The organism is Staphylococcus nepalensis, from assembly GCF_014635045.1.
In the GTDB taxonomy this organism is placed as follows: Bacteria; Bacillota; Bacilli; order Staphylococcales; family Staphylococcaceae; genus Staphylococcus; species Staphylococcus nepalensis.
Genome location: NZ_BMCF01000004.1, coordinates 115,343 through 173,013, shown reverse-complemented (window position 1 = coordinate 173,013; position 57,671 = coordinate 115,343). Strand labels below are relative to the sequence as shown.

Annotated in this window: 52 protein-coding genes and 1 pseudogene (2 of these 53 running past the window's edge); 50 read left to right on the top strand and 3 right to left on the bottom strand. The window is 33.3% G+C overall.

Annotation, left to right across the window (positions count from 1 at the left end; translation table 11 throughout):
• The 18 genes from gpG to IEU88_RS07795 form a co-directional block, all read left to right on the top strand.
• Window positions 1-20, top strand: partial view of a phage tail assembly chaperone G gene (gene gpG / locus IEU88_RS07880; protein ID WP_103372662.1) — the 3' portion only. It extends 331 nt beyond the left edge of the window; the window shows 20 of its 351 coding nt (coding positions 332-351); the start codon falls outside the window, past its left edge; its stop codon occupies window positions 18-20.
• A gap of 41 nt (window positions 21-61) precedes the next feature.
• Window positions 62-211 (top strand): hypothetical protein, encoded by a 150-nt coding sequence (locus IEU88_RS07875; RefSeq protein WP_170006809.1) that lies wholly within the window; start codon window positions 62-64, stop codon window positions 209-211.
• 15 nt (window positions 212-226) lie between these two features.
• A complete protein-coding gene (locus IEU88_RS07870; RefSeq protein WP_103372661.1) occupies window positions 227-7,255 on the top strand; it encodes a phage tail tape measure protein in 7,029 nt (2,342 codons plus the stop codon).
• Window positions 7,255-8,091, top strand: coding sequence for a phage tail domain-containing protein (locus tag IEU88_RS07865; protein WP_103372660.1), 837 nt, complete (start codon window positions 7,255-7,257; stop codon window positions 8,089-8,091). Before IEU88_RS07870 ends, IEU88_RS07865 begins: the two co-directional genes overlap by 1 nt.
• Window positions 8,092-8,099: 8 nt before the next feature.
• Window positions 8,100-9,686 carry a phage tail protein gene (locus IEU88_RS07860; protein ID WP_103372659.1) on the top strand — a complete coding sequence of 529 codons (1,587 nt, stop codon included), beginning with the start codon at window positions 8,100-8,102 and terminating at the stop codon, window positions 9,684-9,686.
• Entirely contained in the window at window positions 9,676-9,891 is a 216-nt protein-coding gene (locus IEU88_RS07855) for a hypothetical protein (RefSeq protein ID WP_103372658.1), read from the top strand. Before IEU88_RS07860 ends, IEU88_RS07855 begins: the two co-directional genes overlap by 11 nt.
• Window positions 9,878-11,779, top strand: coding sequence for a phage baseplate protein (locus IEU88_RS07850; RefSeq protein ID WP_103372657.1), 1,902 nt, complete (start codon window positions 9,878-9,880; stop codon window positions 11,777-11,779). Before IEU88_RS07855 ends, IEU88_RS07850 begins: the two co-directional genes overlap by 14 nt.
• A complete protein-coding gene (locus IEU88_RS07845) occupies window positions 11,779-13,245 on the top strand; it encodes a BppU family phage baseplate upper protein (protein WP_103372656.1) in 1,467 nt (488 codons plus the stop codon). The genes IEU88_RS07850 and IEU88_RS07845 overlap by 1 nt, the downstream gene beginning before the upstream one ends.
• The gene (locus tag IEU88_RS07840) at window positions 13,245-13,622 is read left to right on the top strand and encodes a DUF2977 domain-containing protein (RefSeq protein ID WP_160148681.1); all 378 of its coding nucleotides are present in this window, start codon (window positions 13,245-13,247) and stop codon (window positions 13,620-13,622) included. Before IEU88_RS07845 ends, IEU88_RS07840 begins: the two co-directional genes overlap by 1 nt.
• A gap of 1 nt (window position 13,623) precedes the next feature.
• The gene (locus IEU88_RS07835; protein ID WP_103372654.1) at window positions 13,624-13,785 is read left to right on the top strand and encodes an XkdX family protein; all 162 of its coding nucleotides are present in this window, start codon (window positions 13,624-13,626) and stop codon (window positions 13,783-13,785) included.
• A 19-nt stretch (window positions 13,786-13,804) separates the two neighbouring features.
• Entirely contained in the window at window positions 13,805-14,194 is a 390-nt protein-coding gene (locus IEU88_RS07830; RefSeq protein WP_229719046.1) for a DUF2951 family protein, read from the top strand.
• A 227-nt stretch (window positions 14,195-14,421) separates the two neighbouring features.
• Window positions 14,422-14,742 carry a holin gene (locus tag IEU88_RS07825; RefSeq protein WP_103372653.1) on the top strand — a complete coding sequence of 107 codons (321 nt, stop codon included), beginning with the start codon at window positions 14,422-14,424 and terminating at the stop codon, window positions 14,740-14,742.
• A gap of 57 nt (window positions 14,743-14,799) precedes the next feature.
• Complete coding sequence (locus IEU88_RS07820; protein ID WP_103372652.1) at window positions 14,800-16,245, top strand: SH3 domain-containing protein; 1,446 nt, start codon at window positions 14,800-14,802, stop codon at window positions 16,243-16,245.
• Between the two features lie 1,459 nt (window positions 16,246-17,704).
• A complete protein-coding gene (locus IEU88_RS07815) occupies window positions 17,705-18,211 on the top strand; it encodes a hypothetical protein (RefSeq protein ID WP_170006807.1) in 507 nt (168 codons plus the stop codon).
• Window positions 18,212-18,223: 12 nt separating this feature from the next.
• On the top strand, window positions 18,224-18,535 hold the full coding sequence (locus IEU88_RS07810) for a hypothetical protein (RefSeq protein ID WP_103372651.1): 312 nt from the start codon (window positions 18,224-18,226) through the stop codon (window positions 18,533-18,535).
• On the top strand, window positions 18,535-18,960 hold the full coding sequence (locus IEU88_RS07805; protein WP_103372650.1) for a protein-export chaperone SecB: 426 nt from the start codon (window positions 18,535-18,537) through the stop codon (window positions 18,958-18,960). The genes IEU88_RS07810 and IEU88_RS07805 overlap by 1 nt, the downstream gene beginning before the upstream one ends.
• A gap of 168 nt (window positions 18,961-19,128) precedes the next feature.
• Complete coding sequence (locus tag IEU88_RS07800; RefSeq protein WP_103372649.1) at window positions 19,129-19,539, top strand: YolD-like family protein; 411 nt, start codon at window positions 19,129-19,131, stop codon at window positions 19,537-19,539.
• A gap of 51 nt (window positions 19,540-19,590) precedes the next feature.
• Window positions 19,591-20,385 (top strand): hypothetical protein, encoded by a 795-nt coding sequence (locus tag IEU88_RS07795; protein WP_148095947.1) that lies wholly within the window; start codon window positions 19,591-19,593, stop codon window positions 20,383-20,385.
• 31 nt (window positions 20,386-20,416) lie between these two features.
• Here the strand turns inward: IEU88_RS07795 and IEU88_RS07790 are convergent, their stop codons facing one another.
• Window positions 20,417-20,965 carry a COG1361 family protein gene (locus IEU88_RS07790; RefSeq protein WP_115359566.1) on the bottom strand — a complete coding sequence of 183 codons (549 nt, stop codon included), beginning with the start codon at window positions 20,963-20,965 and terminating at the stop codon, window positions 20,417-20,419.
• 569 nt (window positions 20,966-21,534) lie between these two features.
• On the opposite strand from IEU88_RS07790, the gene IEU88_RS07785 reads away from it, so the two are divergent.
• The 18 genes and pseudogenes from IEU88_RS07785 (at window position 21,535) to IEU88_RS07700 (ending at window position 38,950) form a co-directional block, all read left to right on the top strand.
• A complete protein-coding gene (locus IEU88_RS07785; protein ID WP_096810203.1) occupies window positions 21,535-21,717 on the top strand; it encodes a CsbD family protein in 183 nt (60 codons plus the stop codon).
• A gap of 117 nt (window positions 21,718-21,834) precedes the next feature.
• Entirely contained in the window at window positions 21,835-22,026 is a 192-nt protein-coding gene (locus IEU88_RS07780; protein WP_096810201.1) for a hypothetical protein, read from the top strand.
• 311 nt (window positions 22,027-22,337) lie between these two features.
• Window positions 22,338-22,808 (top strand): GNAT family N-acetyltransferase, encoded by a 471-nt coding sequence (locus IEU88_RS07775; RefSeq protein WP_096810200.1) that lies wholly within the window; start codon window positions 22,338-22,340, stop codon window positions 22,806-22,808.
• Window positions 22,809-23,078: 270 nt separating this feature from the next.
• Complete coding sequence (locus tag IEU88_RS07770; RefSeq protein ID WP_096810197.1) at window positions 23,079-23,276, top strand: hypothetical protein; 198 nt, start codon at window positions 23,079-23,081, stop codon at window positions 23,274-23,276.
• Between the two features lie 433 nt (window positions 23,277-23,709).
• The gene (locus tag IEU88_RS07765; RefSeq protein WP_103372967.1) at window positions 23,710-25,170 is read left to right on the top strand and encodes a M20 family metallopeptidase; all 1,461 of its coding nucleotides are present in this window, start codon (window positions 23,710-23,712) and stop codon (window positions 25,168-25,170) included.
• Between the two features lie 62 nt (window positions 25,171-25,232).
• Window positions 25,233-26,747: pseudogene (locus IEU88_RS07760) on the top strand (AbgT family transporter).
• Between the two features lie 12 nt (window positions 26,748-26,759).
• A complete protein-coding gene (locus tag IEU88_RS07755; RefSeq protein WP_096810192.1) occupies window positions 26,760-28,034 on the top strand; it encodes an amidohydrolase in 1,275 nt (424 codons plus the stop codon).
• Window positions 28,035-28,198: 164 nt separating this feature from the next.
• On the top strand, window positions 28,199-28,342 hold the full coding sequence (locus tag IEU88_RS07750; protein WP_157772548.1) for a hypothetical protein: 144 nt from the start codon (window positions 28,199-28,201) through the stop codon (window positions 28,340-28,342).
• A 221-nt stretch (window positions 28,343-28,563) separates the two neighbouring features.
• Complete coding sequence (locus IEU88_RS07745; protein WP_103372968.1) at window positions 28,564-29,253, top strand: GNAT family N-acetyltransferase; 690 nt, start codon at window positions 28,564-28,566, stop codon at window positions 29,251-29,253.
• Window positions 29,254-29,964: 711 nt separating this feature from the next.
• Window positions 29,965-30,453, top strand: coding sequence for a peptide deformylase (locus tag IEU88_RS07740; RefSeq protein WP_096810184.1), 489 nt, complete (start codon window positions 29,965-29,967; stop codon window positions 30,451-30,453).
• Window positions 30,446-31,378 carry a methionyl-tRNA formyltransferase gene (gene fmt, locus IEU88_RS07735; protein WP_103372969.1) on the top strand — a complete coding sequence of 311 codons (933 nt, stop codon included), beginning with the start codon at window positions 30,446-30,448 and terminating at the stop codon, window positions 31,376-31,378. Before IEU88_RS07740 ends, fmt begins: the two co-directional genes overlap by 8 nt.
• A 2-nt stretch (window positions 31,379-31,380) precedes the next feature.
• Window positions 31,381-32,688 carry a 16S rRNA (cytosine(967)-C(5))-methyltransferase RsmB gene (gene rsmB / locus IEU88_RS07730; RefSeq protein ID WP_229719049.1) on the top strand — a complete coding sequence of 436 codons (1,308 nt, stop codon included), beginning with the start codon at window positions 31,381-31,383 and terminating at the stop codon, window positions 32,686-32,688.
• Between the two features lie 3 nt (window positions 32,689-32,691).
• Entirely contained in the window at window positions 32,692-33,786 is a 1,095-nt protein-coding gene (rlmN, locus tag IEU88_RS07725; RefSeq protein ID WP_096810176.1) for a dual-specificity RNA methyltransferase RlmN, read from the top strand.
• A gap of 4 nt (window positions 33,787-33,790) precedes the next feature.
• Window positions 33,791-34,534 (top strand): Stp1/IreP family PP2C-type Ser/Thr phosphatase, encoded by a 744-nt coding sequence (locus tag IEU88_RS07720; protein WP_096810170.1) that lies wholly within the window; start codon window positions 33,791-33,793, stop codon window positions 34,532-34,534.
• Window positions 34,531-36,585, top strand: a complete 2,055-nt coding sequence (pknB, locus tag IEU88_RS07715) for a Stk1 family PASTA domain-containing Ser/Thr kinase (RefSeq protein WP_096810165.1) — start codon at window positions 34,531-34,533, stop codon at window positions 36,583-36,585. Before IEU88_RS07720 ends, pknB begins: the two co-directional genes overlap by 4 nt.
• 203 nt (window positions 36,586-36,788) lie before the next feature.
• Window positions 36,789-37,664 carry a ribosome small subunit-dependent GTPase A gene (rsgA, locus tag IEU88_RS07710; protein WP_096810160.1) on the top strand — a complete coding sequence of 292 codons (876 nt, stop codon included), beginning with the start codon at window positions 36,789-36,791 and terminating at the stop codon, window positions 37,662-37,664.
• Entirely contained in the window at window positions 37,665-38,309 is a 645-nt protein-coding gene (gene rpe / locus IEU88_RS07705; RefSeq protein WP_096810153.1) for a ribulose-phosphate 3-epimerase, read from the top strand.
• Between the two features lie 5 nt (window positions 38,310-38,314).
• Entirely contained in the window at window positions 38,315-38,950 is a 636-nt protein-coding gene (locus tag IEU88_RS07700) for a thiamine diphosphokinase (protein ID WP_103372970.1), read from the top strand.
• A gap of 80 nt (window positions 38,951-39,030) precedes the next feature.
• On the opposite strand, the gene rpmB is transcribed toward IEU88_RS07700, so the two are convergent.
• Entirely contained in the window at window positions 39,031-39,219 is a 189-nt protein-coding gene (rpmB, locus tag IEU88_RS07695) for a 50S ribosomal protein L28 (protein ID WP_002483503.1), read from the bottom strand.
• 236 nt (window positions 39,220-39,455) lie between these two features.
• Here rpmB and IEU88_RS07690 point away from each other — a divergent pair, with 236 nt between their 5' ends.
• The 5 genes from IEU88_RS07690 (at window position 39,456) to recG (ending at window position 45,462) form a co-directional block, all read left to right on the top strand.
• Entirely contained in the window at window positions 39,456-39,827 is a 372-nt protein-coding gene (locus IEU88_RS07690; protein WP_096810143.1) for an Asp23/Gls24 family envelope stress response protein, read from the top strand.
• A 14-nt stretch (window positions 39,828-39,841) separates the two neighbouring features.
• Window positions 39,842-41,500: a fatty acid kinase catalytic subunit FakA gene (fakA, locus tag IEU88_RS07685; RefSeq protein ID WP_103372971.1), complete on the top strand. Its 1,659-nt coding sequence runs from the start codon at window positions 39,842-39,844 to the stop codon at window positions 41,498-41,500.
• Between the two features lie 366 nt (window positions 41,501-41,866).
• Window positions 41,867-42,532, top strand: coding sequence for an L-serine ammonia-lyase, iron-sulfur-dependent subunit beta (sdaAB, locus tag IEU88_RS07680; protein WP_096810131.1), 666 nt, complete (start codon window positions 41,867-41,869; stop codon window positions 42,530-42,532).
• 13 nt (window positions 42,533-42,545) lie between these two features.
• Window positions 42,546-43,415 (top strand): L-serine ammonia-lyase, iron-sulfur-dependent, subunit alpha, encoded by an 870-nt coding sequence (gene sdaAA, locus IEU88_RS07675; RefSeq protein WP_096810130.1) that lies wholly within the window; start codon window positions 42,546-42,548, stop codon window positions 43,413-43,415.
• Window position 43,416: 1 nt separating this feature from the next.
• Window positions 43,417-45,462, top strand: a complete 2,046-nt coding sequence (recG, locus tag IEU88_RS07670) for an ATP-dependent DNA helicase RecG (RefSeq protein WP_103372972.1) — start codon at window positions 43,417-43,419, stop codon at window positions 45,460-45,462.
• 103 nt (window positions 45,463-45,565) lie between these two features.
• Here the strand turns inward: recG and IEU88_RS07665 are convergent, their stop codons facing one another.
• Window positions 45,566-47,125, bottom strand: a complete 1,560-nt coding sequence (locus tag IEU88_RS07665) for a M4 family metallopeptidase (RefSeq protein ID WP_103372973.1) — start codon at window positions 47,123-47,125, stop codon at window positions 45,566-45,568.
• Window positions 47,126-47,425: 300 nt separating this feature from the next.
• Between IEU88_RS07665 and fapR the strand changes: the two genes are divergently transcribed.
• The 9 genes from fapR to IEU88_RS07620 form a co-directional block, all read left to right on the top strand.
• A complete protein-coding gene (gene fapR / locus IEU88_RS07660; protein ID WP_103372974.1) occupies window positions 47,426-47,995 on the top strand; it encodes a transcription factor FapR in 570 nt (189 codons plus the stop codon).
• Window positions 47,988-48,974, top strand: coding sequence for a phosphate acyltransferase PlsX (plsX, locus tag IEU88_RS07655; RefSeq protein WP_103372975.1), 987 nt, complete (start codon window positions 47,988-47,990; stop codon window positions 48,972-48,974). The genes fapR and plsX overlap by 8 nt, the downstream gene beginning before the upstream one ends.
• Window positions 48,967-49,893, top strand: a complete 927-nt coding sequence (fabD, locus tag IEU88_RS07650) for an ACP S-malonyltransferase (protein WP_096810125.1) — start codon at window positions 48,967-48,969, stop codon at window positions 49,891-49,893. The genes plsX and fabD overlap by 8 nt, the downstream gene beginning before the upstream one ends.
• A complete protein-coding gene (fabG, locus tag IEU88_RS07645; protein WP_096810124.1) occupies window positions 49,886-50,623 on the top strand; it encodes a 3-oxoacyl-[acyl-carrier-protein] reductase in 738 nt (245 codons plus the stop codon). Before fabD ends, fabG begins: the two co-directional genes overlap by 8 nt.
• Window positions 50,624-50,863: 240 nt before the next feature.
• The gene (locus tag IEU88_RS07640; RefSeq protein ID WP_019467939.1) at window positions 50,864-51,097 is read left to right on the top strand and encodes an acyl carrier protein; all 234 of its coding nucleotides are present in this window, start codon (window positions 50,864-50,866) and stop codon (window positions 51,095-51,097) included.
• A gap of 310 nt (window positions 51,098-51,407) precedes the next feature.
• Window positions 51,408-52,124: a ribonuclease III gene (gene rnc, locus IEU88_RS07635; protein WP_369967697.1), complete on the top strand. Its 717-nt coding sequence runs from the start codon at window positions 51,408-51,410 to the stop codon at window positions 52,122-52,124.
• Window positions 52,125-52,655: 531 nt separating this feature from the next.
• Window positions 52,656-56,225: a chromosome segregation protein SMC gene (gene smc / locus IEU88_RS07630; RefSeq protein WP_103373754.1), complete on the top strand. Its 3,570-nt coding sequence runs from the start codon at window positions 52,656-52,658 to the stop codon at window positions 56,223-56,225.
• Window positions 56,222-57,457 (top strand): signal recognition particle-docking protein FtsY, encoded by a 1,236-nt coding sequence (gene ftsY / locus IEU88_RS07625; RefSeq protein ID WP_103373753.1) that lies wholly within the window; start codon window positions 56,222-56,224, stop codon window positions 57,455-57,457. Before smc ends, ftsY begins: the two co-directional genes overlap by 4 nt.
• On the top strand, window positions 57,444-57,671 hold the 5' portion of the coding sequence (locus tag IEU88_RS07620) for a putative DNA-binding protein (protein WP_096810118.1). 105 nt of this gene lie beyond the right edge of the window; the window shows 228 of its 333 coding nt (coding positions 1-228); the start codon lies at window positions 57,444-57,446; the stop codon falls past the right edge of the window. The genes ftsY and IEU88_RS07620 overlap by 14 nt, the downstream gene beginning before the upstream one ends.

Below are 57,671 nucleotides of genomic sequence, written 5' to 3'. Positions count from 1 at the left end.
CAGAAAAACCGTCTCAATAAAAGAGCTTTTATCAAACATTAAGAGAATACAGAGGTTTTGCATGGAAACGTACGGTTGGACTTTAACAGAAGTTAAGGAACAACCGTATTTTCAATTGTTAGACATTTTAAATGGTGATGACAAAAAAGAAAAACAAAAAGAAGAGCAAGAAGTAATTACTGGTAGAAACTTGGCCAAACTATTTGGCTAGAAAGGAGGATTTAAAATGGACAATATAGATGGCTTAACGATTAAGAACACGATGGATAACTCTGGTGTTGAAGAAGGCATGAGAGGGTTTAGAAGACAAATGGGCGTAATGAATTCCGAAATAAAAGCGAATATGTCTGCATTTGGAAAAACAGAACAGTCTGCTCAAAAATATCAAACTCGTTTAGATGGCTTAAACAATAAAATGAAACTTCAAAGACGTTTGTACGATCAAGCTAAAACTGATTTAAAAAATGTTAAAGATTCTTATGAAAAAGCTACAGGAAGTATTAAACAGCAAGGACAAAAAGTGAAAGAATTAGCTAACGCTCATAAAAAATATGATGATGCTTTGCGTAAATCTAATCAAGAACTTAAAAAATCAGATAATGAACTTCAAAAAGCTAAAACTAAACAATCTCAATTAAATGCTGAAAAAACTAAAGCTAAACTAAAATTAGATGAATTAAGAAATGCAGAACAAAAACTGAGAAGTTCAGGAAAAGCTTCCACTGAACAAATTAAACAAGCTTCCAATGCCACTAAACAACAAAGAGAAGTGCATCGTAAATTAATTGCCAGCCATAAAGAAGAAACAGCTAATGTAAAAAAACTTCGACAATCTTATGCTCTCATTGAAGAAGAAAATAAAAAAGTAAAAGCTTCATATAATCAATCTAATAATGCCGTTAAAAAAGCAGAACAAGAACATAGAAAACTTTCTAAAACTATTAAAGATTATCCGAAGAATGTTGCAAATGCAGAAAAAGCTGTTAATAAAGAAAAGACAGCGATGAATAATCTTGAAAGAAGTATAGATCAAACAAAACAAGAGTTTAAAAAATTCAATAAAGAACAAATGATTGCGAATAGTACGTTTACCAAAAATGCAGATCACTTAGAAAAAATGTCAGATAAATTCGGAAGAATGTCTCAAGGTATGCGTAATGTAGGTCGTAATATGTCTATGTATGTAACTACACCTATTGTAGGCGCTATGGGGTATGCAAGTAAACTTGGCGTCGAATTCGACGATGGTATGCGAAAAGTTCAAGCTATTTCAGGAGCTACTGGTAAAGACTTAGATGCTTTAAAAGCAAAGGCCCGTGAAATGGGAGCTACTACTAAATTTAGTGCCTCTGATAGCGCTGAAGCTATGAATTACATGGCAATGGCGGGTTGGAAGTCGCAAGATATGATTAAAGGTTTACCGGGCATTATGAATTTAGCTGCTGCATCTGGTGAAGAATTAGGTGCAGTTTCAGATATTGTTACAGATGGTTTGACAGCTTTTGGACTTGAAGCAAAAGATAGTGGGCATTTTGCAGATGTGTTAGCTTCTGCTAGTGCAAATGCAAACACAAATGTTCAAATGATGGGTGAAGGATTTAAATATGCTGCCCCAGTAGCTGGCGCTTTAGGATACAGTATTGAAGATACTTCTGTAGCAATTGGTTTAATGAGTAATGCTGGTGTGAAAGGTCAAAAAGCTGGTACAGCACTCCGTACAATGTTTACTAATCTAGCTAAACCTACTAAAGCTATGAAAGAAAAAATGGAAGAACTTGGTATTTCTATAACTGATAGTAGCGGAGAAATGCTGCCTATGCGCGACGTAATGGGACAACTAAGAGAAAAACTAGGTGGACTATCTAAAGACCAACAAGCTGCTGCTGCAAGTACTATATTTGGTAAAGAGGCTATGAGTGGAGCTTTGGCTATTGTTAATGCTTCTGAAAAGGACTATAAGAAGTTAAGTAAGGCAATTGATGGTAGTGAAGGTTCAGCGAAAGAAATGTCTAAAACGATGGAAAAAGGTTTAGGCGGTAGTTTAAGAGAACTTCGTTCGGCGGCAGAAGAACTTGGTTTATCAATATTTGAAACCATCCAACCTGCCTTATCTGGAATGGTAAGTGGTTTGAAATCTGGCGTGGATTTTTTAAACAAATTACCTAAAGGAGCAAAAGTTGCAATAGCAGGACTTATGGGATTAACTGCAGCAATCGGTCCAGTTACTTTAGGAGTCGGTCTATTATTAAGAGCAGTTCAAGGTGCTACATCTGGTTATGCTCATTTAAATAGAAGAATGGCAGAAAATTCAGCAGAAGCTGCAATAAATGCTGCTGCAAATAAAGGTGCTGCAACTTCTATAATTACATCAGGTAGAAGTGCAAAAGGTTCAGCTGGTATGTTTAGCTTCTTTGGAAAATCTGCAGGTAAAGCTAATGGTAAACTTGGTCTGTTAGGACAAGCGTCACAATTTTTAGGTGGAAGTATCAAAGTTTTAGGAAAAGGTGTCTTAAAATTTGCCACAGGACCTATAGGGATAGCACTTACTGCAATAACGTTATTAGGTTCAGTATTTAAAAAAGCGTATGACAAAATAGGATGGTTTAGAGACGGAGTAAATGGCATAGGAGATACTATTAAAACATTTGCTGATGGTACCATTGATCAACTTAAAAAGTTAGGTGGTTGGTTTTCCCAAACGGGCAAAACTGTTAAAGATGATTTCTTTACAAATTTTAAAAAAGGTTATGAAGATTTAGACGACGATGATTTGCTTAAAAGAGCTGGTAATAGTTTTGAAAGTTTTATGAAAAAAGTAGGAACAGCTTCTGATAAAGCCACTGATACAACAAAAGTATTAGGCAAAGGCGTCTCTAAAGAAACTGAAAAAGCACTTGGTAAATATGTGAAGTATTCAGAAGATACAACGCGTGTGTTATCAGATATTAAACTAAACCACGGCAAAATTACAGACGATATGCGTGAAAAACTTGAAATATCAGTTCAAAAAGCTGGAGAAGAAGCTTTAAAACAAGTTCAAAAACGCAATAAAAAAGTATCTGATGAATTGAATAATATGCTTGAAAACAGTGAAGCCTTTACAGCTCAAGAAAAACAAGACATGATTGACAAGAACCAAGAGGCTTCTGATGAAAAAGTCAAACGACTTGAAGAGCTAAACCAAGAAATCGAAGAATTAGAACTAAAACAATTTAACGACGGGAAACTTACAGCTCAAGAAGAGAAAGACCTAAAAGCTAAATTGGATGAACGTAATCGTATCACAACCGAAAGTATTGCGAAAGGACAAAAAGAGCAACAAGCTATTTTATCAAGAATGAACGCTAACACAGGTGCTATTGATACACAACAAGCAAGTGAGGCTATTAAAGATGCAGTCAAAGCAGAGAAAAAAGCTAAAAAAGAAGCTAAAAAACAACGTGAAGATGATGTTGTTCAAGCTGATGATTTACTTGCTTATGGCGAGATTGATCAAAAAGAACACGATAAGCGAGTTAGAGAAATCGAAGATGCTTATGATGATGCGATAGATACTGCTGAGGGAAAAACTGGTGATATACGTAAATCAGTTAGAAAAAATAATAAAGATATAGCAGACGAAGTAAATTTATCTAGTGGCCATGTTTATTCTAATTCAGAAAAATGGTATAAAAAAACTAAAAGCTTTATAAAAGATGATTGGAATAGTTTTTGGCAAGATGTAGGTTCACAAGCTTCTGGAATTGGCACTTGGATAGGCAATCAAACCGATGAACTTATTGGAGCTTTCAAAAAAGGCTGGGGCAAAGTTGAAGATTTCTTTACAGAAACGGATTGGAAAGAGCTTGTTAATGGCTGGTTTGAGAACATCGGTGAATGGATTGCTACCCCATTTAAAGCGATAGGTGAAGATATTGGCGATGCCGTTTCTTCTTGGAAAGAAAATATTTCTGAAGCTGGCGAAGATATTAAGAGTGGTTTTGATACTATCACTGGTTGGTTCTCTGAACAAGGTCAAGAATTCTGGGATGCCCTTCAAGAAGGTTGGAACATTGCTATAGGAGCTGGCGGAGATCTTTGGAACTCTTTAACTGGCTGGTTAGGTGAAACTTACGAAAATGTTTCTGGTTGGTTTGTTGAAAAAGGAAGCAATCTCTGGTCCAGTTTGAAAAATGGTTGGAATACAGCGATTGAAACGGGTGGTGATTTGTGGCAATCTTTAACAGGTTGGTTATCTGAGAAGTGGGAAAGCACGAAAGAATGGTTCTCAGAAAAAGGCGGCCACATCTGGTCTGGCATTAAAACTGGCTGGGACAACGCTTTAGAGACAGGTGGCAATCTCTGGTCCTCTTTAACTGGTTGGCTTGGTGAAAAATGGGAAGACACGAAAGAATGGTTTTCTCAAAAAGGCCATAATATCTGGTCCAATATTAAAACAGGTTGGAATGACGCGCTTGAAATTGGAGGCAATCTTTGGTCTTCATTGACAAGTTGGCTCGGTGAAAAGTGGGAGGAAACCAAAGAATGGTTCTCCCAAAAAGGCCAAAATATATGGTCGAACATCAAGTTAGGTTGGAACTCTGCCCTTGAAACAGGAGGCAATTTGTGGTCATCGATTACAAATAAACTAGGTGAAACTTGGGAGAATACCAAGGGTTGGTTTAGTGAAAAAGGCCGAAATATCCAACAATCATTCAAAAATGGTTGGTATTCAGCATGGGATACAGCCGGCGATATTTGGGGCAAAGTGACTAAAGGCGTGTCTGATACCTGGGAGAATGTGAAAGGTTCAACCCGTGATAAACTCGAAGAAGCTAAAGGTATTGCGACAGCTAAAACAAAAGGTATTTGGAAAAATACATCTAAATGGTTTGGTGATACTTACAATTCAGCAAAAGATAAAGTTACAGGAGTTTATAATAAAACACGCGATAATTTTACAGAAGCTGCAGGTAAAGTCTGGGATAAATCTAAATCAGTTTACAATGGCACCAAAAAATGGTTCGGGGAAACATATGAGAAAGCCAAAACCAAAGTCACAGGTATTTATAACCAAGCGAAAGGTAAATTCAGTGGTGCAGCAAGCACAGCCTGGGATAAATCCAAGTCCTTGTGGAAAGGCACAAGTAAATATTTCGGTCAAGCTTATGGTTCTGTTAAAACTAACTTGAGTAACATGTGGGGTAAAGCCAAAACAAGTTTTGGTAATATTGCTGGTGAAGGTTGGAAGAAAGCAGAATCTGTTTATAAAGGATTCAAAAAATGGCTGGGCGATACACTACAATGGATTAAAGACATTGGTGCCGATATGGGTAAAGCCGCAAGCAATTTAGGTAAAACTGTTGCCAACAAAGCTGTAGATGGTTTGAATGGTATGATTGGCGGCGTTAATAAGATATCAAAAGCCATTACGGGTAAAAACGAACTTATAAAAAAAATACCCCATTTAGCTACAGGTACTTATGATGGATCATCGTTAGCAACTGATTCAAACGGTGGGTTAAGACAACCTACGGTTGCAATGGTTAACGATAAAGGACCAGGTAATGGACCGGGCGGACGGACACAAGAGTTAATTCAACGTAAAGATGGTTCAATTGATGCGCCAAAAGGTAAAAATACGATTGTTGGTTTAAATAAAGGCGATGGCGTTATTAACGCTAAACACACACATAAGCTTCAAGAGCAAGGTATTATACCAAAACGTTTATCAACAGGTACAGGTGTTCAAATACCTCGCTTTTCTAAAGGGAGTAAACGTTGGTACGATAGTTTGCTTGATGGTACAGCTAAAGCAGGTAAAAATATGGGTAACAAAATATCTGATGGCTACCATAGCGTGAAAAAAGCAGGTAGCGACGCCAAAGATACTGTTAAAGACTTAGGAAGTAAAGGCTTAGAAAAAGTTAAAGACGGCGCATCATGGATGGGCGATAAAATAGGAGATGTTTGGGACTATGTTAAACATCCTGGTAAATTAGTCAACAAAGTCATGGATAGTATGGGCATTAACTTTGGCGGTGGTGATAATGCTACCGTTAATTTAGTTAAAGCAGCTTATAAAAACTTAAAATCTTCATTAGTAGAAAAAGTTAAAGATTGGTTCACAGAAGCTGAAGGTGGGGACGGTGATGCTGGTTGGTTACCATGGGATAACATCCTTCAAACATTCGGTAACTATACAGGTGGCTTAATGTTTAATGGTGGTAAGCACTATGGTATAGACTTTGGTATGCCAACAGGCACAAAAATAAGAGCACTAACAGCAGGTAAGATATCACAAGCAGGACCAGTTGCCGGTGGCGGTGGTAACCAAATTACACTTGATGAGCCTGGTGGTAAGTGGTTCCAATGGTACATGCATATGAGTAAAGTCATTGCAAAAAAAGGTCAAAGAGTAAATGCAGGAGATGTGATCGGTTTATCTGGTAACACAGGTAACTCTACTACACCTCACCTACACATTCAGCGTATGAAAGGTTATCCTTCTAATGAGACGGCAATTAATCCTATGAATTGGTTGAAGAGTTTAAGATCTACAAACAAATCAGCTAAACAATGGTCCGGCGATATTAAAAAAGCAGCTAAACAAATGAATGTTAAGTTAAGAGGTAACGACTTAAATAATATTATTTCGTTAATCAATGCAGAATCTAGTGGTAACGCAGGCGCAGTTCAAAGTACTGCTTTAAAAGATGGTAACTACGGTGCCAATAGAGCTCAAGGACTACTTCAATATGTGCCTAGCACATTTAACAATTATAAAGTTAAAGGTCATGGCAATATTAAAAATGGTTACGATCAATTACTCGCTTTCTTTAACAACAAGAATTGGCGAACACAATTCAACCCGAATGGTGGTTGGTCACCAACAGGTCCAAGAAAATATGAAAACGGTGGCTTTGTTAATAAACATCAAGTAGCTGAAATTGGTGAGAAAAATAGACCGGAAGCTATTATTCCTCTTCATCATACGAAGAGAACAAGAGCTGTTGGTTTAATAGAACAAGCTATGAAGTACATTGGTATGGATAATGGTTCAGCCAATGTAACAGTTAATAATGACAATTCAACAATTGAGAAAATGTTAAGTCAGCTTGTAAGAGTGAATGATCAAAACAATAAACTTACACAGACAATTATTAAACTGTTAAGTAATCAAAAACAAGGTTCACCTAAAGATGCAGCGAATATCATTTCTCAAATTTTAGGAGAGGACCTAAGAATGGCTAGTTATACTCAAGGGGGTTACTAATGATAGATGGTAGATGGTTAAAAATAATTAATGAAGATGGAAGTAAAGATATTAATGAATATATAAATGATTTTATTTTTCTTGAATCTAAAACCTCTTATCCTGTAGTGGTTGAAGATAATGTAACTATAAAAGGAGTGGATGGAGAGCTGCCAGGTGCAGTATCATTCGCTCCTTTTAATTTAATAGTTAAATTTGGTTTAGATGGCTTAGATGAGGTAGATATTAACTTAATGGAGCTCAAATTACGAAGTATATTTTTCAAAAGGAAACCTTATTATATAGTAACTTCTGATAATCCAGGTATAAAGTTTAAAGTGAACAATCCAGATGTAAATCCTGATTATGCAGATTTTTCAATGGCTCGTTTTGAGATGACCTTTAGTGTTAAAGATGGTTATGCTGAATCATTAAAAGACACAAACCAATTTAGTTTATCAAGCGGTGATTGGCAATTTGAAGCAGTTGCTCGAGCTGATAATTCTATTAAGTATACACACACTAGTGATTATTTTGATATATACAATGGCTCATCAGATACGATAGACCCTTTATTAAGACATAAATTACAAATTCAAATTAAAGCCGATGCACCAAATGGTATTACTATTCGGAATCTAACAACAGAAGATAAATTTGTTTATAAGAAGCCACTAACGCCAAGTAAAACATTAACAATACAAGGTGTTCATCCTATATTAGATGGTAACAGAGTTGGCATTGATACAAATTGGCAATGGATTACACTAGCACCAGGATATAACACCATAAAAATTGAAGACGATAGTATTATTTCGGTTGAAACTAAATGGAGTTTCAACTTTATTTATAGGTAGGTGATTATGTGGACTCATTAATATTGACGAATAGAAAGCAACAATTTGGAGAAATACTTACAGATTTAGATTATGAATCTTTTAAATATGAGTATGAAAGAAATAACGATAGATCAATTAGTTTCACTATTTTTAAATCTACCGAAAATGCAGATATCTTCGACACGATTACAAATGAAATGTTGTTGTTATGGAAGGACCAATACTATGTTATTAAAAGTACAAAGCCTATTTATGATGGAGTTGTATTAAAGAACGAAGTAGAAGCCAAACATATATTTATGGACTTTCAACATCACTATATAGATAAAGATTTAGAAAACGAAGAATTGAATACTGATGAAGATGAAAAAAATAAACCTAATTATACAGTTGAAGAATATATTAAATATATTTTCAAAGGAAATAAAATAGGCTTTAAGTACAAACTCGTTGGTACGTTTAACAAACGTATGCCTTTAGATGAATTAGGCGGAAAGAATGGTTTAGAGGCACTTGTGGAAGGTGCTGAATTATTCGGTTACATTTACTTTGCAGACAACAAAACAATTTATATTTATGACGAAGAAACGTTTTATGAACGTTCAGATGAGCCTATTATATATAAGTATAATAATGACGATGCTCAAGTAACGATTAACACAGTCGATTTAAAGACGATTATTCGAGGTTTTGGTAAAAAGAAAACTAAAACAGAGACAAACAATTATAGTCCCATCAAACCTAAAGATTTAACATATTCTGGTAGTTTTATTAAAGAAGGTACTTGGAGAACTGAAAAGATAGGTGCAAGTTATACTAAAGAATTTGAGTGCAAATGGGGAAATGAACGTCTTGAATGGACTTTAAAGAAAATGTCTAAAGGCGGCGTGTTAGAAGTATTCATCGATAACCAAAGCAAAGGCGAATTTGAATGTTATAGCAAGAACGCGGAAACAGAGAAAATAATTATAGCAAGTGGTTTAAGTAAAGGTAAGCATACATTTAAAGCAGTATTTAAAAAAGCTAAAAGTGGCGTTGACTATAAAAAGTCAGCGCCTTGTATGTATGTTGGGACAAGTAAATCCACTGTATTGAATTTAACAGCAGTGTTAAAAGGTGAGGATGTGTACCACACTAAAGCGACTTATAAATCACCTAATTATGAATCCTTTGGGCATTTAGAAGCAGCTACAGTTTATGATGACGAAGCATTAAATTACGATGATTTAATGAATACGTTGGTAAATGAATTACAAGATGAACCAGTCGTGGAAATCGCTACTAATTATTTAGGCAGCGTTGAAGACAAACACTATATCCAGAGTGGCGATATCAAAGAAAATAGTTTAGTTCGTTTTATTCACAAACCGATGGGTTACAACATGGAGTTAAAAGTGGTCAAAATAACTGAATCACATCCGATTGTCTCTAAACCAGTTGAAGTTGAATTTAGCAATGCCAGCAAAGATATATTAAAAATTCAATTACAAGAAAGTATGAAAATCAAAAATATGAATAATTTTGTTATAAGTGAACGAGCAAGAAGAACAAATCAAATTGTGTCTACAAGTAATTATTCAGATTCTGTAGGGAGTGTTCTCATTGGCGAATGAAGCAGAAGTTAGATATTTAGAAGATAAAGAAGGAAATACTTTTATACCTGTAGCCCACGCTGATTATGTTATAGGTTTACCGGAAAATTTGAACGATAGAATAACACAATTAGAAAATGATAACTATTATTTATTGAATAGAGTGTATGAATTAGATCAAAAAATAGAAAACTTAGAAAAGGGGGATGGCAATGTATTATCTTAATTTTCCAATTGACTTAGGTCAAGAATACAGACGTATGATGGTTAGTAATTTTAAATATATTATAGAAAATATAAACTATATCAAAGATGACTTTCACTATCATCGTACAGATGAGAATAACGCTCATACTTCTTCACAAATCAAACATGGTGCTAGAACATCAAAAGAAACATTCGAGGACTTACAGACACAAATTGATCGTTTGGTCTTAGCGCCCAGAAACAACAGTGCAAATGAAATTGTACAAGCGAGAGTGGATATTTTTGGTAATCATTTCCCTACGTTAAAAGAGCACCTAATCAAATGGGAAGAAAGAACAAAAATTGATAAAGAAGAAACAATAGAAGAAGTAGAAAAAGCTAAAAAAACGATACTTGATGCTGAATATAGATTTGAACCGAACAAACAAGAGTTTTTATATGTCACTGATTTAAGCCCTTTAACAAACGCGGTTATGCAACATTTTTGGTTTGATAAACGAACAGGTATTATTTATATGACTCAAGCACAAGGTGCAGATTATATGTTAACTCGGTTAAAACCTAACGGAGAATACATTGATAGTAGTTTGATTTTAAATGGAGGACATGGAACGCATAACGGTTATCGATATATAAATGATGAATTATGGATATATTCTCACATTGTTGATAGTGAAGGTAAACATAAAGTTGTACGATTTAAATATACACCTAATGTAGAAATGGCTTATGGCACATATGGTATGGAAGAAGTATTCACGGGCCACCCAGAGTTACCCTATATCACACCAGTTATAAACGAAGTGGAAAACAAAATTTTATACAGAGTTGAATATCCTAGTAGCGAGTGGGAAACTAGGCAATCTCGAAATTATGTAGAGATTAGAGATTTAGATGATATCGATAAGAGAATTAACAAGGTGTTATACAAAATAGATTTACCATTAAATTTAACTAACCCAACCCAACCTATGCAAGGTGTTGGATTTGATGAAGATACATTATACTGGACAACTGGTACATCGAGTATTAAAACTGATAATTATTTAACAACTTATAATTTAGAAACAGGTAAACAAAAATATCAAGTTAAAATAAATTACGGTGGTGATGGTGGTATTGTACCAGGTAATTTTTCAGAACCAGAAGGTTTACAAATATATTATGATGACGAAAATAGAAAAGCACTGTTAATAGGTTTTTCAGTAGGTGGTTCAGGCAATAGAACTCATAAAATTTATGGTGTTGCTCAGCGTGGTGTACTAGATCAATTACATTCACGTGGCATTCCTACCCCGTTAACTGATACGGGAGGGCGTGTAAAACCATTACCTGTAGATCCAGAAAATATGAGGCTATTATCTACTATCACTACACCAGGATACTATTATTTATATACGAATCATATAAAAAATATAGATGACTTCCCTTTAGATAAAAAACAAAGAGACGCTGGTTGGTTTTTCCAAGTAGAACCTTCTCAATCTAATGGAGACGTATTGCAAAGGTTAATAAGAAACAGTTATGGAAGAAATATGCTAACTTTCGAACGTTTTGTTTCTCGTAAAGGAGATAGAAACGGCATAGGACCGTGGAATTACACCCAGAAAACTGCAGGGTTTTGGGAAAGAGTACCTACACATATTAACCGGATAGCTGATTTAAATATTGTAGGGCTAACCTATTACATGACGACTGAAGATTCCAAACGTATGATAGACTTTCCAAATAGTAAAAAAGGAGTTGCGGGTTGGATAATACATGTTGAACAAGGAGAAAATAACGGATATATGCATAGGGTTGTTAGAAATGTATCTGATTATAATTTAGAAATATTGTACAGAAATTATAAAAACAGCGATGATAAAACAGATTGGTTTATCATTAATAGTGAGGTGGTTAAATAATGGTAAGTAATTTAGATAAAAGTTCAATTATCAATATGGAAAACACTGCAAGATATCAACCTCGTTCAAAATTAAATGTTACCTTTTCAACCGCTGATAGAGATTCGGCGGTTTTTGTATTTAATGTAACAAAAGGTAATAAGCCTTTATTATTGAGTACGGAAAACGTTACTGGACATATTGCACTAAAACACAATGATGGGTCATTTGTAAAAGATACCTTGCATTTTACTGAGCCAAATATCAATGGGCGTTTTGAATATTACATTCCTAATGAGATGTTAAAACGTGAAGGTACAGTTACAATGCAAGTCTTTATATCTGAAAAAGGTAATTCTAATGTGACTGTAGCTGAACGAATTGTAACATTCGATATTGAAAAATCTATTGTTAGCCAAATCAGTGCAGAAACTAAACTTCAATATATCGTTGAATATGATGAGTTACAGGCTATTATTGCAAATCGTATCACTGATATTGAAGATAAGATGGCAAATGCAAAGGATTATGTTTCACAACTAGAACAAGCTAGAGAAAAAGGTTTAACTGATATTGAGGTTGCTAAAGCCGATAGTGTTAAAGTTTTAAATGATTTAGCAGACAAACGACTAGAAGAAATAAACAACAAGGCAAGTGAGTATTCTGGTAAGTTTGATGACGATAAACAATATATGGATGATAAACATCAAGCGTTTAAAGAGAGTGTTCTGAATAGTGAAGTTGTTACTCAAGGGGAGTCTAAGGAGTGGCAAAAGCATAAATTAACTGAAGGAGATGGACAGCGCATAAGAGTTTCAGATACAGACCCAGTAGAATTGAATAGTGGTTTTTATCAAATGTGGAGAATGAAAAATGCACCAGAAGGTAGTGACGATAACACTCAATATTGGAATGTTGATGTAACCATAGGTCATGATGAAACTAAGCAAATTATAGCAACTATAAGCGCTAGTGGTAAAACATACAAAAAGAACATTCATAAAGGTAATGACAGTGGCTGGAAAGAATTAGTTTCACTACCCCTAGACGAAGAAGTAGAAACTAAAAATAGCGCAGAATCACGCGCTAACGAAACATTAGCAGATGCTAATCGGTATACTGATGAACAACTTTCTAAACAACATACTGTTTTATTTGAAGGTTCTGCTAACGGTGTAAATACAGAGTTTAACTTAACGGATAGTATTTATAATTACAGTTTAGTTATGATATCAGGAAAATTCCCTGGAGGAACATTTAATGAACCAGTATTGGTTTCAAATGTGATAGATAACATAACAATACAACGTTTTAATTTAACTGATGCCGAAGGACAACTTGTCGAGTTTTATGAATCGTCTGTTAATGTGAAAAACGGGATTAAACCATTTGTAAGACATGACGTTGCGTTTGACTATAAAAACTTAAAACCTTCTGGTAAAGATAAAAATGCGTTTACAATTACTAAAGTTGAGGGGTGGAAATGATGCAAATATTGATAAATACCAATGATGAAATTATTAATTATGCTATTGTAGGAGGTTTTGAAGATGGTATTGAAATAGACAATATACCGAGTGACTTTATTAGAAATTTTAAACCCAGATACTATTTGTTTAACGAAGGACAAATTGAAGTTAACAACGAATACAAAGAAGAAACAGAAACATTTCCGCCTATTGAGCCACCTAACTTAAATTTATCTGGCACAGATGAAGAACTAAGAAAAATGTTCGCAAATATGCAAATACAAATCGTTCAAGGAAACGTAATGGTTTCTGAACTCACACAACAAAATGCTAGATTAGCACAAGAAATTGTTGAAACAAAACAAGAGTTAGAAAAGTTAAAGGGGGATAATTAAAATGAAACTACTATTTCCGACATTTGAAGATATCAAGACCATGTACGGTTGGGGGAGTTACACTAACGAGCAAATAAAATGGTTTGTTGAAAAGGGTGCAATCGATAAAGAAGAATACGCATTAATTACTGGAGAGAAATACCCGGAACAATCACAGGCTTAGGCTTGTGGTTTTTATTTAGATGGAAGTAGGTGAAACGGTGAGTGATGAAGGGACTAAAGATATCGAGCGACGGGTCGGTATTTTAGAGGACAAAGACAGATATAACGATAGTAGATTTAGAAGTATTGAAAATACAATGAAGGAAGATAGAAAAGAAATCAATGAATCTATAGAAAAACTTCATAACTCATTAAAAGAAATAGAAAAGGGGCAACATACCCAAGAATTAACTAATATGAAAATGAACTATACTTTGGACTCTATCAATAGAGAAAGAGAATCAGAGAAACAGAACAAAGAAGAAAGCAAAAAGCAGTTTAATCAACTTAAATGGTTAATACTTGGAACCATATTTTCTATTATAGGCACATTTGTATGGACTTCTATAAAAATGTGGCTAGGTATGTAGTTATAGAAAGGGGTGAGATCTATGCTAAATTTTTTAAGTAATTCAATAGTATTCGGCGCTAGTTTTTGGGAATGTTTCTGGTTCGGCAATTGTAAATAACTAGTATGAGAAGTCGGCACATTCGTGTCGGCTTTTTATTATGCACAACCACAGGTAAATACATTTCTCGATGCAACACAGGGCGTTTCTCAGCGCCCTGTTTTTATTATAAATGGAGGTTTTTATAAATGGAACAGATTATAGCATTTGCAGGGATTATCTCTGTAATAACTATTGCACTAACAGAAGTAATAAAACGAACAAAAGCAATTCCGAAAAATATTATACCAATTATTTCAATATTTATTGGCGTGGTAGTAGGTGGGTTAACTGCTTTTATACCAGAAATTGTTTCCGAACTATCTATTGCTGGTCGATTACTAGCTGGTCTCATTAGTGGGTTAATGGCAACTGGTATTTGGGAAACGTTCAAGGATAAAAAAGGATTTAGTAAAGATAATAAGAGTAAAGATGAATTAGGTGGCAATAGTGGTTTACCTAAAAGTTAACAATTAGAGCTGGCGTATATCGTCAGCTTTTTTAATTATATAAAGGAGTGATTTAAATTGAGTAAAACGCAAAAACAGATTAACGACAGATTAAAAGCTTATAAAAAAGGGACAGTAGATAGTCCTTATAGAATTACAAAATTAACTTATCGAGAACCAGGCTATTTGCCAATGCAACCGGGTGCTATTGATGCAGATAAAAGATTTAACGCCCAATGTATGGATCTAATTATTGATTATGTCTTGTGGTTTACTGATAACAAAGTAAAAATGTGGGGTGATGCTAAAGACGCAGTGGATAATAAACTAGGACCTTACTTTACATGGCATGATAATACACCCAATTACGTACCACCCGTTGGCGCAATTGGCGTAGCTAACTTTGGAACACCAGGATATGAAAAATATGGTCACATTTGGATTGTTTACGCTAAAGCGAATGTTAATACTGTACAAGTTCTAGAACAAAATTGGAATAATGAAGCTAATTTACCACCTAAACTACGCACAGATAATTACTATGGTTGTACTGGTTTCTGGGTGCCTAAGGTAGCTGATAGTAAGAAAACAACTAAGAAAAAGAAAAAACAAGCAAAAAAACAAATGAAGAAATTAAAATATAACCGAGATGAAGTTAAAGGATATAAATTACCTAAACGTGGCTATAAACCTAAAGGCGTAGTCATTCATAATGATGCAGGAAGTTCTTCGGCTATGCAATACCACAATAGTTTAGTAAACGCACCTTATTCAAGATTAGCAATCGGTATAGCACATAGTTATATTAGTGGTGATACTGTTTGGCAAGCATTACCTGAAAGTCGTATCGCATGGGCTACAGCAGACGAAGAAGGTAATAGAGACTATTACAGTTTCGAAGTATGCCAATCGTTTTCAGCGAGTGATAAAACATTTTTAGATAATGAGCAAGCCGTATTCCAAGAAGCAGCGCGTATGTTAAAAAAATGGAAATTACCGGTCAATAGAGACACTGTTAGATTACACAACGAGTTTTCACCTACGCAATGTCCACATAGATCAATGGCACTACACGCCGGTTACACATCAACACAAAGAGCGCCGCAAGATATTGTTAATAAAACAAAAGATTATTTCATTAGCCAAATCAAACAATATTATAACGGGAAAATTCCTAAGGGCTCCACAGTTATAAACAAGCCGACTAGTAACAACAAACTTGCAACTAATACAGGTTGGCAACAAAATGAACATAATACTTGGTATATGTCTGAACAAGCTACGTTCAAAGTAGGTAATGAACCTATAGCAGTACACATGATAGGTCCATTTGTTAACTTAGCAATTAGTGGGTGGTTACAACCTGGTGAATCTATTAAATATGATGAAGTGATGTTACAAGATGGGCATGTATGGGTAGGCTACGATAGTTTTAATGGTAGAAGATATTTACCAATACGTACATGGAATGGAGTAGCTCCTCCTAATCAAGGTTTAGGGAATTTATGGGGAACTATTAGCTAAACTAATTCTCATATGTTACATTATAAATAGAGGCAATGATTATTTATTGACTCACCAATTCTATTTTTTTTACGCATGAGGCATCCTTTAGGGGTGCCTTCTTATTTTAACTTGATTAAGTTTATAAAAAATGGTAAGTTAATTGCAGAGAGCTTAGACTCCTTTCTATGTAACTTAAAATAATTAATCGTCGAATGAATAGGTGGACTTTCAAGTCCGCCTATTTTTAATTTTGTAAATTAGTTAAAATAGACAAAATATGTTATATTATGAATGTGCTTTGGTCACAAGCACGCCTTGAAAGTACATTTAAACGCATTATTAAGCGCCCTAAATAGGGTGCTTTTTATTTTATTTGACCAAGTCATTAGAAAGTGATAGTTTATAGGTAGACATATATTCACGTTCCTTTATTTTTATTAAAACATGCGAGTATGAAGAGACAGGCCCCTGTGCTTGTCTTTTTTATTAACTTGCATAATTAAAAATTTATGCTAATATAATAAATACGTTGATATAATACCAACTGTATTTATCGTCTCATTTTAAAAATGAGTTTTCACAACGCCCCTTTACGGGGTGTCTTTTTTATATTATTATATAAATGCGCTTTCAATGATTGTATTTCTAGTTCACACTGAGTAGGCACATTGTCCCGTGTCTGCTCTTTTTTTATTTGATTAAACGGAAAAATATGTTAAATTATAAATAGGCTTTAAAGCCACGCAATCCACTGTGATTGGCCTTAAAATATATTCAGCGTCTCTTTGCGAGGCGCTTTTTTATTGTATATTATAGGCACGATCATTATTAACCATACAATAGATTAGACGGACTTTCGGGTCTGTCTTTTTTTATGTTACGGTTATAGTTAGATACTGCTATTTATTGTCGCTACAAGGGGGGGACTTTTGTGCCTGCCCTGCTTTTTTTATGTGAAATAAAAGCGTTGTAAAACAGAAAGTTTTATAATATTATAAAGTTATGAAGTACTCCGACACTTCATCCTTTTTGATGTCACTCTTCGGAGTGGTTATTTTTATGTTTAAATGTGGTATAATATATATATAAAATACGAGAGATACCGTGGGTAACATGGTCCCGACTGGTGACTTCTTCCAGTCCAGTATCTGATTTGTCAGAGGGGGCATACTGACGTTAATAAAACCGAGTGAGGACTTCTAACTCGATACCGTACGATTGAGTATAATATATACGATACGGACAATAAGGCATAGTGCCATGGGATATTGTTATCCTTTTTAAACAAGCTGGTTGAAACATTTACCAGCAAATTCACGGTAATCATTCCGTCACGGAGCAACTTTTTTGAGAATGCTCCCACGCAAACCACCCACACATGTCACTGGGTGGTTATTTTTTTGAAATTTCATTGACTAATAAGCGTAAAAAGTTTACGATTAATATGTTTTAATCTTCAGAAAGATGGGGATGCAGTTTGAATATCGAAATATTAGGGTATCATGGTACTACTCAAAATTCTGCTTTAAATATAATCGAAAATAATAATTTTAAAAAATCAACCAAGAAAAATGAATGGCTCGGACATGGCGTTTATTTTTATGAGTTATATGAAAAGGCTGAGTGGTGGGGGAGCCGTAATGAAAAACCAGCAATTATAAAATCGAATATATTAGTTCCTGAAAAATATTATATTAACTTAGATAAACCTAGTGAAGAAGATAAATTGGCAGAATTCATTAAATTCGTTGAAAGAAGTGGAAAGAAGTTTATAGTTTCAGGTGATAAAATAGAAAAAAGATGTAAATTAATGAATCTATATATGAAGTACGGTGACTTCAAAGTGATATCTGCTACATTTCCTTCAACTAATAAGAACTATAAAAACCATTTAGATAGTATAGGATATGTCAGAACAGAGAAACAGATTTGTGTACACGATACGGAGTGTATAGTGTATAATGAATTAGAAGTCATGAGTTAGGAGGTAGTAATTATGTATGATATAAAAGAAATTGTTAAATTAGCTAAAGAAGTTGGTTTTGATGTGGAAGAGTCACCTAGTAATAACGAGAGTGGTTTTTACTCCGAAAATGAAAATGGTGAAATAGAAAAATGGGACGTTCTTTCTGCTTTTAATTTAAATAATAGAAAAAAACAAAATGAAGAATATCAGAATAATTATTTTAATAAGTGCTCCTATACTAAAACTGCAAATAATTTTTCTTACACCAGTCCTATTTATAAAAGAGAAGATTTTCCTTCGAAGGAAAGTAAAATTGATTCATTAATAACGGAGGCGGCATAATGGCGGCGATAAACTTTATAAATTATGTAGTAGATACTATGTATTATAAAACTAACCCGGAGTTTGATATTGAAAACAATAAAGATATAACTATTGACGAAGATGTTGATGCTCATATAAATATTATTGATGATGAAGAAACAGCAATTATTACATTAAGAGCCAAACTTGATGAAAATGAAAATGTACCATTTTCTTTTGAAGTGAGTATAGTGGGTTATTTTGAGTTTGATGAAAAAGAATCAGATGGAATCGATTTTAGAGATTTATTAAAAACTAATGCAGTGGCAATCTTATTTCCATATTTAAGGTCGATAGTTAGTGAATTAACTGGAAAATCAAACAGGTTCCCAAATTATAATATGCCAGTTAGAAATATAGCTCGAGAAATGTCAGAAAAAAATAATATTAAAATCACGGATTAACACTCACTCAACTAGTGGGTGTTTTTGTTTTATGTTAAAGTATCGGTACATGCATATATAAAACTCCAAAATATTTATTTCGTCAACCATTCAAGCATGTCACTGGGTGGTTATTTTTTTATTTACATATACGAACAAGTGTTCTATAGTATTGATTGAGGTGATACTATGAGAATTATTAATCCGGATATGCCAGAACCCTATAAATATGAATCAGATTATCGTAATATACCTAGAGAATATCTTAACCCGCGCATACCAGAAGGACGTAAAATGGTTAAGTGGCAAGCCTTTAAAACAATGCCCGAGCAGTATGAAAGATTAGAGCAATACATACAAGACCAAAACAAAATAGATAAACCTATATTAAGCGATGACCAGTTAAGCGAGTTGAATGATACTTTAGTATTTAAAATGTTCCATGACCCAGTGATCACTGTTAGTTATTATGAAGATGGATATATTAAAAATATAGAAGGGTACATTCACAAGGTAGATAACTATGAACGATCACTTTATTTATATGAAGAAACTATATTACGAAAAGTTAATTTAAAAGATATTGTAGAGATAAAATAATGTGCGATATAATAAAATAAGGATGTGATTAAAATAAAACTATTTTTTAAAATGTTGATTGCTGGTTTTATAGGAGTACTTATAGTGATTCTAATTTTAAACTTCATTGGTATAGGTGTTTTAAAAAAATATGAGAGATTAGAAGTTATTATAGGTATCATGGGTTTAGTCACTACTTTTTTGGGTGCATACATTGGTGCTAGGATTGCAGGTAGTGAATCACGAAAACTTTTTAAACAACAAATTAAAATGAATGATTTACAACAAAACATGGATACAAATATCAAAATTTTAGAAGAGATAGGTAAAATTCCAAAGCATATAAATAAAATAAGTGATTTATTGTATGGCTCTAAAGCTCTCTACCCTAAAAACATTGAAAAAATAAAAGATGAATATAAAAAAATAAGTGATGTTTCAAAAAAAGTTAAAGATGAAAATTTATCTAAATCTTCAATTGTAATCTATCGAGACGTAATGCACCTCACTCTTAACATACATAGTTTAGAAGACTTCTTTTTTAGACCAATTTCATTTAGCGACACAAAAAAATTAATACAGAATACAATAGATGACAATTTGTCACCAACATCACATTATTCATGGAGTACACAAATTTTTGACAGAGAAAATAAAGTTAAATATCCTGTAGAAGATTATAAGGGTGAACCATTTATAAAAAGCGTATCAGTAGAAGAGATAATAAAAGAAAATCCGCAATTCTTTAAAGACAAATTAGGGGAATTAAAAAAAAGAATAAAATTTTTAGATAAACAATTTAATAAAATGACATATAAAAACCTCGATGATCTTATTAATGATTATTCAAAATTGTATAAAGATTAGAATAAACCCACCAATTAAGGTGGGAATTTTTCTATTCACTTCGACATTCTTTTTTCTTTTTAGATTCAATATATAAATTGTCTGTTTTGATAATAACCTTATCGGTCTCCATTATCTGATTTTCAATTGTAACTAAAAGTTTTTTGTTTTCATTCAAATAGGTATTATAGTATTTATTGAAATAAGAAAGTTTAAAAGATACTTTGTATTCTGTTTTATTTTCTTTTGATAGTAGATGTTTTGTTAATACATCTCGAATCGGAAAATAAAATGAATATGAATGGGAAGGTTTTAAAGTGCCTATCCTCTGGTCAGAACGTACTTTCTTTTCTTCAGGTATTTCTATGTCAGCAGATATTAAAGTGTTGTCCCCTACATTACTTAATAATAAAGTGATGTAACTATTATCGGGGACATCGCTCAAACTTTTAACATCACATACAATAAATTTCGAATCTATAAAAACTTTAAATTTCTTTTTGTCTCTAAGATCCCTCCCCATTATTTTTAAATTACCATACGTTAAAACAACTGTAATAATAGCTAGTATAATATTAATTATAGAAAACCACATACTCATACTAAGATTCCTCATTTCGTCTAGTTTATTTATAGTATAATCTAAAGGGCAAAAAAAGGGCAGATTATTTATAAAGCATTAAAAACTAGTGGAACTTATAATCACTAAGGTACTCTAAAAGTACTGATATAACAGTCTTTTTATAAAATGATAGAAACCTGTAAAAATAACATAATAATTCTCAAATGATGATGTAATTTAGCGGTGTAAGCAGTTCAATCACAGTATTTTCAAGGGTTTCTAAGGTTGTTAAATTTTAATTAAGGGTAAACAAAAGGATAGACTGTTTTACTAACTATGCTTTTACTTCTTAGTTAGCAGTTTGTCCATTTGATAATAACATGATAACTAACCCTTTTTTAAAGAAGTAAAAGATAATGTTAAGGATATAAATATGTATATAAAAACTGAAACGAAGTATAGACGAACTCAATATAATATGCGTACATTTATTTTATGAATTTTGTCAATTGTGTGAAATTGGATTGTTTTATGTTTAGATTATATATTTATGTGGTAGATTTTAATTAATCTTGTTTACAAAATTATTTTTTAGGAGGTAATGAAACATGGCAGATGAAAGTAAATTTGAACAAGTTAAAGGCAACCTTAAAGAAACAGCAGGTAATGTAGTTGGTAATGAAAAATTAGAACAAGAAGGTAAAGAAGATAAAACTTCTGGTAAAGTGAAAGAAGCGGCAGAAAACGCCAAAGATAAATTTAACGATTTAGTCGATAAAGTTAAAAAATAATTTGTGAAAATTTTAATATGTATATGTCATAAACAGAGTAAATATTTTAGCGTTTGCTCTGTTTTTTAAATTTTAAAAATAGAACAAGCGTTCCGTAATGGGAATCGAGGTGATATAATGAAAGTAAATTTGGATTGGAATAAAGAATTTCAAGAATTTCAAGAAATTTTAAATTCTGGTGTCAACCCAGAATGGTTATACAACGCAAAAGCGAATTTGATATTAATGCCTGCCTTCACTGGTAAAGGTAAGCAATATTTTTATACGAAAGATATTCAAAAAGCAAGTAATACAATACCCTTCTATTGAACGTTTAAGATAAAATTTTAATTTAGATATGTCTAAATGCTTTACCCTATCTATGATTTAGGTTCATTGAGATAAAAATAAAAGGTTTGCCCTATGCTTAAAACGCCTGCTTGTGAAATATTAAATGGCTTTATAAATATATATTTATAAAGCATATGGCTATTTTAAATTAAGTTTGTTTTAATACAAAATTTTAATTTGGTTGATTACTCCATTCTTTTATTTATTAAACTTGAAATCTAATGGTTGAATATAGCTTTTATATGTAGTAAATTTATTTGCTCATATTTTTTTATAAAGGAGTAATAGATATGGAGATGAGTATTGCAAATCAAAAAGACATAGAAACAATTATTAAATTAAGAAAAGAACAATTACTAGATCAAGGTATGCCAGCAACTGAAAATATTGATGATAATATGAGAGCATATTTTGAAAATGTTTTTGAGCAAAATAATATTTATCAAGTTTTTTTAATAGAGAATGAACAAATTGTATCAACAGGAGCAGTTGTATTTCAACAAATCCCACCAGCTTATGATAATTATACTGGTGTTGAGGGATACATTACTAATGTATACACGATTAAATCATATAGAGGATTAGGTTTAGGGAAACATGTACTAGATCAATTGCTTACGAAATGTAAAGAAGAAAATATAAGTGTAGTAAATTTAAAAGCTTCTAGCCAAGCAGCGCCATTATATTCAAAAATCGGTTTTATTAAAAACGCATCTTCAATGACAATTGAATTAGAAAATAGTGAAGTAAATCAATTTTAAAATCCATTTTTGATTATGATTACAAAAATGACTTATTACAACTTATAACAAAAAGTATTTACACCGTTTTTATAAAAATATAAAATATTTCAATTATGGAATTAATTTGTGTTTGCTTTTAATAGATAATACAGTTATATTGAATACTAAGGAGCTCAATATAAAATGGCAGCATAGATAATCGTATATGTAATGTGGTTCCATATGATTATAAAAGCATAATGAATCATCATTTTACAGTGTGAATACAAACGGGTTGGAGGTCTTGATATGAGTTTAATAAGTAATAGAGAAGCAATTGGTTTAAGCGTAGATGAATTAGTGAATCGCTTAACATCTATTTATAACACTGGTTTAAGCACTGAATTAATCGCACGTGTAGAAAGCAAGCAAGCCAAGTTATCAGAACATGATGTTAAAATTTTAACAGAATTTTTTAATACAACATCAGAAGACTTACTTGGTTAAGCATCAAATTCAAGTCCCCCCTCTAATTTTTAAAGGTATGTAAAATAGTCTGAGGTATATCAACCGTTTTCCAGACTTATATATAACATTGAGCGTTGACGAATGACATAGTGTGTATTTATAACAAAACCATTTATTTCTAGCCAACGATACGTAGACGAGATGGCGAAATCTTTTAACAAAAACTGATTTCTGTCTCGTCTTTTTCATTTTTTAATTGGAGCAACTTACGTTATTATAATATATTTTAAAGTAGATTGAGGTTAAGAAATACAAAGTGAAAAGCAAGCGTTGTTATGTATTTTCATTTTTATCCCGCCCCCCTTATTTTTAGTTAAACTATAAGATAATGACATAAATCGTATTTGAAAACGCTTTCTATTTATAAATTATAATGATAACATATTATTAATTTATAAAAAGGAGTGGTTTTATGAATAATACAAATCATCAAAAGTTTGTTAATAATATTATTTTAGAAAAAGAATCAACGTTAACAAAAACTAGTGAATACATATGGTCACATCCAGAAACTCGGTTTGAGGAGTATTTATCTTCAGGGAAATTGTTAGAGGTTCTTGAAGCAGAAGGGTTTGCAATTGAACAAAATTTAGGTGGCATTCAAACTGCTTTTAAAGGAGAATATGGTAATGGAAAACCAGTTATTGGTTTTTTAGGTGAGTTTGACGCTTTATCGGGTTTAAGTCAAAAACCGCTTATTGATGAAGAACAATCTATTGATGAAGAACAATCTATTGATGGACAAATCAACGGTCATGGCTGTGGTCATAATTTACTCGGTGTAGGTTCATTAGGGGCCGCTATTGCAACCAAAGCGTACCTAAAGTCGCATAACTTGCCAGGTACTGTCATTTATTATGGTTGTCCGGGTGAAGAAGGCGGCTCTGGTAAAACATTTATGTCTAGAGAAGGTGTATTTGATTCATTAGATTATGCTTTTTGCTGGCACCCTTCACCAGCCAATGCCATCATGAGCAACAAATCACTAGCTAATTTTCAAATTTATTTTCGATTTAAAGGTATCAGTTCACATGCAGCAAATTCACCAGAATTGGGAAGAAGCGCGTTAGATGCTGTTGAATTAATGAATGTTGGTGTGAATTATTTAAGAGAGCATATGCCTGATACTAATCGTATACACTATGCTGTGACAAATACAGGTGGCATTTCGCCTAATGTAGTTCAAGCTAACGCTGAAGTTTTATATTTGATTCGTGCTGAAAATTTAAAAGGGGCCAATGAATTGTTAGAAAGAGTGAAAAATATTGCTCAAGGTGCAGCCTTAATGACAGGTACTGAGTGTGAAATAGAAATTGATAAAGCATGTTCTGATTATTCTCCTAATAGAAAAATGGAAGAAATTATGTACCACTATTTAAAAGAAGAAGAATCAGAAATTGTATATTCTGAAAATGAATTAAATTTTGCTGAAAACATTTGGCAATCTTTAACACAAGCAGAAAAAGATAATGCGCAAAATATGTTGCAAAGTTTCGGGGTTATAAGCGACAGTAATAAATTAGACCACCAAAGACTAAGTCGTATCGTTAACGATTACGTTATTTCTGATAAACCGATGATGGGCTCTACTGATGTAGCGGACGTGAGTTGGGTCGCACCAACAGCTCAATGTACATGTACTACTGAAGCAATGGGAACACCCTTACATACTTGGCAAATGGTTTCGCAAGGGACATCTACCTATGCATTTAAAGGGATGTTTCGGGCTGCAAGGATTATGGCTAATACGGCTTTGCATATTTTAAAAGATGAAAATCTTTTAAAATCTATTCAAAAAGAACATAAGGAAAAATTAGAAAAACATCCTTATAAAAACCCTATACCAGATCACGTCCAACCGTCGACGTTATAGTTTAATCATTGAAATATAGTGATGTATTTCAGAATATTCTGACAAACAAAGGGGAAATTTGAATGGCAGAGAAAGTGAAAAAGCAAAGTAAATTTTTAAATAAAGTAGAATATTTAGGAAATAAATTACCGCATCCATTTTTTCTATTCATATATTTAGCAGTCATAGTAGTTATACTATCCTTTATTTTTAATATGTTCGGTGCAACTGTGAAACCACCAGGTAGTGAAAAAACGTTAGAAGTTAAAAATTTATTTTCAGGCGATGGTTTACAATACATGTTGAAAAATACAATAACAAACTTCACTGGATTTGCACCTTTAGGAATTGTTATCGCTATGATGTTAGGCGTAGGCTTAGCAGAAAAGGTAGGACTATTAGAATACGTAATTAGGAAAACAATTACAAAAGCTCCTTCTTCATTAGTGACATATGTTGTCGTATTTGTTGGAATTATGGGAAATATTGCATCAGATGCAGCAATGATCTTAGTCCCTCCATTAGCTGCAATTGTATTTTATAAACTTGGTAGACATCCAATTGCAGGGCTTGCAGCTGGATTTGGCGCAGCAGGAGCGGGTTTTACTGCAAATTTATTAGTGGTAGGAACAGATGCGCTATTATCAGGTATTAGTACAGAAGCGGCATCGATTATTGACGCAAGTATGAGTGTTTCACCAGTATCAAATTGGTATTTTAACATTGTATCTACGTTTGCGCTCACGGTTGTCGGTGGGTTGGTAACGACTAAAATCATTGAACCACGGTTAGGTAAATATAATAAAAAAGTCGAAGATTTGGAAGTAGATGAATCATCTCCAACTGCTAAAAAAGCGTTGATTAGTGCATTGATTGCTGCTTCAATTTATATATTAGCAATCATTATTACATTATTTATACCCAACAGCCCGCTTCGGGGCGACGATGGTTCAATCATAAATTCGCCATTTATAGATGGTATCGTCCCCATTATTTTAGTCCTGTTTTTAATATTAGGTATTACCTTTGGTATTGTTGATAGAAAAATTAATACTACACATGATATTGGTAAATATATGACAGATGCTGTTCGAGACTTATCGGGTTATATTGTTTTAGCATTTGCTGCAGCTCAATTTATTAGCTTTTTCTAATGGTCTAATATGGCTACTTGGATTGCTGTTAATGGTGCAGAGTTTCTAAAAAGTATTAATTTAACGGGATTTCCATTAATTATTATGTATATTATATTTACTGCTTTTCTTGGTTTTTTAATCACTTCTGGCTCAGCAAAGTGGGCATTAGAAGCGCCAGTTTTTGTTCCGATGTTTATGCAGCTTGGTATACATCCCGGTTTCACGCAAGTAGCGTATAGAGTGGCTGATTCTTCTATTGCGACTGTCACACCGCTAAATCCTTATTTTGTTGTCATATTATCGTTTTTAAATAAATATGATAAAAAAGCAGGTGTTGGTACATTAATATCATTAATGATACCTTACACTGTATCATTTTTAACCACATGGATTGTTTTAGTCGCGTTTTTCTATATAACTGGTTTACCAGTAGGGCCCGGCGTTACAAGAGAATTGAAATAAAGGAGTGATTGAATGTTATTAGACGATCATCAAAGATTATATTTAAGTCAATTAAGAAGGAAATTACACGCTTTGCCTGAACCAGGTTTTTTGGAAATCAATACAGCAAATGAATTATATCATATATTAAAATCATTAAATTTTGATTTGGAGATAGGTGAAGCAGTGATGGATACTCAATATATGATGGGAAGACCAAATGACACCGTATTGAATGAACACATTGCGTTTTTAGAACAAAATCATTTTACAATTGAAAAATTTAAAGATGGTTTAACTGGTATTGTTGCGACAAAAGAATTTGAAGAACCAGGACCAACGCTGGCATTCCGGTTTGATATCGATGCTCTCCCCATTAAAGAAAGTGATTCTAATCATCATCAGCCATATAAAGCAAATTTTATTTCAAAGCATGAAGGGTTTATGCATGCTTGTGGCCATGATGCTCATATGACCATGGGTATTGGTTTAGCGCAATTAATAAATTTGAATCATTTAAACAAGGGCCGTATTAAACTTATATTTCAACCTGCTGAAGAAGGTGTGCGTGGGGCCCTTTCTATGGTAAAAAAAGGCGTTGTAGATGATGTTGATCACTTTTTTGCGACGCACATTGGTCTAAATGGAAAATCCAATGAGATCATTACATCAATAGAAGGATTTATGGCTTCGACGAAATATGATTTATTTATATATGGTGAATCAAGTCATGCAGGTGCTAACCCACAAGATGGTAGCAATTCGATATTGGCAGCAGCAACACTTATTCAACAATTATATGCGATTCAAAGACATGAAAAAGGTGACTCTCGAATTAATGTGGGTAAAATTAATGGGGGTTCGAGTAGAAATATTATTGCGGATGAAGTGAAACTTGAAATTGAAGTAAGAGGTATGAATAACGAAGTTAACCAATTTATGAACGACCGTGTGACCGATATCATTAAAGGTATTGAAAATATGTTTAACGTTAACATCGTTCAAAATAAAGTGGGGGAAGCGCCAAGTATTCTACCTTCAAAAAAATTAAAAGAAACGGTATATCAATTAATTTCAAATGTAATGAGTGAGTTGAATATTACTAAAGATGAAACCACCCCTTCCGGCAGCGAAGATGCAACTTATTTTATTGAAAGAGTGCAAGAGCTAGGAAACGAAGGACTTTATTTAAATGTAGGTTCAGATCATCAATTCAACCACCACCACCCTCAATTTGATATTGTCGAACAAGATATTTTTAATGGTATTGATGTTTTATATACAATAGCAAAGCATTTTAATGGGTGAAAAATCGTAAATATATCAAGAAATTAGGGTATTGTTTTGGATTTAAAAGAGAATGAAATGTTTAATGCATAGTGAAATAGCTAATGCTGTTAATAAGTAAGATGTAACTTATTAACGTATCATGATAAATAGTTGAATCAGAAAGGAGTTGAGGCCAAAATATAATGTCTCAGCTTCAATGTGTAATGCATCAGTCTGTATACCACTTATTTATAAAAGGAACAAAGCGATTAAGTCAGCTTCAATCTAAAGAATTAGAACAACAATTTCCTGGTTTATTGAAATCGATTTTGTCTAATATAGAATAATGAACGTAATAAAACCTTTTTAATATGAGTTTATAGCGGTAGTCAGATGTATTATAAGCGGCGCCCTTTATGACTTTGAAGTTATTATAACTTTTTATGTTTATTATCTTAAAATATTTCATTTTAGTAATCGCGATTGCCTTTCATATTTTATAATCCTACTGCTCCTCATAAATGTTATACTTTTAATAATTTAAATATGCTTAGTGGGGTGTACAAAAATGAGAGTTAATAAATTTAATCAACCTATTGGAGAAGATTTAAAAGAGTTTGAATTACCAAAAGCACCAACAATTGATGTATTAGAAGGGAAATATTGTAGATTAGAAAAGTTATCTTCACACCATATTAAACGGTTATATCATCACTTTAAGGCAAACGAAGATGCACCTAATTGGACCTATTTACCTGATGAACAACCCCAAAACTATGAGGCTTTTGAATCTTATATTCATGCTAAAATACAAACGAAAGATCCGTATTTTCTTGCTATCATTAATCGTAGTGACCAAGATGTAGTTGGTATGTTATCTCTACTTAGAATTAACGAGAAAAATGCTTCTATTGAAGTTGGCCATATACATTATGCTAATAAAATGAAGCAAACGTGCGTTGCGACAGAAGTACATTATTTGTTAGCAAATTATATTTTTGGCACTTTAGGTTATAGAAGATACGAATGGAAATGTGATGCGCTGAATGAAGCTTCTATTAAAGCGGCAAAACGGCTTGGCTTTAAATATGAAGGGATATTTAGAAACCATACTATTTATAAAAAGCGAAGTAGGGATACGTGTTGGCTTTCCATGTTAGCGAGTGAATGGTCCGAGTATAGAATGAAATTTGAAAATTGGTTGGATCCATTTAACTATGACGAGTTTGGCATACAAATTAATAAATTATCACTATGATCCATTTAATTAACCGAGGGCTTGTTTTGTGTAAAACGCCTACGGTTATTTTTATAGTGTTAAAAAGAGAATGAAACGTAAATAACGTCTCAGCTCTGAATTCGAAAACGATTAATCGTTTTATAAGAAAGAGGCAGATTTTGCGAAAGCCACATGATTTCAATGCTATCGTTTATGAAAAATGCCATTGGTAGTGTAAGTTGAGGCATATTATAATCTTTATACATAAGGCACCTCGTTGATTTAGTTTAGTAGTGTTTATTAAATTATACGAAAGGGCCTTATTTTTTTGTGCTAAAACACATATTTTGTAACGATTTTCAACGTGCTCACGCTTGGGGAATAGTATGAGTGAGAGACTACAGGCACGAACCACGCCCAGGTATGCATGCACGGTTAAAATCGTGAGATTTTTATATAAAAAGGACTCCTCCATTTTAATACAGATGAGTCCTTTATTTTGAGGATGGATATTTAAGTCCCAGGGTTTTATACATGAGTTTACTCATGTAATTCACTTAGCCTTATTAGTTCTTGTGCAAGTCCCATATCATTTATATTATTTTTTCTAGTCATCCTTGAGGGCCAGCGCAACGAACTCATTTTATAAAAATATGTTTTTAACGCAACTGTTATTTTAACGAAGCTTGATGCAAATTCAACTAAAATAAGTTATAATGATGTGATGAATTTTTATGAGGAGTTAATTAAATGACAATAAAGCAACTTGTTTCGGGAAAAAACCCAATATTACAAAAAAAGATACCCGATGTGTCATTGTTTGATGAAAGTTTAGCACAATTATTACTTGATTTAGAAGATACTCTGTATGAAGTAGAAGCATCTGCAATATGTGCACCTCAAATAGGTATTTCTCAAAAAGTAGCTATTATAGATATGGAAGCAGACGGTTTATTACAACTTATCAATCCTAGAATAATAAGTGAATCGGATAAAACAGTAACTGACTTAGAAGGCTCTGTTTCTTTACCCGGCGTGTTTGGTGAAGTAAAAAGAAGTGAAATGATTGTAATAAAAAGTAATGACAAAAATGGAAATGAAGTAGAAATGACTGCATATGATGATATTGCGCGCATGATATTGCACATGATTGACCATTTTGAAGGTAAGCTATTTACAGCACGTGCCAATAAAATTTTGAATGAGGTAGAAATGGAGGCGTATTTCGATTATGAGTAAAATTATTTTTATGGGAACACCAGAATTTTCAACAAAAGTATTAGAAATGCTAATCGCTGAACATAATGTGATAGCAGTGGTTACACAACCAGATCGACCAGTTGGTAGAAAACGCAAATTGACACCGCCGCCCGTAAAGCAAGTGGCAGTTGAACATGCAATCCCGGTTTATCAACCAGAAAAATTATCACAATCTCAAGAATTGGAAGAATTAATTGCATTAAATGCTGATTTAATCGTGACTGCAGCGTTTGGTCAATTACTGCCAGAGTCATTATTACAATCACCAAAATTAGGTGCAATCAACGTTCATGCATCACTATTACCAAAATATAGAGGCGGTGCGCCAATACACCAAGCTATCATTGATGGTGAAAAACAAACTGGTATTTCTATTATGTATATGGTTAAAAAATTAGATGCTGGGAACATCATTTCCCAACAAGCAATTGATATTGAAGTGCAAGATGACGTTGGCTCTATGCATGATAAACTTAGTTTTTTAGGTGCGGATTTATTAAAAGAAACACTACCTTCCATCATTAATGGCACAAATGATAGTATTGCCCAAAATGATGATGAAGCGACATTTGCTTCCAATATACGTCGTGAAGATGAAAAAATTGATTGGTCAATGTCTGCAGAAGCAATTTACAATCAAATTAGAGGCTTATCGCCATGGCCAGTTGCACATACAATCATGGATGGTGAAAATTTAAAAATATATGCTTCTCGCATTGAAAAAGATAAAAATGGTGAACCTGGCACAATTATAGAAACGACTAAGAAGGCTATCATCGTTGCTACTGGTTCAAATGATGCAATCGCATTAACGGATATTCAAGTTGCAGGTAAAAAAAGAATGCTTACAGCTAATTATTTAAGTGGTGTGCAAGGCACGCTCGTTGGGAAGGTATTGTCATGACAATTGAAACAAATGTTAGATTATTAGCTTTTGAAACACTACAAGATATTATCGATGATAAAGCGTATAGTAATATTATTATCAATGAAGTATTATCAAATAATGAATTAAACAGAGCAGATAAAAATTTATTTACCGAGCTTGTATATGGTACTTTAAAAAGAAAATATACACTTGATTATCTGTTGAAACCATTTCTACGGACAAAACTTAAAGGATGGGTTAGACAGCTATTGTGGATGAGTATTTATCAATATGTTTATTTAGATAAAGTACCTCAGCATGCGATTATCAATGAAGCTGTTAACATTGCAAAGTTTAAAGGTGGTCCACATAACGGGAATGTAGTGAATGGCATTTTAAGGAATTTAATGCGCAGTGAGTTACCTGATTTTAGTGAAATTAAAGATGAAAAGAAACGCATTGCGGTTCAATATAGTTTGCCTAAATGGCTCGTTGACCATTGGACGACACACTTCGGTATTGATAAAACAGAAGCAATTGCTCAATCGTTTTTAACTAAAGTTACTACTACAGTTAGAGTGAACTTAACTAGAATTACAGTTGAAGAAGCAATACAGCGTTTAGAAAATGATGGTTATACGGTGACGCAAGACGAAGATATTACGGTTTGTTTACATATTAGTGGGAAACCGATTATTGAGTCTCGAATGTTTAAAGATGGCTTAGTATCTATTCAAGATAAAAGTTCTATGTTTGTAGCAGAAATCATGAATCTTCAAGAAGGAGATTTAGTATTAGATGCTTGTAGTGCACCAGGTGGAAAAGCTTGCCATATAGCAGAAACACTTCATGGGAGTGGACACGTAGACGCTACTGATATTCATGAGCACAAAATAGATTTAATTGATTTTAATATTCGAAAATTACGATTATCTAACATTTCTGCTTTTGATCACGATGCAACCCAAAAATATGATAAAGTGTATGATAAGATTTTAGTGGATGCACCATGTAGTGGCTTAGGTGTATTGAGACACAAGCCAGAAATAAAATATGAACAGAGTCAGCAAAGTATTCAATCATTAGTAAATATGCAATTAGAGATATTGAATAATGTTAAAGAAAGTTTACGCCCAGGGGGCACATTAGTTTATTCTACGTGTACCATTGAACAGTTAGAAAATGAAAATGTTATTTATACATTTTTAAAAGAAAATAAAGATTTTGAATTTGACCTATTTGAACATCCAATCAGTGGAGAAAAGGTAAAAACTTTACAAGTACTGCCGCAGCACTTTAACTCTGATGGCTTTTTTATTACTAGGATAAAAAGAAAGGAACAATAGACGATGATTACTACAGAAAAGAAGAAGAAAAATAAATTCCTTCCTGATTTCGAAAAGCAATCAATTTATTCACTTAGATATGATGAAATGGAAAATTGGTTAAAAGTGCACGGCCAACAAAAATTTAGAGCTAAGCAAATTTTTGAATGGTTATATGAAAAACGAGTGAATAGCATTGATGAAATGACAAACTTATCTAAAGCGTTAAGAGTATTATTGGCAGATAACTTTGCAATGACAGCTATGACAACAGTAGTTAAGCAAGAGAGTCGAGACGGAACAATCAAATTTTTATTTGAATTACAAGACGGTTATACTATTGAAACCGTACTAATGAGACATGAGTACGGTAACTCTGTATGTGTCACGACTCAGGTTGGCTGTCGTATTGGTTGTACATTTTGTGCTTCTACATTAGGTGGTTTAAAGCGTAATTTAGAAGCTGGAGAAATCGTATCTCAAGTACTCACCGTTCAGAAAGCATTAGACGAAACTGGGGAACGTGTATCACAAATCGTTATTATGGGGATTGGAGAGCCATTTGAAAATTATGATGAAATGATGGATTTCTTGAAAATCGTAAATAATGATAACGGTTTAAATATTGGTGCACGCCATATCACAGTGTCAACTTCTGGTATCATACCAAGAATTTATGATTTTGCTGATGAGGATATCCAGATTAATTTTGCAGTCAGCTTACATGGTGCAAACGATGAAATTCGTTCTAGATTAATGCCTATAAATAGAGCTTATAATGTTGAAAAATTAATGGAAGCTATTACTTATTATCAGGAAAAAACGAATAGACGTATTACATTTGAATATGGATTATTTGGAGGCGTCAATGATCAAGTTGAGCATGCAAGAGAGTTAGCACACTTGATTCAAAAACTAAACTGTCATGTCAATTTAATCCCTGTAAACCATGTACCAGAAAGAAATTACGTTAAGACACCAAAAGAAGATATTTTTAAATTTGAAAAAGAATTAAATCGATTAGGCATCAACGCCACAATAAGAAGAGAACAAGGTGCTGACATTGATGCAGCATGCGGTCAATTAAGAGCTAAGGAACGAAAAGTAGAAACGAGGTAATAGTATGCTAAAAGCACAATTTTTTACTAACACAGGTCAATATCGTGATAAGAACGAAGATGCAGGTGGTGTGTTCTATAACCAAACAGAACAACAATTACTTGTACTGTGTGATGGTATGGGTGGACATTTAGCAGGAGAAGTAGCTAGTCAATTTGTGACGAACGAATTGCAACGTCGTTTTGAAGAGGAAAATTTAATTGAACCTAAACAAGCTGAAGACTGGCTAAGAACTACATTAAAAGCTATTAACCGCGAACTGTACGAAATGTCAACGGAAAATGTTGAATATCAAGGTATGGGGACGACTTGTGTGTGTGCACTTGTATTTGATGAATATGTTGTTGTAGCTAATATAGGCGATTCAAGAGGCTATTTAGTAAATAGCAGAGAGATTGAACAAGTTACAAATGATCATTCTTTCGTCAATCATTTAGTTATGTTAGGTCAAATTAGTGCTGAAGAAGCATTTAACCATCCTCAAAGAAATATTATTACAAAAGTGATGGGAACGGATAAAGTTGTTACACCAGATATTTTTGTTAAAAAAACGAATTTTTATGATTTTCTACTTCTGAATTCAGATGGACTGACAGATTTTGTAAGAAACCACATGATACAAGAAGCATTAATGCAAGAAACAGATTTAGAAACACATGGTCAAAATCTTATTGAATTGGCATTGTCTCAAGATACAAATGATAATGTGAGCATTGTTTTAGCAGAAATCGAAGGAGATAAGGTATGATTGGAAAACTAATAAGTGAACGTTATAAAGTGATTAAAAAACTTGGCGGCGGTGGCATGAGTATAGTGTATTTAGCTGATGACACCATTTTGAATCGAAAGGTAGCAATTAAAGCGATTAGAATACCTTCTGGTGAGAAAGAAGAAACGATTAAACGTTTTGAGCGTGAAGTTCATAATTTAACACAACTTTCACATAAAAATATAGTGAACGTTTTTGATGTTACTGAAAATGATGAATATTTCTTCTTAGTCATGGAATGTATAGAAGGCCCCACTTTGTCTGAATATATTCAACAACATCGTCCTTTAGATATCCAAACTGTTATCAATTTTACGGAACAAATTATAGAGGGAATAAAACATGCGCATGATACAAAGATTGTACATCGTGATATAAAACCTCAAAACATATTGATAAATAGTGATCAAACGTTAAAAATATTAGACTTCGGTATTGCAAAAGCTTTGAGTGAAACAACAATGACGCAAACTAACCATGTTTTAGGTACTGTTCAATATCTTTCTCCAGAACAAGCTCGTGGTGACTCTACAGATAATGGCACTGATATCTATTCCATAGGTGTTGTCTTATATGAAATGCTTGTAGGTCATCCCCCATTCTCTGGTGAGACGGCTGTAAGTATTGCCATAAAGCATATTCAAGATCCTATGCCTAACGTTACAGATAAACGACCAGAAGTACCACAATCGTTAAGTAATGTCGTACTTAAAGCTACAGAAAAAAATAAAGCAGAACGTTATCAATCTGTTAAAGAAATGCTAGAAGATTTATCAACGGTGTTATCACAAGAACGCATGAATGAAGCAAGATACTATTCTGTGGATGCGGATACTAAAACTGTGCCTATTAATAAAGCAGAAATTGCCAACCAATCACGCGAAGAAGATAAATCGAAAAATATGCACCAAACAATGCAAATTCCAATTGTTAACCAACAATATTTTCAAACGAATGAAGAGCAATTATATGCAGTACCTCCTAAAAAGAGGTCTAAAAAGAAAAAGTTTTTCTATGGTTTGATCATTGTGTTACTTTTATTTGGGCTTTTTGGATTTATGGCTATGGGCATGTTTGGTAATAAATATTTAGAAACACCCAATTTGATAGGCAAAACTGAAAAAGAAGCAGAAGGCATTCTAAAAGAAAATAAATTAGATTTAGGTAAAACGTCACGTGAATATAGTGATAAATATCCTGAAAATAAAATTATTAAAACAACGCCAGGTAAAGGTGAACGTTTAGAACAAAACAGCAAAGTTGATATTGTTTTATCTAAAGGCCCTAAAACAGCAGAAATGCCTAATTTATATGGATTACCTAAATCAGAAGCGTTAGATAAATTAAAAGATTTAGGAATCGATGACGCACAAGTCGATCAATCTTATACCAAACAAAATGTGTCAAAAGGTTTAATTGAAACACAAAATATCTCGCCAGGCGAAAGAGTGAAAATCAGTAATAGCAATATTAAATTGACAGAATCACTAGGTATAAAACAGATATATGTAGATGACTATGAGGACAAATCATTTAAAACTGCTAAATCTGAATTAGAATCAAAAGGGTTTAAAGTAGTGACTGTAGAAAAACGTTCAGACAAATCGGTCGATAAGGATAGCGTAATTAGCCAATCACCGAAAGATAAAGAAGTTGACGAAGGATCTACTATAGAATTTGTAGTTTCTACAGGCAAACCTGAATCCAAAGAGAAAAAAGAGGACAAAGATTCAGAGAAAAAAGAGGATGATGACTCATCAGATTCTGATAAGGATGAGAAAAAAGAAACCAAGGAATATACAGAAACATACCAAGTGTCATATACTGGTGATGATGATGAGAGTCAAGAAGTAAAGGTATATGTACGTGATAAAGATGATGAAGGAACGTCAGCTGCGCAAAGTTTCAAAATAAAAGATGACAAGACAGTCACTATTCCTATGACAATCGAAGAAGGTGAAACGGCGGGTTATACGATCCGTGTGGATGGTAAAGTCGTTGCAGATAAAGATATCCCTTACGATTTTTAGTGAATTGAAACATGTGAGCAAAAAGATTTAGCATATTAACCAACAAAAACAGAGCACTATTTCTACTGATACTGTGTAGAAATAGTGCTTTGTTATTTATTTGAAATTTTAATTTTTAACTGAATTAGTCTTAAATCGTATTTAAATTAAAAGGCCTTTGATATAATATAAAAAGTAAAGCTTAAAAAAGAAGGGGTGCCTAAGTGAAAACAGGACGCATCATAAAATCGTTAAGTGGCGTTTACCGCGTAGACGTCAGTGGAGAAATGTACGATACCAAACCACGTGGTTTATTTAGAAAAAATAAAATCTCTCCTATTGTTGGTGATGTAGTAGATTTCGATGTTGAAAATATAACAGAAGGTTATATCCAACATATTCATGAACGAAAGAATGAATTGAAAAGACCACCAGTCAGTAATGTAGACCATCTCATATTAGTGGTGAGTGCGGTAGAGCCCGATTTTTCGACTCAGTTATTAGATAGGTTTTTAGTTATTGCTCATTCTTATCATATGAGACCACGTATTTTAGTAACGAAGCGAGATATCACATCAGCTAAAATGGAAGATAATATTTTAGAATTATTAAAAGTATATGAAGATATGGGATACAAAACACAATTTATTAGCATTGATGAGGATATTAATCAAGTTTTTACACAATGGGGCGACGGTCTTGCTGTATTAAGCGGTCAATCAGGCGTTGGGAAATCAACATTATTAAACAAATACTTCCCAAATTTGAATATCGAAACACAACATATATCTAAAGCTTTAAATAGAGGTAAACACACGACAAGACATGTAGAATTATTTGAACGAAACAATGGCTATATAGCCGATACGCCAGGATTTAGTGCATTAGATTTTAATCATATTCAAAAAGAAGAAGTAAAACATTATTTTATGGAAATCAATACATATGGTGAACAATGTAAATTTAGAGATTGTAATCATATCAATGAACCCAAATGTAATGTGAAGCATGAATTAGAAAATGGTAATATAGCGCAGTTTAGATATGAACATTATTTACAAATTTTCAATGAAATTTCAAATAGAAAGGAAAGATATTAAGTGGCAAAATTATATCCTTCATTATTATCAGCAAATTTTTTACAGCTACAAGAAGAATTAAAAGCTTTAGAAAAAGCGGGCGTGGATGGTGTGCACTTTGACGTGATGGATGGACAATTTGTTCCAAATATTTCAATTGGTTTACCTATATTAGAAGCTGTAAGAAAAGGTACGCGTTTGCCAATAGATGTACATTTAATGATAGAAGAACCAGAAAAATATGTAGAACTTTTTGCAGAGCAGGGCGCAGATATGATTTCTGTACATGTTGAAGCGACACCGCATATTCATAGAGTAATTCAACAAATAAAAAATGCAAATGTGCAAGCGGGTGTAGTGATTAATCCAGGTACGCCCGTAGAGTCCATTGCGCCTGTGTTGAAAATGGTAGATTATGTACTCGTAATGACAGTTAACCCTGGTTTTGGAGGACAATCGTTTATTCAAGAAAGCTTAGACAAACTTGATCAACTTTCGAACATCAAAAAAGAACTTGATTTAACATTTGAGGTCGAAGTAGACGGTGGTATTAATGATGAAACCGTTAAATCTGTAATAGAACATGGCGCAACAATGCTGGTTGCAGGTTCCTATTTCTTCAAACAAGATGATTATCAATCAGCGACTCAGATATTGAAAGGTTGAAATCGATGAAAGTCAATTTATTATGTGGTAAACGAAATTTGCCCAAAAATATTTTACAAAAAAAAGAAGACGAAGCTTGGATAGGTATTGACCGAGGTGCATTAAATTTAATCGAATCAGGTATTATACCAACATTTGCAGTTGGCGATTTTGATTCAATCACGAAAGAGGAAAAAGCTTATTTATCAGATAAGCTCACGATTAATCCTTACGCTTCTGAAAAAGACGATACTGATTTAGCGCTAGGTATCGGCCAAGCAATTGATTGTGGTTATAATGAGATTGATATATATGGTGCAACAGGCGGCCGTTTAGATCATTTTATGGGCGCTTTACAAATACTAGAAAAACCAGCCTATACACAACAACAAATTACCATTAAAATAATCGATCACCAAAATGAAATTTCATATTTATCTACAGGTGAGCATCATATTGAACGAGATATTAATTACCCGTATATATCATTTATACCTATAATGTATCCTACAATGATTTCATTAACCAACTTTAAATATGAATTGAAGCATGCGTCCCTACAATTAGGATCAACCTTAACCATATCTAATGAGTTGATTAAGGCACAAGGGATTGTATCAATTACTAAGGGTAGTGTGCTAATGATAAAAAGTAAAGATTAATATGAAAAAAGTCATTTTAAAGAAATAAAAAAAGACCAATCCTCCACATAAGGATTGGTCTTTTTCGTGCATTATATTTATTAAACTCTAGTTACTTTACCAGATTTTAAAGCACGTGCAGAAACCCAAACTTTTTTAGGTTTTCCGTCTACAAGAATTCTAACTTTTTGAAGGTTAGCATTCCATCTTCTTTTCGAAGAATTTAAAGCGTGTGAACGATTGTTTCCAGTTGAAGCTTTACGACCTGTTACGAAACATTGTTTGCCCATGAAAGTACCTCCTTTAATAAATATAAATACACGTATCTACTACATACCTGAATAATGTACCACATATAAAAGGATATGGCAATAAAATGAAAAAAATTTCTTTACAATGCTTATGCTTTTGTTACACTCATTTTATGGTATAATTCTAAACTGTGGATAAATATTGTGTTTTTTAAATTTAAAAACGATAAGTATCAAAGCTAAAATAAGAACCATAAACTAGGAGGCCCAATAAAATGACATTAGAAATCACAAATGATTATGGTAGTATTGATATTTCGAACGAAGTAATAGCTTCAGTGGTTGGTAGTAAAGCAGTAGAATGTTATGGCATTGTTGGTATGGCTTCTAGACAACAAGTGAGAGATGGCATTGCTGAAATATTAGGCTATGAAAATTATGCAAAAGGCATTGTTGTCAGAGAAGAAAATGGCGTGTTAGATGTTGATATGTATATTATTGTCAGTTATGGTACTAAAATATCAGAAGTAGCAAGCAATGTTCAGTCAACAGTGAAATATACATTAGAACAAACATTAAAAGTAAAAATAAATTCAATTAATATATTTATACAAGGTGTGCGAGTGGATAATGGCACGAAAAACTAGGAGGACATAACGTAATGGTTAGCAAAATAAATGGTAAATTATTTGCCGAAATGATAATCCAAGGGGCACAAAATTTATCTAATCATGCAGATTTAGTAGATTCATTAAATGTATATCCAGTACCAGATGGAGATACAGGGACAAATATGAATTTAACAATGACATCTGGTAGAGAAGCAGTAGAAGAGAATTTGTCACAACATATAGGTGAACTAGGCAAAACATTCTCCAAAGGTCTGTTAATGGGAGCGAGAGGCAATTCTGGTGTTATTTTATCGCAGTTATTTAGAGGATTCAGTAAAAATTTAGAAGAGTATAATGAAATTAATACACAACAACTAGCAGACAGTTTTAAGGCTGGCGTTGAAACAGCATATAAAGCAATTATGAAACCAGTAGAAGGTACAATCTTAACAGTGGCTAGAGATGCAGCAGATGCAGGTCTAGAAAAAGCCCTAGAAACAGAAGATTGTATTGAATTAGTGACTTATATTATAGAGCAAGCTAAAATTTCTCTAGAAAATACGCCTAATTTATTACCAGTATTAAAAGAAGTTGGTGTAGTAGATAGTGGTGGTAAAGGGTTAGTAGTAGTATATGAAGGCTTTCTTAAAGCTTTAAAAGGAGAAACAATAAGTGCAGAAACACAAAAATTAGATACAGATACTTTAGTGAACGAAGCGCATGATTTCCATGGCGTTATCAATACGGAAGATATTATTTATGGATATTGTACAGAAATGATGGTCCGTTTTGGTAAAAATAAAAAATTCTTTGATGAAAATACTTTTAGAGAAGATATGAGTCAATACGGTGATTCATTATTAGTGATTAATGATGATGAAATTGTAAAAGTTCACGTACATACTGAAAAACCTGGAGATGTGTTTAATTACGGACAACAATATGGTGAATTAATTAAATTAAAAGTTGAAAATATGCGCGAACAACACCGAGAAGTTGTTAAAAAAGAACAAAAAGGACAAAATGTTGATTCAAATCAAGATATGACAACAGTAGATACTGCAGTTATCGCTATTTCTATGGGTGAAGGTATATCAGAGTTGTTTAAATCGATGGGCGCTACGCATATCATCAGTGGCGGACAGACAATGAATCCATCTACAGAAGACATTGTCAAAGTAATTGAGCAATCTCAGTGTAAACGTGCAATTATCTTGCCAAATAATAAAAATATTATGATGGCAAGTGAACAAGCTGCGACGATAGTTGAAGCAGAAGCAGTTGTGATTCCAACCAAATCGATACCTCAAGGTATTGCTGCACTATTTAACTTTGATGTAGCAGACACGTTGACAAACAATAAAAAGCGAATGATTGAATCATTAGAAATAGTCACGTCAGGCTCTGTTACATATGCTGTAAGAGACACAAAAGTGGACGGCGTTGAGATTAAAAAAGATGCATTTATGGGCTTGGTCGAAGATAAAATTATTACAAGTAATGAGGATCAGATTGAAACAGTTAAAAACTTATTAGCAGAAATGATAACGGATGAAAGTGAAATTATCACTATGATTGTTGGAGAAGATGCGCATGCTGATATCACTTCAAGCGTTGAATCGTGGATTGAAGCGACATATCCTGATATAGAAATAGACCAACATCAAGGTAATCAACCCGTTTACCAATATCTGTTTTCAGTTGAATAGCTTTAAGTGAGTCGATAAAAATAACATTTTAATCCATATACGTAATTAGATAATCATATCTAGTTGCGTATATTTTTCTTTTTGCAATACATTGTTGTCATATTTAACCTATCTTGTTGAAAAAAGTGTATAATAAATCGGTGCATTTCATTTGAAAAATTCGCTAGTAAAGATAAATGATTTTGAAACTTTACTTATATATAATTTTTGTTCAAAATGGTGTGCCATTTTGGGTAATATTAAATTAAAAGCAGCACAACCAGAATTAGTTTATTATGTTAAGTTAACTTGTTATAATAATATAGATGCCATAAAATGTAAGCGCAACACTTTAGAACAATTAAAAATAAGGGCGGGGTATAATTTATGAAATATAAAACAGTTTTCGATATCATTGGACCGACAATGGTTGGTCCATCATCGTCACATACAGCGGGTGCAGTTAGGATTGGATTAGTGGCTAGAGACTTATTCAATGAAACACCAAAACAAGTTGATATATACCTTTATGGTTCATTTATGGAAACATATAAAGGCCACGGTACCGATGTTGCTCTTGTTGGTGGTCTATTAGGTTATGATACAGATGACGATCGAATCCAAAAAAGCATAGAAACTGCTGAGGACATTGGAATGAAAGTTAATTTTATTGAAATGACAGAAGAACGTTCTCATCCCAATACTGCTATGATTAATATGCGAGATGGAGATAAAGAAATTTCTGTAGAAGGCGTATCTATCGGTGGTGGCAAAATAGAAGTTGTCGCGATTAATGGATTTAGTATTGCAATTAGTGGCAATTACCCAGCACTTTTAGTATTCCATAAAGATACATTTGGCACGATTGGTCGCGTAGCTAATATATTAGGTGATTCGAGTATCAATGTGGGGAGTATGCAAGTTTCAAGAAAAGAAAAAGGTGACCAAGCCTTGATGACTTGTGAATTAGACGATGCTATAAATGATGAAATAATAGAAAAAATTAAAAACGTCGATGGTGTAGTGACAGTCTCACTCATGGGCGACGCTTAATGGAGGGATATCAATGTTTAAAAGCGTGAAAGAGCTTATTGAAAAATGTGAGGCAGAAAATAAAAAAATCTATGAAGTGATGCTAGAGCAAGAAATGGAAGTTACAGGATTATCAGAAGATGAAATATATGCACATATGGATAAAAACTTACAAACGATGGAAAATGCTTTAGATGAAGGATTAGAAGGTGTAACATCCACGACTGGTTTAACTGGTGGGGATGCGGTATTAATTAAAGCATACTTAAAAACAGGAAAATCTTTAGCAGGGCCTACATTATTAGATGCTGTTAGTAAGGCAGTGGCAACAAATGAAGTCAATGCTGCAATGGGTAAAATTTGTGCTACACCAACGGCTGGTTCTGCAGGTGTGGTTCCAGGTGTTTTATTTGGATTAAAACCCCGTCTTGAGCCTACACGTAAAGATATGTTGAACTTCTTACTTAGCTCTGGCGCCTTTGGATTTGTAGTTGCAAATAATGCTTCTATTTCAGGCGCAGCTGGAGGTTGTCAGGCGGAAGTGGGTTCGGCAGCTGCCATGGCAGCAGGTGCAACTGTTGAACTAGCAGGTGGCACACCTCAACAATCTTCTGAAGCTTTTGCAATTTGTTTGAAAAATATGCTAGGTTTAGTATGTGATCCAGTAGCAGGTTTAGTAGAAGTACCATGTGTTAAAAGAAATGCTGCTGGCGCGTCTAATGCTATTGTATCAGCAGATATGGCGTTAGCAGGTGTAACTTCTAGAATACCTACGGATGAAGTTATTGAAGCAATGTATAAGATTGGTCAAACAATGCCTTCTGCATTACGTGAAACTGGGCGTGGCGGATTAGCAGGCACACCAACAGGGCAGCGTTTAAAACAAGAAATATTTGGTGATTAAAATGTCAAAAGTCAATTTAATAGAAAGTCCATTTCCTTTAGCTGAAATAAAAGGTTTAGGTCCAAAACGCTTATCGGTATTAAATGAATTAAATATTTATACAGTAGAGGATTTAATCTTATATTTACCAACGCGTTATGAAGATAATACTGTAGTTGACTTAAATGAGGCAGAAGATCAAGCGATGGTGACAGTTGTTGGGGAAGTTTATTCCACACCTACTGTCGCTTTTTTTGGTAGAAACAAATCTAAGTTAACTGTCCATTTAATGGTTAATAATATTGCTGTAAAATGCGTATTCTTCAATCAACCTTATTTAAAAAAGAAAATTGAGCTACATCAAACGATTACAATTAAAGGGAAATGGAATAGAAACAAACAAGAAATTAATGGGAACAGAATGTTCTTTAACCAACAAGTCATAGAGGGTGCGCAATTTGAACCTGTTTATCGCATTAAAGAAGGTATTAAACAAAAACCGCTTCGCGATATGATTCGTCAAGTGTTAGATCATGTGACTATCCATGAGTGGCTGTCTAAAACATTAAGACAGAAATATAAACTTGAAACGCTTGAAGATACAATTAAAACATTGCATATGGCACCTGACAAGAAATCATTATTAAGGGCAAGAAGAACATATGCGTTTATAGAATTATTTATGTTCGAATTAAGAATGCAATGGTTAAATCGACTCGAGAAAACATCGGATGAAGCAATTGAAATTGATTATGATATTCATTTAGTTAAAAATTTTATAGAAGATTTACCTTTTGAATTGACTGATGCCCAGAAACAAAGTGTAAATGAAATCTTTAGAGATTTAAAAGCTCCGCTTCGTATGCATCGGCTTTTACAAGGGGATGTAGGTTCAGGCAAAACAGTAGTGGCTGCTATTTGTATGTATGCATTAAAAACAGCTGGTTATCAATCTGCATTGATGGTACCTACTGAAATCCTTGCAGAGCAACATGCTGAAAGTTTAGCTGAAATATTTGGTGATCGAATGAACATTGCCTTATTAACAGGTTCAGTTAAAGGTAAAAAAAGGAAATTATTATTGGAACAACTCGAAAACAATGAAATAGATTGTATCATTGGGACACATGCGTTAATACAAGACGATGTTGTATTTAACAACGTTGGGCTTGTAATTACAGATGAACAACATCGATTTGGCGTTAACCAACGTCAACTATTGAGAGAAAAAGGCGCTATGACTAACGTATTATTTATGACTGCAACGCCTATTCCTAGAACTTTAGCAATTTCTGTATTTGGAGAAATGGATGTTTCATCAATTAAGCAATTACCGAAAGGAAGAAAACCTATTATTACGTCTTGGTCTAAGCATGAGGCGTATGAAAGTGTCTTGCACCAAATGACCGTTGAATTGCACAAAGGTAGACAAGCTTATGTGATATGCCCCTTAATAGAGAGTTCCGAACATTTGGAAGACGTACAAAATGTCGTGGCATTATTTGAATCTATGCAAGCTTATTATGGTTCAAATAAAGTAGGCTTACTTCATGGTAAATTAACTTCTGAAGAAAAAGATCATGTGATGCAACAGTTTAGTAATCATGAGATTGATATTTTAGTTTCTACTACAGTCGTTGAAGTTGGCGTTAATGTACCAAATGCAACATTTATGATGATCTACGATGCAGATCGTTTTGGGTTATCAACGTTGCATCAGTTAAGAGGTCGTGTTGGACGAAGTGAACAACAAAGTTATTGTGTATTAATTGCTTCACCAAAGACTGAAACAGGTATTGAACGCATGAATATAATGACACAAACTACAGATGGTTTTGAGTTAAGTGAGCGTGACTTAGAAATGAGAGGTCCTGGTGATTTCTTTGGTGTTAAACAAAGCGGGTTGCCAGATTTCTTGGTAGCGAATGTAGTAGAAGATTATAAAATGCTAGAAGTAGCTAGAGATGAAGCAGCAGAACTTATTCAGTCAGGTATATTTTTTGAACCTGAATATGAACGACTTAGAACATTTGTCGAGAATAATTTGCTATATACGAGTTTTGATTAAGCGTTCAATGCGCATGTAGTAAGTTCATATATTTCAAACAGCAGTGTAGAAACGCTTTAAAAGTGCTACACTGCTGTTTATTATTTAATGAAAATATATTCATTTATTTAACGCCGACATCATTCCAAGCTTGTTCAATTGCTTTTGATTCGTTACCATTCTTGCCATATAGTTCATTGGCAGCTTGTTTTAATGCTATTTTTGCATCTGTAAATTCAGCATTTGATGATAGATATTGCGTTAATGCTAAGTAGTAAATTTGTTCTGCTTTATCTTTGCCAATAGATTGGATTGTAAGATACGCAGCTTTATTTGGAATGCCACTATTAATATGTACGCCCCCGTTATCATCAGTTCCAGTATAAAATTGATTCATGTGTGCTGGTTGATCATATTTTTCTGGATTTTGTAAGCTTCTTAAAGCATCTCCATCTTGATTCGGTGTATAAACATCTTCGCCCATTAGCCAGTTATCTGGATCGATGAAATAGCCAAATACGTCTGAAAATGATTCATTTAAAGCGCCTGATTGATTTGTGTACTCTAAATTAGCAGTTTCTTCTGTTACGGCATGTGTTAATTCGTGCCCTACGATATCTTTAGCCCCTGATAGTGGATTAAATGTTTTACCATCACCATCGCCATAAATCATATATTGTCCAGTCCATGCAGCGTTATTATAATTTTTATCATAATGTACGACAGAGTTAATATTTGCGCCTTTATTGTCATAGCTTTCTCTATCGTATTTGTCTAAATAATAATCATAAACTTCGTTTGCATAAAAATGTGCGTCGACGCCTGCGCGTTGAATATCTTTGTCAAAATTATTTGAATCATGGGTGATTGGTGAAAACTGATCTGTAGTTTCATTCGCTGTTTTGGTTTCGATATGAGTATCTTTGCTTGTGTCGTTTAATGAATATTGTCCGTTGTCATTGCTTAAGTAAAGTGGAGATTTTTTATCACCATTAACGCCTGTGCCAGAACCTTCTGCTGTTGCATGTTTTATTAGGTTTTGTTTTTTTATAATCTCTCCGGTGCTCGCATCGACTTGTATCTTCCAACGTGCGGCTTTAGGAGATAAATAATTTAATTCGATATTATGTATTAATTTGCCTTTTTCACTATTAATATCTAGTTGATTTTGAGTTACAATTTTATAACCTTTTAGATTTTTAACTTCATTTTTTTGTTTACCAATTGCTTGAAAAGCTAAATTTTCAGCTTTGGATGGTGATATGTTAGCTTTGTTTTTAATGTCAATGTGCTGTCTATGGATATGCCCATTTATAAGTGAGACGTTGCCTTGTTGATTCACATGTACTTTAATGGTGCTATCGTTCGCTAATATATTATTGATTTTTGGTTTTAACTCATAATGTGAAGCGCCAGTGGTGTCAACGTTTTTATTGATTACTTTGTATTGTTTAAACGCATTTTTACTGATTGATTCATTTTTAGTTTTCTGGTTTCGATTAATGATAGATGAGGCGTTATTTTGTAAGTAATTTTCTACATCAGTATGGTTAGAAATATGTGTTGAGTCTGATGATTCCAATTGTTCTGGCACCACACTATTTGTTTCTTTTGCAAAACTAAAGGCCGAAGTAGATGTGAATAATGTAGCAGAGAGTAGCGTGCTTGTTATTGCTTTTTTCATTGTTCTTAACCCCTTTGTTATAAAATGAATAATCAATTATTTCTAATGAAATTATTTAATATATAAAATACATCTTTTTTAATTAAACATTATATTTTTATTTAATTTAACATAAAAACTTTGTGGTTTGTATGTTATTTTTGAAATTATTAAAATAAAGCTTGAAATGAAAGAACTGAGAATTGAGTAAATAGAATGATAAAAAGTAGTACGTTTTTAGTTGAGCAATTGAAATAGAAAGTGTTATGATATGTTAGGAATGTTTAAGACTTGGTACTAAAAATAGGGAGATAGAATACTATGAAGTTAAAAAAACAGGAACGTCGTGAGGCAATTAAAAAAGAAATAGAAAAAAACCCCTTTATTACGGATCTTGATTTGAGTATTCTTTTTTCGGTCAGTATTCAAACAATTAGATTGGATCGTACATACTTAAATATTCCCGAGTTAAGAAAAAGAATTAAATCTGTTGCTAGAAAAAATCACGAAAGTATTCGATCTATTGATGGAAGTGAAATCATAGGTGATGTGATCAACGTAGAACCAGATCATCAAGCGATCTCTCTTATTAATATTGATGAAGATTCAGTATTTACTAGAAATGAGATTGCTAGAGGGCATGTATTATTTGCTCAAGCTAATTCACTATGTGTGGCACTTATACATAAACCAGTTGTGTTAACTAAAGAAAGTAACGTTACATTTTTAAAACAAGTTAAGTTAAATGATACAGTACGTGCAGAAGCAAAGGCTGTTGAAATAACAAATAAATATTTCATGATAAAAGTATGTTCGTACGTCAAAGATACTTTGGTATTTAAGGGTACTTTTAAAATGTATTATACAAGTGAGGATGAACAAAATGGTTAAAATAGCTATCGACATGATGGGTGGCGATGATGCGCCTGGCATCGTTCTTGAAGCTGTTGAAAAAGCGGTCAAAGATTTTAAAGATTTAGAAATAATATTATTCGGTGACCAAAATAAATGTGACATTAACCACGGACGCGTGGAAGTGCGTCACTGTACAGAAGCGATAACAATGGAAGACGAACCTGTTAGAGCAATCAAAAGAAAAAAAGATAGTTCAATTGTGCGTATGGCAGAAGCGGTGAAATCTGGTGAAGCGGACGGTTGTGTTTCAGCAGGAAACACGGGCGCTTTAATGTCTGCTGGATTATTTATCGTAGGTAGAATAAAAGGTGTTGAAAGACCAGCATTAGTATTAACTTTACCAACTGTTTCAGGTAAAGGTTTCGTATTTATGGATGTAGGCGCAAATGCTGATGCAAAAGCAGAGCATTTATTACAATATGCACAATTAGGTAATATTTATGCACAAAAAATCCGAAATATTGAACAACCTTCTGTTGCATTACTTAATATTGGTACAGAAGCAGCAAAAGGAAATACATTAACTAAAAAAGCATATCACTTAATGGAAGAACAACAAGGTTTTCATTTTTCTGGAAATGTTGAAGCTAAAGCATTAATGGATGATGCTGCAGACGTAGTTGTAACAGATGGTTATACTGGAAATATGATTCTAAAAAATCTAGAAGGTGTAGCAAAATCTATAGGAAAAATGCTTAAATCTACGCTTTTGAGTAGTTTTAAAAACAAATTAGCAGCGCTTGTGTTGCGTAAAGATTTGAATGATTTAACTTCGAAAATGGATTATGCCGAGTATGGCGGTTCAGTATTGTTAGGGTTAAATGGTATTGTCGTGAAAGCGCATGGTAGTTCAAATGCAAAAGCATTTTATTCAGCGATTCGTCAAGCTAAAGTTGCTGGAGAATTAAGCATTGTAAATACAATGAGAGAAACGGTGGGGACAGAAAATGGGTAAAACAGCAATTATTTTCCCAGGACAAGGATCACAAAAAGTTGGTATGGCTAACGACTTATTTAACAATGATGAAAAAGCTACGTCTATTCTTAATGAAGCTCAAGCGCAAATGGACTTTGATATTCTAGAAACTATGTTTGAAGATGTTGAAGACAAATTAGGCCAAACTGAAAATACACAACCTGCTTTATTAACTCACAGTATAGCATTATTAAACGCGTTAGAGCACGTTGATGTAGATTATACGATGGGACATAGCTTAGGAGAATATGCAAGCTTAGTAGCAAGTGGTGTATTGAATTTTGAAGATGCGGTGAAAATTGTTCGCAAACGTGGGCAACTCATGGCAGCTGCTTTTCCAGATGGTGTAGGTAGTATGGCAGCTGTGTTGGGTCTCGACTACAATGAGGTGGATGAAATTTGTAAAGAACTTTCGACAGATGATGAAATCATTGAACCAGCGAATATAAATGCGCCTGGACAAATTGTTGTTTCAGGCCATAAAACATTGATCGATAAACTTGCTGCTGAAGGGAAGTCCATGGGTGCTAAACGCGTGATGACTTTAGCAGTATCTGGTCCTTTCCATTCATCAATGATGCAAGTGATTGAAGCAGACTTTGCCAACTATATTGAACAATTTGAATGGCGTGATGCATCATTTCCAGTCGTTCAAAATGTAAACGCTAAAGGTGAAACGAATGCTAAAACAATTAAAGATAATATGATTAAACAATTGTATTCTCCAGTTCAATTTATAGATTCAACAAAATGGTTAATCGACCAAGGCGTTGATCATTTTATCGAAATTGGGCCTGGTAAAGTACTTTCAGGTTTAATTAAAAAGCTAAGTAAAGATGTAAAACTTACTTCAATTCAAACATTAGAAGATGTAAAAGGGTGGAATGAAAATGACTAAAAATGCATTAGTAACTGGAGCATCTAGAGGTATCGGCCGTAGTATAGCAGTTGAATTAGCTGAGGAAGGCTACAATGTTGTTGTTAATTACGCTGGGAATAAAGCAAAAGCAGATGCTGTGGTAGAAGAAATCAAAGCAAAAGGTGTAGAAAGTTTTGCGATTCAAGCTAACGTTGCAAATGGTGATGAAGTAAAAGCAATGATTAAAGAAGTTGTTAGTCAGTTTGGTACAGTGGATGTACTTGTTAATAATGCTGGTATAACAAGAGATAATTTATTAATGCGCATGAAAGAAAGTGAATGGGATGACGTTATTGATACTAATTTAAAAGGCGTATTTAATTGTATCCAAAAAGTAACGCCACAAATGTTAAGACAAAAAAGCGGATCAATTATCAATTTATCCAGCGTAGTTGGGGCAGTAGGAAATCCTGGACAAGCTAATTATGTAGCGACAAAAGCAGGTGTGATTGGCTTAACAAAATCAGCAGCCAAAGAACTTGCTTCAAGAAATATTACAGTGAATGCTGTCGCGCCAGGATTTATCGTATCTGATATGACTGATGCGTTAAGTGAAGATCTTAAAGATCAAATGCTTGAACAAATTCCATTATCAAGATTCGGAGAGGATAAAGATATCGCTAATACTGTGTCATTTTTAGCATCAGATAAAGCGAAATATATCACTGGTCAAACGATACACGTTAACGGTGGCATGTTTATGGAATAATATGCCAGACGACGTGAAAATCATTTTTGTATCACTTGAAGTGACTTGAAAATGTATGGCATGCTCTAAGGTATATGATGCATTCAATACTCGTTTTTAATTGAAAAGCATCTAAAAAATTGTGGTTCAATAAATTATATTTATAACAACCCCATTTCATTAAATACTACTTGTATTTCGATTGATAACATGGGAAAATATAAAAGTCTATTATAGACTTTTTAAAGGAGGTGAATCGACGTGGAAAACTTCGACAAAGTAAAAGATATCATCGTTGACCGCTTAGGTGTTGACGCTGAAAAAGTAACTCAAGATGCTTCATTTAAAGATGATTTGGGCGCTGACTCACTTGATATTGCTGAATTAGTTATGGAATTAGAAGATGAATTTGGTACTGAAATTCCAGATGAAGAAGCAGAAAAAATCAACACTGTTGGTGATGCAGTTAACTTTATCAATAGTATGGAAAAATAATGAGCAAATATCTGAGTCGTGGATTTTACGGCTCAGATTTTTTATTTTAAAAAGAATTTAGTAAAAATTTGTTGTTTTTGAAACGTTGCCACCTATTTCTGTATGATTTAGAGGTTAGCATAGGAAGTTTAGGCAAAATTGCTTACTAGAAAATATAACACCTGTTGGGCTTTTTATTTATGGATAAAATAGCGCATCATTAACAGTTTTTCCTTTAGTTTTATAATAAATTCACGTAAAATGTAAATGCATAAGTACAATCAAAATTAAGATTGACTGAGGAGGAAATGTATTGGCGAATCATAAAAAAATGGAAATGGTTAAAGCATTCCAAGAAAAATTTTCTAAAAAAATGCAAGAATTAGATTTACCCTTTGATAAGGTGGATTTATACCAACAAGCCTTTTCACATTCGAGCTTCATTAATGATTTTAATATGAATCGATTAGAACATAATGAACGTTTAGAGTTTTTAGGAGACGCGGTATTAGAATTGACGGTTTCACGCTATTTGTTTGATAAATATCCAGAGTTGCCTGAAGGTAATTTAACGAAAATGCGTGCGACAATTGTTTGTGAGCCCTCACTTGTAATATTCGCAAATAAAATTGAATTGCATGACCTAATCTTATTGGGTAAAGGGGAAGAAAAAACAGGAGGCAGAACAAGACCCTCTCTTGTATCAGATGCCTTTGAAGCATTTGTAGGTGCACTATATTTAGACCAAGGATTAACGTCGGTGTGGAAATTTGCAGAGAATGTTATATTCCCATTTGTAGAAGAAGATGAGTTAGATGGCGTCGTTGATTTTAAAACGCAGTTCCAAGAGTTTGTGCATCGACAAAATAAAGGTGATGTAACTTATCGTTTAGTAAATGAGGAAGGACCAGCACATCACCGTTTATTTACTTCTGAAGTTATTTTAGAAAACAAGCCTGTAGCATTAGGCAAAGGCAAAACGAAAAAAGAATCAGAACAACAAGCTGCAGAAAGTGCTTATAAACTTCTGAAAAATAAAGAATTATAATAACAAATAGTAAAGCATTGTGTGAACTATACAACATTAATGCAAACTTTCATAATATATGATAAATAAAATTTAATTAAACATTAGTAAAAATAAACGAATGTATAAGTATTTCTAAAAGACGAATCATAATGAACTTGTTATAAATACTGGAATATAATATTAAATTATAACTGTACAATAGATGTTGAGATTTAAGCGTATTTGTACCAAATTTATTGACACGTTAATTATGCGAGGATGAGTAGATGGGGTTAAGACAGAAATTTAAACTTTTTAAAAAATTCGTTGTCTTCCTGAGGCATTGATGACTAGGAAAAACGCTTAAGCTAAGAGTATTACATAGTTCTAAGTATACACATAAACGATGTTAACTTTAAGATGGATAGCTATAGAAGGCATTCTTTTACAATAGTACTTTAAAGTTTGATATAAAGTGCTTCAAACTAGTCACAATTACTAATTTTATATTTGCATATATAAGCCCCAGTTTCTATCCCGCACCTAAGAAACACTTTAAAGGAGAATAGCATGGTATATTTGAAATCAATTGATGCCTTTGGCTTTAAATCATTTGCTGAACATACCAACGTACAGTTTGATGAAGGCGTCACAGCAATAGTAGGACCTAATGGTAGTGGTAAGAGTAATATTACGGATGCAATCAAGTGGGTGTTAGGCGAACAATCTGCTAAATCACTACGTGGTGCTAAAATGGAAGATATTATTTTTTCCGGTGCTGAACATAGAAAAGCTCAAAATTTTGCTGAAGTAAGATTAAAATTAGACAATAGTTCAGGTAAGTTAAATGTTGATACACAAGAACTGGCTGTGACACGTCGTTTATACCGCAGTGGAGAAAGTGAATATTATTTAAATAACGATCGTGCAAGGCTCAAAGACATTATCGAACTATTTTTAGATTCAGGATTAGGTAAAGAAGCATTTAGTATTATATCTCAAGGTCGGGTTGATGAAATACTCAATGCTAAGCCAATTGATAGAAGACAAATACTAGAAGAATCTGCGGGTGTTTTAAAATATAAAAAAAGAAAAGCTAATTCTGTTCAAAAATTAGATCAAACAGAAGATAACCTTACACGTGTAGAAGATATTTTGTATGATTTAGAAGGTCGCGTCGAACCTTTACGAGAGGAAGCGGCAATTGCAAAAGAATACAAACATTTATCTAATGAAATGGAAAAAAGTGATGTATTAGTAACGGTTTATGATATTGAACAATATAGCCAAAATATTCATGAGCTCGATGAAAATTTAAATCATTTGAAAAGTCAACAAGCTGCAAAAGATGCAGAAAAAGTACAACACACACAAGCACTAAATAAATATAAATCTGAACGACAGCAATTAGATGAAAAAATAGAATCATTGAATTACCAACTCGTTAAGGCAACAGAAGAAGTCGAAAAATTTGCTGGTCAATTAAATGTGTTGGAAGAACGTAAAAAAAATCAATCACAAACCAACGCGCGTTTTGAAGAAGAACAAGAAAGCCTCGAGATTCAAATTACGAATATCCAACAAGAGCAAGTAGATGCGAAAGAACAACTTACGCAGTTAAAAGAGAAACAAAAAGCGTTGAATGAAGAAATACAACAATATGAATCACAACTCTATGTATCTGATGAACAACATGACGAAAAATTAGAAGCAATTAAAGATGAGTATTACCAACTTATATCAGAACAATCAGATGTTAATAATGACATTCGCTTTTTAGAACATACAATTCAAGAAAATGAAAATAAGCAATCTCGACTTGATTCTCGACTATTAGATGCATATAAAGAATTAAAAAACATTCAAAATCAAATTAGCGAAACAGAGAAACAAAGTATGATCGCGCATAAAGATTTTAAAAAAGCGGAAAATCATTTGGCCGAATATGAAAAGAAATTAACACGACTAAAGAATCAACAAAACGAGCATGAAGAAAAGCTACACCAAGCTTATAGGTTTAATGAGAAATTAAAATCACGTATTGATAGTTTAGCAACACAACAAGAAGAATATAGTTATTTCTTTAATGGCGTAAAACATATATTGAAGGCTAAAAACAATAAATTATCTGGTATACGAGGCGCAGTTGCAGAAATAATCAATGTGCCATCCAATTTAACTAAAGCAATCGAAACGGCACTTGGTGCTTCTTTACAACATATTATTGTAGATTCTGAAAAGGATGGCCGACAAGCAATACAATATTTAAAACAGAACGGACTCGGTAGAGCGACATTTTTACCATTAAATGTTATTCAACCACGTCACGTAGCACATGATATTTTAAATATAACGGAAAACGCTACTGGGTTTATCAATATTGCATCAAACGCGATACAAGTTGAAGCGGATTATAAACATATTATCCAAAACCTGCTTGGTAATACAATAATTGTAGATAATTTAAAAAATGCCAATGAATTAGCGAGACAAATTCGTTATCGCACACGCATTGTAACGCTCGAAGGAGATATCGTAAATCCCGGAGGTTCAATGACTGGTGGTGGCGAACGTAAAACAAAGAGCATACTATCTCAAAAAGATGAACTTTCGACTATGCGTGCCCAATTAGAGGATTACCAGCAACAAACTGTTACATTTGAAAAGCAATTTCAAGCTATTAAAGAAGAATCTGAGGCGTTAAGTAATACTTATTTTGATACAAGTCAACATTATAATGCCATAAAACAGCGTGCTCATGAGTATGATTTAGAACTGGATAGATTACGTAAACAAGAAGCACATTTAAAAAATGAACACGAAGAATTTGAATTTGAAAAAAATGATGGCTACCAAAGCGAAACGAGTAAGCAAACATTAAATGAAAAAAAAGAACAGTTAGCAATCATTAAAAAACAATTGCAAAAATTAGAAGGCGACATCCATCTTTATACAAAACTGTCTAAAGAAGGTAAAGAAAGCACAACGCAAATACAACAAAAATTACATCAAAAACAATCTGATTTAGCAGTGATTAAAGAGAGATTAAGCGCTCAAAAACAATCTGAAAAGAGATTAAATAATCAACTGACACAACTCACAGATCAAAAGCAAAAACTAAAAGAACAGATTGAATTATTTAATTCGGATGAAATGACCGGGGAAAAAGCTTTTAAAACAATTCAAAACAACATTGAACAAAGTAAAAGTGATAAGAACCAATTAACGGAAGATTTAGAAACTGTTAAATCACAAAGACAATCGTTGAATGATACAATCGAAGTGACAGAACAGAAATTACAAGAAGCAAACCAAGATATTTTATCAATCGAAAATCGTTACCAAGACATTAAAGCTGAGCAATCTCGTTTAGATGTATTAATTAACCATGCGATTGATCATCTCAGTGAGCAATACCATCTGACATATGAACGTGCAAGCACATTATACACTTTAGAAGAAGACATTGAATCGTTGCGTAAAAAAGTTAAATTAACTAAAATGTCAATCGAAGAATTAGGTCCTGTAAATTTAAATGCAATTGAGCAGTTTGAAGAAATTAATGAACGTTACACATTCTTAAATGATCAACGTGCAGATTTAAGAGCTGCTAAAGCAACTTTAGAACAGCTAATAGAAGAAATGGATAAAGAGGTAAAAGATAGATTTAAAACTACCTTTCATGCAGTACAAAGCCATTTTTCAGAAGTATTTAAATCATTATTCGGTGGTGGACAGGCGGAATTACGTCTGACAGATGATGATTATTTATCAGCAGGTGTAGATATTATCGTACAACCTCCTGGTAAAAAATTACAAAACTTATCGCTATTAAGTGGCGGTGAGCGTGCTTTAAGTGCGATTGCTTTGCTATTTGCAATTTTAAAGGTAAGGTCTGCGCCATTTGTTATTTTAGATGAGGTTGAAGCTGCGTTAGATGAGGCCAATGTGATACGTTATGCACAATATTTAAAAGAATTGTCGAGTCAAACTCAGTTTATTGTTATAACGCACCGTAAAGGCACGATGGAGTTCTCTGATTGCTTATATGGTGTAACGATGCAGGAATCAGGCGTATCAAAATTAGTAAGTGTCAATTTAAACACTATTGATGAGGTCATGAAGGAGGAACAAGTATGAGCTTTTTCAAACGATTAAAGGATAAATTTACATCTTCTACAGAAAAACATAATCAGGACGAGCTAAACGAAGCGCAACAATCCGAATTAGATGCAGAACAATCTCAAGTATCAGAGGAACCACAAGAAAAAAATAAAAAACCCAAGAAATTAAAAGAAGCAGATTTTGATGACGACGGCTTAATCTCAATTGAAGATTTTGAAGAAATTGAAGCACAACAATTAGGAGCAAAATTTAGAGCTGGTTTAGAAAAATCACGTGAGAATTTCCAAGAACAATTAAATAGTTTAATTGCACGATACCGTAAAGTAGATGAAGATTTCTTTGAAGCGTTAGAAGAAATGTTAATTACTGCAGATGTTGGGTTTAATACAGTAATGGAACTTGTTGAAGAGTTACGTACAGAGGCGCAACGTCGTAATATTTCTGAAACAGAAGATTTACGAGAAGTTATTGTGGAAAAAATCGTTGAAATATACCACCAAGATGATGAACATTCAGAGATTATGAACATTGAAAACGAAGAATTAAATGTTATTTTAATGGTAGGCGTTAATGGTGTTGGGAAAACAACAACGATAGGTAAATTAGCGCATCGTTACCAAGCTGAAGGTAAAAAAGTAATGCTTGCAGCTGGTGATACATTCAGAGCTGGAGCAATCGAACAACTCAAAATTTGGGGAGATCGTGTTGGCGTCGAGGTAATGAGCCAAAAAGAAGGTTCCGACCCAGCAGCTGTTATGTATGATGCAATTAATGCAGCTAAAAGTAAAGGTGTGGATATTCTCATTTGTGATACTGCAGGTCGTTTACAAAATAAATCTAATTTAATGAATGAATTAGAAAAAGTCAAACGTGTCATAGGTCGAGCAGTACCTGAGGCACCACATGAAGTTTTACTTTGCTTAGACGCAACCACTGGACAAAATGCATTATCTCAAGCTAAATCATTCAAAGAAGTTACCAATGTAACTGGTATTGTGTTGACTAAATTAGACGGTACTGCAAAAGGTGGTATTGTATTAGCGATACGTAATGAACTTAAAATACCAGTTAAGTATGTAGGTTTAGGTGAAAAATTAGATGATTTACAACCATTTAACCCCGAAAGTTATGTATATGGATTATTTGCAGATATGATCGAACAAAATGTTGATAGTTCAGATAAATCTGAAGATCATTCAGATAATAGTAATGAACAGAATGAAGGGCATACAGATGAGCCAAAATGATTTAATTAAAACAATACGTATGAATTATTTGTTTGATTTTTATCAAGCACTATTAACGGATAAGCAACGTAATTACCTAGAACTATTTTATTTACAAGATTATTCTTTAAGCGAGATTGCTGATACATTTGATGTGAGCCGTCAAGCAGTGTATGATAACATAAGAAGAACTGGTGATTTAGTAGAAGATTATGAAGCTAAATTAGGCCTTTAT

Coding starts and splice junctions, on each gene's coding strand:
- IEU88_RS07875 (WP_170006809.1), top strand. CDS start 62: ATGGAAACGTACGGTTGGACTTTAACAGAAGTTAAGGAACAACCGTAT.
- IEU88_RS07870 (WP_103372661.1), top strand. CDS start 227: ATGGACAATATAGATGGCTTAACGATTAAGAACACGATGGATAACTCT.
- IEU88_RS07865 (WP_103372660.1), top strand. CDS start 7,255: ATGATAGATGGTAGATGGTTAAAAATAATTAATGAAGATGGAAGTAAA.
- IEU88_RS07850 (WP_103372657.1), top strand. CDS start 9,878: ATGTATTATCTTAATTTTCCAATTGACTTAGGTCAAGAATACAGACGT.
- IEU88_RS07845 (WP_103372656.1), top strand. CDS start 11,779: ATGGTAAGTAATTTAGATAAAAGTTCAATTATCAATATGGAAAACACT.
- IEU88_RS07840 (WP_160148681.1), top strand. CDS start 13,245: ATGCAAATATTGATAAATACCAATGATGAAATTATTAATTATGCTATT.
- IEU88_RS07835 (WP_103372654.1), top strand. CDS start 13,624: ATGAAACTACTATTTCCGACATTTGAAGATATCAAGACCATGTACGGT.
- IEU88_RS07830 (WP_229719046.1), top strand. CDS start 13,805: ATGGAAGTAGGTGAAACGGTGAGTGATGAAGGGACTAAAGATATCGAG.
- IEU88_RS07825 (WP_103372653.1), top strand. CDS start 14,422: ATGGAACAGATTATAGCATTTGCAGGGATTATCTCTGTAATAACTATT.
- IEU88_RS07810 (WP_103372651.1), top strand. CDS start 18,224: ATGTATGATATAAAAGAAATTGTTAAATTAGCTAAAGAAGTTGGTTTT.
- IEU88_RS07805 (WP_103372650.1), top strand. CDS start 18,535: ATGGCGGCGATAAACTTTATAAATTATGTAGTAGATACTATGTATTAT.
- IEU88_RS07800 (WP_103372649.1), top strand. CDS start 19,129: ATGAGAATTATTAATCCGGATATGCCAGAACCCTATAAATATGAATCA.
- IEU88_RS07795 (WP_148095947.1), top strand. CDS start 19,591: ATGTTGATTGCTGGTTTTATAGGAGTACTTATAGTGATTCTAATTTTA.
- IEU88_RS07790 (WP_115359566.1), bottom strand. CDS start 20,965: ATGAGTATGTGGTTTTCTATAATTAATATTATACTAGCTATTATTACA.
- IEU88_RS07785 (WP_096810203.1), top strand. CDS start 21,535: ATGGCAGATGAAAGTAAATTTGAACAAGTTAAAGGCAACCTTAAAGAA.
- IEU88_RS07780 (WP_096810201.1), top strand. CDS start 21,835: ATGAAAGTAAATTTGGATTGGAATAAAGAATTTCAAGAATTTCAAGAA.
- IEU88_RS07775 (WP_096810200.1), top strand. CDS start 22,338: ATGGAGATGAGTATTGCAAATCAAAAAGACATAGAAACAATTATTAAA.
- IEU88_RS07770 (WP_096810197.1), top strand. CDS start 23,079: ATGAGTTTAATAAGTAATAGAGAAGCAATTGGTTTAAGCGTAGATGAA.
- IEU88_RS07765 (WP_103372967.1), top strand. CDS start 23,710: ATGAATAATACAAATCATCAAAAGTTTGTTAATAATATTATTTTAGAA.
- IEU88_RS07755 (WP_096810192.1), top strand. CDS start 26,760: ATGTTATTAGACGATCATCAAAGATTATATTTAAGTCAATTAAGAAGG.
- IEU88_RS07750 (WP_157772548.1), top strand. CDS start 28,199: ATGTCTCAGCTTCAATGTGTAATGCATCAGTCTGTATACCACTTATTT.
- IEU88_RS07745 (WP_103372968.1), top strand. CDS start 28,564: ATGAGAGTTAATAAATTTAATCAACCTATTGGAGAAGATTTAAAAGAG.
- IEU88_RS07740 (WP_096810184.1), top strand. CDS start 29,965: ATGACAATAAAGCAACTTGTTTCGGGAAAAAACCCAATATTACAAAAA.
- fmt (WP_103372969.1), top strand. CDS start 30,446: ATGAGTAAAATTATTTTTATGGGAACACCAGAATTTTCAACAAAAGTA.
- rlmN (WP_096810176.1), top strand. CDS start 32,692: ATGATTACTACAGAAAAGAAGAAGAAAAATAAATTCCTTCCTGATTTC.
- IEU88_RS07720 (WP_096810170.1), top strand. CDS start 33,791: ATGCTAAAAGCACAATTTTTTACTAACACAGGTCAATATCGTGATAAG.
- pknB (WP_096810165.1), top strand. CDS start 34,531: ATGATTGGAAAACTAATAAGTGAACGTTATAAAGTGATTAAAAAACTT.
- IEU88_RS07700 (WP_103372970.1), top strand. CDS start 38,315: ATGAAAGTCAATTTATTATGTGGTAAACGAAATTTGCCCAAAAATATT.
- rpmB (WP_002483503.1), bottom strand. CDS start 39,219: ATGGGCAAACAATGTTTCGTAACAGGTCGTAAAGCTTCAACTGGAAAC.
- IEU88_RS07690 (WP_096810143.1), top strand. CDS start 39,456: ATGACATTAGAAATCACAAATGATTATGGTAGTATTGATATTTCGAAC.
- fakA (WP_103372971.1), top strand. CDS start 39,842: ATGGTTAGCAAAATAAATGGTAAATTATTTGCCGAAATGATAATCCAA.
- sdaAB (WP_096810131.1), top strand. CDS start 41,867: ATGAAATATAAAACAGTTTTCGATATCATTGGACCGACAATGGTTGGT.
- sdaAA (WP_096810130.1), top strand. CDS start 42,546: ATGTTTAAAAGCGTGAAAGAGCTTATTGAAAAATGTGAGGCAGAAAAT.
- recG (WP_103372972.1), top strand. CDS start 43,417: ATGTCAAAAGTCAATTTAATAGAAAGTCCATTTCCTTTAGCTGAAATA.
- IEU88_RS07665 (WP_103372973.1), bottom strand. CDS start 47,125: ATGAAAAAAGCAATAACAAGCACGCTACTCTCTGCTACATTATTCACA.
- fapR (WP_103372974.1), top strand. CDS start 47,426: ATGAAGTTAAAAAAACAGGAACGTCGTGAGGCAATTAAAAAAGAAATA.
- plsX (WP_103372975.1), top strand. CDS start 47,988: ATGGTTAAAATAGCTATCGACATGATGGGTGGCGATGATGCGCCTGGC.
- fabD (WP_096810125.1), top strand. CDS start 48,967: ATGGGTAAAACAGCAATTATTTTCCCAGGACAAGGATCACAAAAAGTT.
- fabG (WP_096810124.1), top strand. CDS start 49,886: ATGACTAAAAATGCATTAGTAACTGGAGCATCTAGAGGTATCGGCCGT.
- rnc (WP_369967697.1), top strand. CDS start 51,408: ATGGAAATGGTTAAAGCATTCCAAGAAAAATTTTCTAAAAAAATGCAA.
- smc (WP_103373754.1), top strand. CDS start 52,656: ATGGTATATTTGAAATCAATTGATGCCTTTGGCTTTAAATCATTTGCT.
- ftsY (WP_103373753.1), top strand. CDS start 56,222: ATGAGCTTTTTCAAACGATTAAAGGATAAATTTACATCTTCTACAGAA.